Annotated in this window: 71 protein-coding genes, 2 tRNA genes, 2 rRNA genes and 1 other annotated feature (1 of these 76 running past the window's edge); of the genes, 74 read left to right on the forward strand and 1 reads right to left on the reverse strand. The window is 31.0% G+C overall.

The features are described from left to right. From AC07E4_RS04360 to disA, 13 genes are all read left to right on the forward strand, one after another. Positions 1–89 (forward strand): 23S ribosomal RNA (locus AC07E4_RS04360); the annotation flags it as partial. A 110-nt stretch (positions 90–199) separates the two neighbouring features. Next, positions 200–274: transfer RNA gene (locus tag AC07E4_RS04365), tRNA-Asn, on the forward strand. Positions 275–277: 3 nt separating this feature from the next. Beyond that, a 5S ribosomal RNA gene (gene rrf / locus AC07E4_RS04370) occupies positions 278–395 on the forward strand. Positions 396–662: 267 nt separating this feature from the next. Beyond that, positions 663–2,729 carry an elongation factor G gene (gene fusA, locus AC07E4_RS04375; RefSeq protein WP_430829121.1) on the forward strand — a complete coding sequence of 689 codons (2,067 nt, stop codon included), beginning with the start codon at positions 663–665 and terminating at the stop codon, positions 2,727–2,729. A gap of 91 nt (positions 2,730–2,820) precedes the next feature. After that, the gene (locus AC07E4_RS04380; protein ID WP_034438499.1) at positions 2,821–3,057 is read left to right on the forward strand and encodes a hypothetical protein; all 237 of its coding nucleotides are present in this window, start codon (positions 2,821–2,823) and stop codon (positions 3,055–3,057) included. A 155-nt stretch (positions 3,058–3,212) separates the two neighbouring features. Next, a complete protein-coding gene (locus AC07E4_RS04385; RefSeq protein ID WP_478215817.1) occupies positions 3,213–4,952 on the forward strand; it encodes an ABC transporter ATP-binding protein in 1,740 nt (579 codons plus the stop codon). Between the two features lie 187 nt (positions 4,953–5,139). Next, positions 5,140–5,361 (forward strand): hypothetical protein, encoded by a 222-nt coding sequence (locus AC07E4_RS04390; protein WP_034438505.1) that lies wholly within the window; start codon positions 5,140–5,142, stop codon positions 5,359–5,361. 872 nt (positions 5,362–6,233) lie between these two features. Next, the gene (locus AC07E4_RS04395) at positions 6,234–6,692 is read left to right on the forward strand and encodes a CtsR family transcriptional regulator (protein WP_034438510.1); all 459 of its coding nucleotides are present in this window, start codon (positions 6,234–6,236) and stop codon (positions 6,690–6,692) included. A 28-nt stretch (positions 6,693–6,720) separates the two neighbouring features. After that, positions 6,721–7,236, forward strand: a complete 516-nt coding sequence (locus AC07E4_RS04400; protein ID WP_034438514.1) for a UvrB/UvrC motif-containing protein — start codon at positions 6,721–6,723, stop codon at positions 7,234–7,236. Between the two features lie 12 nt (positions 7,237–7,248). Continuing rightward, positions 7,249–8,277: a protein arginine kinase gene (locus tag AC07E4_RS04405; RefSeq protein WP_034438517.1), complete on the forward strand. Its 1,029-nt coding sequence runs from the start codon at positions 7,249–7,251 to the stop codon at positions 8,275–8,277. Positions 8,278–8,290: 13 nt separating this feature from the next. Next, positions 8,291–10,729, forward strand: coding sequence for an ATP-dependent Clp protease ATP-binding subunit (locus tag AC07E4_RS04410; RefSeq protein ID WP_034438520.1), 2,439 nt, complete (start codon positions 8,291–8,293; stop codon positions 10,727–10,729). A gap of 178 nt (positions 10,730–10,907) precedes the next feature. After that, positions 10,908–12,281, forward strand: a complete 1,374-nt coding sequence (gene radA / locus AC07E4_RS04415) for a DNA repair protein RadA (protein ID WP_034438522.1) — start codon at positions 10,908–10,910, stop codon at positions 12,279–12,281. 57 nt (positions 12,282–12,338) lie between these two features. Beyond that, a complete protein-coding gene (gene disA / locus AC07E4_RS04420) occupies positions 12,339–13,403 on the forward strand; it encodes a DNA integrity scanning diadenylate cyclase DisA (protein ID WP_034438526.1) in 1,065 nt (354 codons plus the stop codon). A gap of 26 nt (positions 13,404–13,429) precedes the next feature. Here the strand turns inward: disA and AC07E4_RS04425 are convergent, their stop codons facing one another. Then, the gene (locus AC07E4_RS04425; protein WP_034438529.1) at positions 13,430–13,834 is read right to left on the reverse strand and encodes a nucleoside triphosphate pyrophosphohydrolase family protein; all 405 of its coding nucleotides are present in this window, start codon (positions 13,832–13,834) and stop codon (positions 13,430–13,432) included. A gap of 306 nt (positions 13,835–14,140) precedes the next feature. Here AC07E4_RS04425 and AC07E4_RS04430 point away from each other — a divergent pair, with 306 nt between their 5' ends. The 61 genes from AC07E4_RS04430 to citF all read left to right on the forward strand — a co-directional run. Then, positions 14,141–15,238: a PIN/TRAM domain-containing protein gene (locus tag AC07E4_RS04430; protein ID WP_034438531.1), complete on the forward strand. Its 1,098-nt coding sequence runs from the start codon at positions 14,141–14,143 to the stop codon at positions 15,236–15,238. 7 nt (positions 15,239–15,245) lie between these two features. Further along, entirely contained in the window at positions 15,246–15,932 is a 687-nt protein-coding gene (ispD, locus tag AC07E4_RS04435; protein WP_034438533.1) for a 2-C-methyl-D-erythritol 4-phosphate cytidylyltransferase, read from the forward strand. Positions 15,933–16,013: 81 nt separating this feature from the next. Further along, positions 16,014–16,192, forward strand: a binding site (T-box leader). A 107-nt stretch (positions 16,193–16,299) separates the two neighbouring features. Further along, the gene (locus tag AC07E4_RS04440; RefSeq protein ID WP_034438535.1) at positions 16,300–18,003 is read left to right on the forward strand and encodes a proline--tRNA ligase; all 1,704 of its coding nucleotides are present in this window, start codon (positions 16,300–16,302) and stop codon (positions 18,001–18,003) included. Between the two features lie 258 nt (positions 18,004–18,261). Beyond that, complete coding sequence (gene ilvA / locus AC07E4_RS04445) at positions 18,262–19,476, forward strand: threonine ammonia-lyase (RefSeq protein ID WP_034438539.1); 1,215 nt, start codon at positions 18,262–18,264, stop codon at positions 19,474–19,476. Positions 19,477–19,738: 262 nt separating this feature from the next. Beyond that, a complete protein-coding gene (locus tag AC07E4_RS04450; protein ID WP_034438537.1) occupies positions 19,739–20,170 on the forward strand; it encodes a Mini-ribonuclease 3 in 432 nt (143 codons plus the stop codon). After that, entirely contained in the window at positions 20,157–20,960 is an 804-nt protein-coding gene (gene thyX / locus AC07E4_RS04455; protein ID WP_101541659.1) for an FAD-dependent thymidylate synthase, read from the forward strand. The genes AC07E4_RS04450 and thyX overlap by 14 nt, the downstream gene beginning before the upstream one ends. An 18-nt stretch (positions 20,961–20,978) precedes the next feature. Then, on the forward strand, positions 20,979–21,779 hold the full coding sequence (gene rlmB / locus AC07E4_RS04460; protein ID WP_478215818.1) for a 23S rRNA (guanosine(2251)-2'-O)-methyltransferase RlmB: 801 nt from the start codon (positions 20,979–20,981) through the stop codon (positions 21,777–21,779). A gap of 15 nt (positions 21,780–21,794) precedes the next feature. Further along, positions 21,795–22,304 (forward strand): NYN domain-containing protein, encoded by a 510-nt coding sequence (locus AC07E4_RS04465; protein ID WP_034438543.1) that lies wholly within the window; start codon positions 21,795–21,797, stop codon positions 22,302–22,304. Between the two features lie 65 nt (positions 22,305–22,369). After that, positions 22,370–23,020 (forward strand): RNA polymerase sporulation sigma factor SigH, encoded by a 651-nt coding sequence (gene sigH / locus AC07E4_RS04470; protein WP_430829116.1) that lies wholly within the window; start codon positions 22,370–22,372, stop codon positions 23,018–23,020. Between the two features lie 90 nt (positions 23,021–23,110). Then, positions 23,111–23,186 (forward strand) — tRNA-Thr (locus AC07E4_RS04475). Between the two features lie 81 nt (positions 23,187–23,267). Further along, on the forward strand, positions 23,268–24,461 hold the full coding sequence (gene tuf / locus AC07E4_RS04480) for an elongation factor Tu (RefSeq protein ID WP_478215819.1): 1,194 nt from the start codon (positions 23,268–23,270) through the stop codon (positions 24,459–24,461). A gap of 414 nt (positions 24,462–24,875) precedes the next feature. Further along, positions 24,876–25,184 (forward strand): 30S ribosomal protein S10, encoded by a 309-nt coding sequence (gene rpsJ, locus AC07E4_RS04485; protein WP_040327509.1) that lies wholly within the window; start codon positions 24,876–24,878, stop codon positions 25,182–25,184. 106 nt (positions 25,185–25,290) lie between these two features. Then, positions 25,291–25,917 carry a 50S ribosomal protein L3 gene (gene rplC, locus AC07E4_RS04490; RefSeq protein ID WP_040327510.1) on the forward strand — a complete coding sequence of 209 codons (627 nt, stop codon included), beginning with the start codon at positions 25,291–25,293 and terminating at the stop codon, positions 25,915–25,917. Between the two features lie 17 nt (positions 25,918–25,934). After that, positions 25,935–26,555 (forward strand): 50S ribosomal protein L4, encoded by a 621-nt coding sequence (gene rplD / locus AC07E4_RS04495; RefSeq protein WP_040327511.1) that lies wholly within the window; start codon positions 25,935–25,937, stop codon positions 26,553–26,555. After that, positions 26,555–26,851: a 50S ribosomal protein L23 gene (rplW, locus tag AC07E4_RS04500; protein WP_040327512.1), complete on the forward strand. Its 297-nt coding sequence runs from the start codon at positions 26,555–26,557 to the stop codon at positions 26,849–26,851. The genes rplD and rplW overlap by 1 nt, the downstream gene beginning before the upstream one ends. 56 nt (positions 26,852–26,907) lie before the next feature. Further along, the gene (gene rplB / locus AC07E4_RS04505; RefSeq protein WP_040327513.1) at positions 26,908–27,741 is read left to right on the forward strand and encodes a 50S ribosomal protein L2; all 834 of its coding nucleotides are present in this window, start codon (positions 26,908–26,910) and stop codon (positions 27,739–27,741) included. 65 nt (positions 27,742–27,806) lie between these two features. Next, positions 27,807–28,088, forward strand: coding sequence for a 30S ribosomal protein S19 (gene rpsS / locus AC07E4_RS04510; protein WP_040327514.1), 282 nt, complete (start codon positions 27,807–27,809; stop codon positions 28,086–28,088). Between the two features lie 22 nt (positions 28,089–28,110). Further along, positions 28,111–28,446, forward strand: a complete 336-nt coding sequence (gene rplV / locus AC07E4_RS04515; RefSeq protein ID WP_040327515.1) for a 50S ribosomal protein L22 — start codon at positions 28,111–28,113, stop codon at positions 28,444–28,446. 16 nt (positions 28,447–28,462) lie between these two features. Next, a complete protein-coding gene (gene rpsC / locus AC07E4_RS04520; RefSeq protein WP_040327516.1) occupies positions 28,463–29,128 on the forward strand; it encodes a 30S ribosomal protein S3 in 666 nt (221 codons plus the stop codon). A 26-nt stretch (positions 29,129–29,154) separates the two neighbouring features. Next, positions 29,155–29,598, forward strand: a complete 444-nt coding sequence (gene rplP, locus AC07E4_RS04525) for a 50S ribosomal protein L16 (protein WP_040327517.1) — start codon at positions 29,155–29,157, stop codon at positions 29,596–29,598. Next, positions 29,588–29,800, forward strand: a complete 213-nt coding sequence (rpmC, locus tag AC07E4_RS04530) for a 50S ribosomal protein L29 (RefSeq protein WP_040327518.1) — start codon at positions 29,588–29,590, stop codon at positions 29,798–29,800. Before rplP ends, rpmC begins: the two co-directional genes overlap by 11 nt. A gap of 29 nt (positions 29,801–29,829) precedes the next feature. After that, positions 29,830–30,084 carry a 30S ribosomal protein S17 gene (rpsQ, locus tag AC07E4_RS04535; RefSeq protein WP_040327519.1) on the forward strand — a complete coding sequence of 85 codons (255 nt, stop codon included), beginning with the start codon at positions 29,830–29,832 and terminating at the stop codon, positions 30,082–30,084. A 23-nt stretch (positions 30,085–30,107) separates the two neighbouring features. Next, positions 30,108–30,476, forward strand: coding sequence for a 50S ribosomal protein L14 (gene rplN, locus AC07E4_RS04540; RefSeq protein WP_040327520.1), 369 nt, complete (start codon positions 30,108–30,110; stop codon positions 30,474–30,476). A gap of 17 nt (positions 30,477–30,493) precedes the next feature. Next, a complete protein-coding gene (rplX, locus tag AC07E4_RS04545) occupies positions 30,494–30,808 on the forward strand; it encodes a 50S ribosomal protein L24 (protein ID WP_040327521.1) in 315 nt (104 codons plus the stop codon). A 23-nt stretch (positions 30,809–30,831) separates the two neighbouring features. After that, positions 30,832–31,374 (forward strand): 50S ribosomal protein L5, encoded by a 543-nt coding sequence (rplE, locus tag AC07E4_RS04550; protein ID WP_040327522.1) that lies wholly within the window; start codon positions 30,832–30,834, stop codon positions 31,372–31,374. A gap of 15 nt (positions 31,375–31,389) precedes the next feature. Beyond that, positions 31,390–31,575, forward strand: coding sequence for a type Z 30S ribosomal protein S14 (locus AC07E4_RS04555; RefSeq protein WP_040327523.1), 186 nt, complete (start codon positions 31,390–31,392; stop codon positions 31,573–31,575). A 32-nt stretch (positions 31,576–31,607) separates the two neighbouring features. After that, complete coding sequence (gene rpsH / locus AC07E4_RS04560; protein ID WP_040327524.1) at positions 31,608–32,006, forward strand: 30S ribosomal protein S8; 399 nt, start codon at positions 31,608–31,610, stop codon at positions 32,004–32,006. 22 nt (positions 32,007–32,028) lie between these two features. Next, positions 32,029–32,568, forward strand: coding sequence for a 50S ribosomal protein L6 (gene rplF / locus AC07E4_RS04565; protein WP_478215820.1), 540 nt, complete (start codon positions 32,029–32,031; stop codon positions 32,566–32,568). A 25-nt stretch (positions 32,569–32,593) separates the two neighbouring features. Then, positions 32,594–32,956, forward strand: coding sequence for a 50S ribosomal protein L18 (gene rplR / locus AC07E4_RS04570; RefSeq protein ID WP_478215821.1), 363 nt, complete (start codon positions 32,594–32,596; stop codon positions 32,954–32,956). A 24-nt stretch (positions 32,957–32,980) separates the two neighbouring features. Next, positions 32,981–33,478, forward strand: coding sequence for a 30S ribosomal protein S5 (gene rpsE, locus AC07E4_RS04575; protein ID WP_478215822.1), 498 nt, complete (start codon positions 32,981–32,983; stop codon positions 33,476–33,478). A gap of 11 nt (positions 33,479–33,489) precedes the next feature. Next, positions 33,490–33,669, forward strand: a complete 180-nt coding sequence (gene rpmD / locus AC07E4_RS04580; RefSeq protein ID WP_040327528.1) for a 50S ribosomal protein L30 — start codon at positions 33,490–33,492, stop codon at positions 33,667–33,669. Between the two features lie 19 nt (positions 33,670–33,688). Next, positions 33,689–34,132 carry a 50S ribosomal protein L15 gene (gene rplO / locus AC07E4_RS04585; protein WP_040327529.1) on the forward strand — a complete coding sequence of 148 codons (444 nt, stop codon included), beginning with the start codon at positions 33,689–33,691 and terminating at the stop codon, positions 34,130–34,132. Further along, positions 34,133–35,404, forward strand: a complete 1,272-nt coding sequence (gene secY / locus AC07E4_RS04590; protein ID WP_040327530.1) for a preprotein translocase subunit SecY — start codon at positions 34,133–34,135, stop codon at positions 35,402–35,404. A gap of 30 nt (positions 35,405–35,434) precedes the next feature. Continuing rightward, the gene (locus tag AC07E4_RS04595; RefSeq protein ID WP_040327531.1) at positions 35,435–36,097 is read left to right on the forward strand and encodes an adenylate kinase; all 663 of its coding nucleotides are present in this window, start codon (positions 35,435–35,437) and stop codon (positions 36,095–36,097) included. Continuing rightward, positions 36,084–36,830 (forward strand): type I methionyl aminopeptidase, encoded by a 747-nt coding sequence (map, locus tag AC07E4_RS04600; RefSeq protein ID WP_040327532.1) that lies wholly within the window; start codon positions 36,084–36,086, stop codon positions 36,828–36,830. The genes AC07E4_RS04595 and map overlap by 14 nt, the downstream gene beginning before the upstream one ends. A 13-nt stretch (positions 36,831–36,843) precedes the next feature. After that, positions 36,844–37,113, forward strand: coding sequence for a KOW domain-containing protein (locus tag AC07E4_RS04605; RefSeq protein ID WP_040327534.1), 270 nt, complete (start codon positions 36,844–36,846; stop codon positions 37,111–37,113). A gap of 7 nt (positions 37,114–37,120) precedes the next feature. Continuing rightward, positions 37,121–37,339 carry a translation initiation factor IF-1 gene (infA, locus tag AC07E4_RS04610; protein ID WP_040327535.1) on the forward strand — a complete coding sequence of 73 codons (219 nt, stop codon included), beginning with the start codon at positions 37,121–37,123 and terminating at the stop codon, positions 37,337–37,339. 15 nt (positions 37,340–37,354) lie between these two features. Continuing rightward, on the forward strand, positions 37,355–37,468 hold the full coding sequence (rpmJ, locus tag AC07E4_RS04615) for a 50S ribosomal protein L36 (protein ID WP_003373491.1): 114 nt from the start codon (positions 37,355–37,357) through the stop codon (positions 37,466–37,468). A gap of 41 nt (positions 37,469–37,509) precedes the next feature. Further along, a complete protein-coding gene (gene rpsM / locus AC07E4_RS04620; RefSeq protein WP_040327541.1) occupies positions 37,510–37,875 on the forward strand; it encodes a 30S ribosomal protein S13 in 366 nt (121 codons plus the stop codon). A 15-nt stretch (positions 37,876–37,890) separates the two neighbouring features. After that, positions 37,891–38,286, forward strand: a complete 396-nt coding sequence (rpsK, locus tag AC07E4_RS04625) for a 30S ribosomal protein S11 (RefSeq protein WP_040327543.1) — start codon at positions 37,891–37,893, stop codon at positions 38,284–38,286. Positions 38,287–38,305: 19 nt separating this feature from the next. Then, positions 38,306–38,926, forward strand: a complete 621-nt coding sequence (gene rpsD, locus AC07E4_RS04630) for a 30S ribosomal protein S4 (protein WP_040327545.1) — start codon at positions 38,306–38,308, stop codon at positions 38,924–38,926. A 71-nt stretch (positions 38,927–38,997) separates the two neighbouring features. Continuing rightward, positions 38,998–39,945: a DNA-directed RNA polymerase subunit alpha gene (locus tag AC07E4_RS04635; protein ID WP_040327546.1), complete on the forward strand. Its 948-nt coding sequence runs from the start codon at positions 38,998–39,000 to the stop codon at positions 39,943–39,945. A gap of 12 nt (positions 39,946–39,957) precedes the next feature. Then, positions 39,958–40,299, forward strand: coding sequence for a 50S ribosomal protein L17 (gene rplQ / locus AC07E4_RS04640; protein WP_040327548.1), 342 nt, complete (start codon positions 39,958–39,960; stop codon positions 40,297–40,299). Between the two features lie 265 nt (positions 40,300–40,564). Then, positions 40,565–41,458, forward strand: a complete 894-nt coding sequence (locus AC07E4_RS04645; protein WP_478215823.1) for an energy-coupling factor transporter ATPase — start codon at positions 40,565–40,567, stop codon at positions 41,456–41,458. Continuing rightward, entirely contained in the window at positions 41,443–42,294 is an 852-nt protein-coding gene (locus tag AC07E4_RS04650) for an energy-coupling factor transporter ATPase (protein ID WP_478215824.1), read from the forward strand. Before AC07E4_RS04645 ends, AC07E4_RS04650 begins: the two co-directional genes overlap by 16 nt. A 36-nt stretch (positions 42,295–42,330) precedes the next feature. Then, the gene (locus AC07E4_RS04655; protein ID WP_040327552.1) at positions 42,331–43,134 is read left to right on the forward strand and encodes an energy-coupling factor transporter transmembrane component T family protein; all 804 of its coding nucleotides are present in this window, start codon (positions 42,331–42,333) and stop codon (positions 43,132–43,134) included. 13 nt (positions 43,135–43,147) lie between these two features. Next, the gene (gene truA, locus AC07E4_RS04660) at positions 43,148–43,882 is read left to right on the forward strand and encodes a tRNA pseudouridine(38-40) synthase TruA (RefSeq protein ID WP_040327554.1); all 735 of its coding nucleotides are present in this window, start codon (positions 43,148–43,150) and stop codon (positions 43,880–43,882) included. 188 nt (positions 43,883–44,070) lie between these two features. Next, a complete protein-coding gene (gene rplM / locus AC07E4_RS04665; protein WP_040327555.1) occupies positions 44,071–44,508 on the forward strand; it encodes a 50S ribosomal protein L13 in 438 nt (145 codons plus the stop codon). 26 nt (positions 44,509–44,534) lie between these two features. After that, a complete protein-coding gene (gene rpsI, locus AC07E4_RS04670; protein WP_040327556.1) occupies positions 44,535–44,927 on the forward strand; it encodes a 30S ribosomal protein S9 in 393 nt (130 codons plus the stop codon). Between the two features lie 525 nt (positions 44,928–45,452). Beyond that, positions 45,453–47,081, forward strand: coding sequence for a Na/Pi cotransporter family protein (locus tag AC07E4_RS04675; protein ID WP_478215825.1), 1,629 nt, complete (start codon positions 45,453–45,455; stop codon positions 47,079–47,081). Positions 47,082–47,219: 138 nt separating this feature from the next. Further along, positions 47,220–47,939, forward strand: coding sequence for an N-acetylmuramoyl-L-alanine amidase CwlD (gene cwlD / locus AC07E4_RS04680; protein ID WP_040327559.1), 720 nt, complete (start codon positions 47,220–47,222; stop codon positions 47,937–47,939). A gap of 269 nt (positions 47,940–48,208) precedes the next feature. Further along, on the forward strand, positions 48,209–49,189 hold the full coding sequence (locus AC07E4_RS04685; RefSeq protein ID WP_040327560.1) for a GntR family transcriptional regulator: 981 nt from the start codon (positions 48,209–48,211) through the stop codon (positions 49,187–49,189). Between the two features lie 25 nt (positions 49,190–49,214). After that, complete coding sequence (gene glmS / locus AC07E4_RS04690) at positions 49,215–49,628, forward strand: methylaspartate mutase subunit S (protein WP_040327561.1); 414 nt, start codon at positions 49,215–49,217, stop codon at positions 49,626–49,628. A gap of 18 nt (positions 49,629–49,646) precedes the next feature. Next, positions 49,647–51,041 carry a methylaspartate mutase accessory protein GlmL gene (gene glmL, locus AC07E4_RS04695; protein ID WP_478215826.1) on the forward strand — a complete coding sequence of 465 codons (1,395 nt, stop codon included), beginning with the start codon at positions 49,647–49,649 and terminating at the stop codon, positions 51,039–51,041. A gap of 20 nt (positions 51,042–51,061) precedes the next feature. Beyond that, positions 51,062–52,513, forward strand: coding sequence for a methylaspartate mutase subunit E (locus AC07E4_RS04700; protein ID WP_040327565.1), 1,452 nt, complete (start codon positions 51,062–51,064; stop codon positions 52,511–52,513). Between the two features lie 140 nt (positions 52,514–52,653). Further along, complete coding sequence (locus AC07E4_RS04705; protein WP_040327566.1) at positions 52,654–53,898, forward strand: methylaspartate ammonia-lyase; 1,245 nt, start codon at positions 52,654–52,656, stop codon at positions 53,896–53,898. Positions 53,899–54,011: 113 nt separating this feature from the next. After that, positions 54,012–54,854, forward strand: coding sequence for a fumarate hydratase (locus AC07E4_RS04710; protein WP_040327568.1), 843 nt, complete (start codon positions 54,012–54,014; stop codon positions 54,852–54,854). A gap of 15 nt (positions 54,855–54,869) precedes the next feature. Further along, the gene (locus tag AC07E4_RS04715) at positions 54,870–55,427 is read left to right on the forward strand and encodes a Fe-S-containing hydro-lyase (protein ID WP_040327569.1); all 558 of its coding nucleotides are present in this window, start codon (positions 54,870–54,872) and stop codon (positions 55,425–55,427) included. A gap of 15 nt (positions 55,428–55,442) precedes the next feature. Next, the gene (gene citD / locus AC07E4_RS04720) at positions 55,443–55,706 is read left to right on the forward strand and encodes a citrate lyase acyl carrier protein (protein WP_040327571.1); all 264 of its coding nucleotides are present in this window, start codon (positions 55,443–55,445) and stop codon (positions 55,704–55,706) included. 14 nt (positions 55,707–55,720) lie between these two features. After that, positions 55,721–56,593 (forward strand): HpcH/HpaI aldolase/citrate lyase family protein, encoded by an 873-nt coding sequence (locus AC07E4_RS04725; RefSeq protein WP_040327573.1) that lies wholly within the window; start codon positions 55,721–55,723, stop codon positions 56,591–56,593. 47 nt (positions 56,594–56,640) lie between these two features. Next, positions 56,641–56,969, forward strand: the 5' portion of a protein-coding gene (citF, locus tag AC07E4_RS04730) for a citrate lyase subunit alpha (protein ID WP_478215827.1). It continues 1,210 nt past the right edge of the window; the window shows 329 of its 1,539 coding nt (coding positions 1–329); it begins with the start codon at positions 56,641–56,643; its stop codon lies off the right edge, out of view.

The following is a 56,969-nucleotide window of genomic DNA, read 5'->3' on the forward strand; positions in this document are numbered from 1 at the left end:
CCTGGAAGACTACCAGGTTGATAGGTGAGGGGTGTAAGCATGGTAACATGTTCAGCTGACTCATACTAATAAGTCGAGGGCTTGACCTAAAAATAATCACTGTGCAATTTTCAGAGAACAAACTCTGAAAAAACTTTAAAAAAAGTATTGACAAGATACTTGATAAAAGTTATAATAAAAAAGTAATTTTGATAAATGATCCGCGATAGCTCAACGGTGGAGCACTCGGCTGTTAACCGATAGGTTGAAGGTTCGAATCCTTTTCGCGGAGCCAAAATCTGGTGATGATGGTTTTGAGGGTAACACTCCTTACCATACCGAACAGGCAAGTTAAGCCTCATAACGCCGATAGTACTGCACGGGAAGCTGTGTGGGAGGGTAGGTTGTCGCCAGGTAATAAACTAGGTATTAAACCTAGTTTTTTTTATACAAAAAAACAATATATGGTAGAATATTTACATTGGCTATATATAAATTACTTTAATTCATACTATATCTAAGAATAAATTAGCAATATATCTAATATAATTAATATGGACAAAAATGAAATGTAAATATATTTTTAATATTTAGAAAATTATAAATATTAAAAGGATAAATCATTAAAAATAGAGAATAGTAAATATAAAGTATAGTCTCAAAATAGTGGGAGGTATAGCGATATGAAAGTTTATAAAGTCAATAACCTTAGAAACATTGGTATAATAGGACATAGTGATGCAGGAAAGACTAGTTTAATGGAAGCTTTATTATATTATACTGGAGCAACTGATAGATTAGGAAAAATAGAAGATGGCACAACTATAAGTGATTATGATCAAGAAGAAAAAAGGAGAAAAGTATCTATATCAACATCTGTAGGCTTATGCGAGTGGGGAGATGTTAAAATAAATTTAGTTGATACACCAGGATATTTTGACTTTGTAGGGGAAATGATTGAAGGATTAAGTGCTGTTGATTTAGCAATGATTGTGGTTTGTGGAGTTTCTGGCATACAAGTTGGAACTGAAAAAGCATTTGATTATGCTAGTGAACATAGACTTCCGAAGGCATTTTTCATAAATAAACTAGATAGAGAAAATAGCAACTTTGAGAAAGTGTTGAATCAGATTAAAGAGCGATTTGGAATTTCTGCTGTGCCTATACAATATCCAATAGGGTCAGAAGATAATTTTAGAGGAGTAATAAATGTAATATCTAGAAGAGCAAGAATATTTAATCCTAAAACTAAGAAAATGGAGGATGCAGATATTCCAGAAGAACTACTAGATAAAGTAGAAGAATGCAAACAAATGGTAATGGAATCTGTTGCAGAGATAGATGAAACTTTATTAGATAAGTATTTCAATGAAGGTGAACTAAGTGAAGAAGAAATATATAATGGTTTAATAAAAGGAGCATCTCAAGGGGAGATTACACCTATAATGTGTGGATCTTCAACAACAAGCATAGGTTTGCATACTTTACTTGAGGATATAGTAGAATGCTTCCCATCACCAATAGATACAACACTATATATGGCAAAGGATGTTAAAAATAACAGCTATACTAATATAAAAATAGAGGAAAAAGCACCATTTTCAGCATTGGTATTTAAAACAATAGCAGACCCCTTTGTAGGTAAATTATCAATGTTTAGAGTTATTACAGGAAGTGCAAAATCAGATACAGTTGTATTAAATCCAAATAAGGAAAAAGAAGAGAAGATAGGAACATTATATTTCTTAAAAGGAAAACAACAATATGCAACACCGGAAGTAAAAGCAGGAGATATAGGAGCGGTTGCTAAATTGAATTATACAAATACAGGAGACACATTATGTAGTAGTGAAAGACCATTAATTTTTGACAGAATGGAATTTCCAAGTCCAGTTTATTCAAGGGCAATAGTAACTAAAGCAAAAGGTGATGAAGATAAAATCTCAATAGGTTTAAATAAATTGTTAGATGAAGACCCTACATTTATGACAGAGAGAGATGTTGAAAATGCAGAAAATATCATATCAGGCATGGGAACCACCCATTTAGATGTTATAGTTAGCAAACTAAAATCTAAATTTGGTATAGATGTATCATTAGAGCTACCAAAGACCCCATATAGAGAGACAATTAAAAAAGTATCAGATGTTCAAGGTAAGCACAAAAAACAATCAGGTGGACATGGACAATATGGAGATGTAAAAATAAAATTTGAACCTAGATCAGATGGTGAAGATGAGTTAGAATTTGTTGACAAAGTTGTCGGAGGGGTAGTGCCAAGACAGTATATACCAGCAGTGGAAAAAGGTTTAAGAGATTGTATACAACATGGAGTTTTAGGTGGATATCCAGTAATAAGATTAAGGGCAACTTTACATGATGGTTCTTATCATCCTGTTGACTCATCAGAAATGTCATTTAAAATGGCAGCGTCATTAGCATATAAAAAGGGAATTAAAGATGCAGAACCTATTTTACTAGAACCTATAATGAAAGTAGAAATAATTGTGCCTGATGAATTCATGGGTGATGTTATAGCAGATATAAATAAGAAAAGAGGAAGAATCTTAGGTATGGAGCCAATACAAAAGAAGGGACAAAAAATATTAGGTGAAGTTCCACAGGCTGAATTATATGATTATGCTACAGATTTGAGATCAATTACCGGAGCAAGAGGAACATTTAGAACTAAATTTGAAAGATATGAAGAAGTTCCTCGTGAGATGGTAGAAAAGATAGTTAGTGCTTAATAGAAAAATTTAAAAATAGATTATGATATGAATATAAATGTTCCCCTTAATCCATAATATATATAAAATATAATTGGTTAAGGGGAATTTTATGTCATACTATAAAATGAATATAAACGGAAATATTAATTTAGGAGATTACACAAATATACATGATTATATGGAAATAGTAAAACCAGAAGATGATTTTATTATTACACTTCAATCATCAAATGATGAAAATGCAGCAATACTATGTAATATATTAGAGAGTGATAAATTTAATATTTTATCTAGGGAATCTTGTAATGATGGATGCTATCAAATAGAAGCAGTAAAGAAAAGATAATTACAAAATAAGGCATATTGAGAATATGCTTTATTTTTTTCATTTTTAGATATTTTAATAAACATAATAATAGAAGAATAAAATAAATATAAAAACATAACAAAATTGTGGTAAAATATAACAATGACTTTAATTTTTTATAGGGGGATGATAATTTGGTAAGAAGATTTATTTCATATTATAAAAAGCACAAGGTTTTATTTACTATTGATATGATATGTGCATTTTTAGTTGCAACATTGGATTTGGTATTTCCAATGTTAACAAAGCAAGTATTGGATGAAGGAATACCAAATAAAGATATTAAAATGATAGTGACTTTTGCAATAGTATTAATTGTTTTATATTCTATAAAATTAGTAGCCAATTATGTGATTGCATATTGGGGACATGTTATGGGTGTAAGAATGCAATATGATATGAGAAAAGATATATTTTCTCATTTACAAACATTATCATTTAGTTATTTTGACAATAATAAGACTGGACAATTAATGTCTAGAATAGTTAATGATTTAATGGAAATTTCGGAGCTAGCACACCATGGGCCAGAAGACTTATTTATTTCTATAATTATGTTATTAGGTTCATTTATTTTATTATGTAAAATTAATGTAAAGCTTACATTAATAATATTTGCTTTTATACCACTTATAGTATGGTTTGCAATGGCTAAAAGAGTGAAAATGTCAAAATCTTTTGATAACGTTAGGGTTAAAATAGCAGAAGTAAATGGACGACTTGAAAATAGTATTTCAGGGATAAGAGTTGCAAAGGCATTTACTAATGAAGAGTATGAAATGGAAAAATTTGATGAGGACAATGTGAAGTATAAAAAAGCTAGAAGTTATGCATATAAATATATGGCAGAATTTATATCTGGAATGACTTTTATGGTGGATATACTTAATGTTGTAGTTATTGGATTTGGGGGATATTTTGCGTATAAGGAATATATAACTCCATCAGAATTAGTGGTTTATCTTATGTATATATCATATTTTATGCAACCAATAAAAAGGTTAGCATCATTTATTGAACAATATCAAAGTGGAATGTCTGGATTTAAAAGATTTGTAGAGATTATGGATACAAAGCCAGATATAAAAGAATGTGAGAATGCAATAGATTTAGATACTTTAAGAGGTGATATAGAATTTAAAAATGTTAACTTTAAATATAGTACAGGAAAGGATATTCTTAAAGATTTAAACTTAACTATAAATGATGGGGAAACTGTAGCATTAGTTGGACCCTCGGGTGGTGGTAAAACTACTATATGTCATTTAATACCTAGATTTTATGAGTTAAACGAAGGAAGTATAAAAATAGATGGTAAAAATATAAAAGATTTAAAATTGAAATCATTAAGACAAAACATAGGAATAGTTCAGCAAGAAGTATTTTTATTTACGGGAACAGTAAAAGAAAATATTTTATATGGAAATCCAATGGCATCAGATGAAGATATAGTAAAAGCAGCAAAAGAAGCTAATATACATGAATATATAGAATCATTACCTGATGGATATGATACTTTTATTGGCGAAAGAGGAATTAAGTTGTCAGGAGGACAAAAGCAGAGAATATCAATAGCAAGAATTTTTCTTAAAAATCCACCTATTCTTATACTTGATGAAGCTACATCAGCTTTAGATAATACTACTGAAATTATGATACAAAATTCTTTAGAAAAATTATCTGAAGGAAGAACAAGTATAGTAGTTGCACACAGGTTATCTACAATAAAAAATGCAGATAGAATAATCGTTATAACAAACAATGGAATATTGGAAGAGGGAAGTCATGAAGAGTTATTAGAAAACAAAGGTGCATATTATAAATTGTATAATGCACAATTTAATGGAATAATTCCTGAAAATATAGAAGTTTAACATAAATATATAATTTAAAATCTAAATTTAAATATACAAAAAATCCCCACCAAATGTAGATTAATGTATTGAAATGAAATAAATTAGGGAAAAAATATTAAAATATATTATATGTAAAAAAAAGGAAATATAAAAGTGTTGTAGAAAATATAAATATAGAAAAAAATGGTAAAAAGGTGGGGGTAGTATGATAAAAAGCAAAGATAATGTATGTGAATTAATAAATGAGATGGGAAATTTCTCATATGAAAAGGATAATTCTATTGTAGATGTAGTATTAATGCCTCATCAATGTGTTCACATAAGATGTTATGAAGAAAGTTGTATAAAGATAAATTACTATGATTATAATAAAGGCGTATCTAAATTATATAGAGATAGAAAATATATTAATAAAGAGTTTTCCTAATTTAGGAAAACTCCTTTTCAGTTGATAAAAAAGTCTAGTTATACATTTGTTTAATAAGGATAGATATTAAGTTTTTAAGTTGATGAATGATTCTGAATATAAGAGCATTTGAATATATGGAAATAAATTCAAAAATACAATTATTTTTATTTTATTTGGGAATTCTAATTAATTTAATTGAAAATTGAAAGTTGAAAGTGAATGTAAAAATTGAATTTCCAATTTTAAAGAATGATTTTTTATTAAATTTGCAAAGCAAATTAATTGAAAACAATATAAAAACTGAATTTTATAAAATAGCCAAAGTAATAGTGATAGTTACCATTGAAACTGTGATTAGTAAGAACATTATGATGGGGAATTTATTCTCCAAAATGAACTTTTTATGGATAAATATTATACTGATTTTATTTGAAGTACAAATAAAACATTGTAGAGGGGATTTAAATCCCCGGGATATTTACCATCACTTTTTACTCTTACTTTTTACTTGGTTCCAAATATGAAAGTAGGAATAACAAGTAATTTAAGTATTATCATTTGATAAAGATATTATTTAAAATTTGAACTTGAAACCCTATAATATTAAATAATTTGATTATAAAGAATAAATTAGGGATATACTTTTTATAGGATTGTAAGTTTATCTTTAAGATCATTAATATTTATAGTGTAGTTTATAACAAGCTAACACATTTTCAAATGGCATAGAATTTGTAAGAAAAGTAGTTAGTTTTATAGATGGATTGAGATAAATTTAAAAATTCATTAAAGAAAGTTTAAAACTTTGTTTGAATTATATATAAAAGAGATATAATATTTATATAAGGTCAAAGAAAGTCAAAGTAAATAAATTGGAATAGGTGATAACCATGGCAAAGCTATCAGATTTAATAGAAGAGTTTATAAAAGAAATATTAGATGATTCACAAAATAATGTTGTTGAAATTCAAAGAAATGAATTAGCAAATTATTTTAGTTGTGCACCATCTCAGATAAATTATGTTTTAACAACAAGATTTACAAAGGAAAAAGGATATTATATCGAAAGTAGACGTGGTGGTGGTGGGTGTATAAAAATAAATAAAATAGAATACCGCTATCATAGGGGATTTTTAGATATACTAAATGAAAAAATTGGAGATTCTATAACTTATGATTCAGCAATAAGTGTGGTTGAGTCTTTAAGAGAAGCTGGAATTATAACAGTTAGTGAAGAAAATATAATAAATATAGTTTTAAATGATAGGACTTTAAATGCGGCAGGAATAAATAAGAATAACTTAAGAGCAGATATATTAAAATCAGTAATTTTCAACATACTAAATTAGGTTTATAAAAAATAAGGGAGTGAGGGTTATGCTTTGTAACAGATGTAATAAAAAAGAGGCCACTTTTCATATAAGCAGAGTTATTAATGGGGTAAAGCATGAGGAACATTTATGTGATGAGTGTGCAAGAGAAGATGATGCTTTAAATTTAATTCAAGATATGAAGTTGCCATCAGGCTTTTCATTTCAAAATATACTAAGTGGATTTATGGATTATATGAATAGCACAACAGAAACTAATTTGCCAAGTGAAGTGATTTGCAACAAATGTGGGAAAACTTATACAGAGTTTAAAAATACAGGACTTTTAGGATGTGAGAATTGTTATAGGGTATTTAAAACTACAATAGTTCCTATTATAAAAAGAGTTCAACTAAGTAATAATCACACAGGTAAAGTACCTAAAAGATCAGGAGCAGAAATAGTAAAAGTGAAACAAATAACTGAACTTAAGGAAGAACTTCAAAAAGCAATAGCCATAGAAGAATATGAAAGAGCAGCTGAAATAAGAGATAAAATCAGAATGCTTGAAAAGGAAAGTTAGGGGGTGGATAGTATGGAGAACTGGATAATATGTGAAAATGAAGATAGTAATATTATTTTAAGTACTAGAGTTAGACTTGCAAGAAATTTGAAAGGATATCCATTTCCTAATAAAATTTCTAAAGAGAAGGCAGAAGAAGTAATTGCTAAAGTTAAAGAAGTTTTATTAACAAATGATTATTTAAAAGGCAAAATTAATATATCAAATTTAAGTGATATTAATGATATTGAAAAGGATATATATTTTGAAAACCACTTAATAAGCAAAAAGCTTATAGAAAACAAAGAAATTTCAGCATTGGCTATTGATGATAAAGAAATTATGAGCATTATGATAAATGAGGAAGATCATGTAAGATTACAACTTATATGTGGTGGACTTCATTTAAAAGAATTATATGAAGAAGTAAATAAGCTAGATGACATTTTAGAAGAAAAGTTAGATTTTGCATATGATGCTAATTTAGGATATTTAACAGCATGTCCAACTAACACAGGAACAGGATTAAGAGCATCAGTAATGCTTCATTTACCAGCTTTATGCATGACAAAAGAAATAGACAATATATTTGCGGCAATAGGAAAAGTTGGAATAACTATTAGGGGAATGTATGGGGAAGGTTCCAAGGGATATGGAAGTATTTTTCAAATATCAAATCAAATAACTCTTGGACAAAGTGAAGATGAAATTATAAATGGGTTAACTGCTATGATTTATCAAATAATTGAAAAAGAAAATCTAGCAAGGAAGCAATTAAAGGAACAATATAATTATGAAATACAAAATAAAGTTATGAGAGCACTTGGAATATTAAAATCTGCAATAATTTTAGATTATAGGGAATGTATGGAGCTATTATCATTAGTTAGACTAGGAAATGATTTAGGATTTATAGAAAATGTTAATAAAGAGCTTTTAAATAGACTGATGATACAAGCTAGTGTACCTGTTATAAAATCAAAATTTAATGAAGATGTTAGAAGTAGAGAGATAAATATATATAGAGCAAAGATATTTAGAGAACAATTAAAGGATATGTAAAGGAGGAGAATGTATGTTTAATAGATTTACTGAAAGAGCTAGAAATATACTTATGTATGCTAATGATGAATCAAAGAAGTTTAAACATGGATATGTAGGAACGGAGCATATTTTATTAGGAATTTTACTAGAGGAAGATAGTATTGCTAAAAACTTATTAAATGATTTTGGTGTAAGATATGATAATTCAAAGGAATTATTAGAAACGTATATAGGATATGGAACTACTGAAATACAAATAGCACCAAATGAAATAGCATTGACACCTAGAACGAAAAGATTGTTTGAAATTAGTTTAGTGGAAGCTAGGGCATTAAATCAAAATTATATAACTCCAGAGCATATGTTATTAGCTATTATTAGAGAAGCAGAAGGTGTAGCATATACAATTTTAGCTAATTTAGGTGTAGATTTTTCTAAACTTTATAAGGAAGTTATTAATAGTATTAAAGGCGAAGAAGTTAATAATAATACAGTAAATAAGAGTAAAACTAAAACTAAAAACCTAGATAAGTATGGAAAAGATTTAACACAGTTAGCTTATGAAGGAAAGATAGATCCAATTATAGGTAGAGATAAAGAGACTGAAAGAGTTCTTGAGATATTATGTAGAAGAATGAAAAATAATCCTTGCTTAATAGGAGATCCCGGAGTAGGTAAAACAGCTATTGCGGAAGGACTAGCACAAAAGATTGTAGAGGGTAATATACCAGAAATATTAAAAGATAAAAGAGTAGTTTCCCTTGATTTATCATCAATGCTTGCAGGATCTAAATACAGAGGTGAATTTGAGGAAAGATTAAAAAATGTTATAGATGAAATATCTAAAGCTAAAGATGTAATATTATTTATAGATGAAATTCATAATATTGTTGGAGCTGGTGGAGCGGAAGGTGCAATTGATGCAGCTAACATATTAAAACCAGTATTAGCTAGAGGAGAACTTCAATGTATAGGAGCAACAACAATAGATGAATATAGAAAATATATAGAAAGAGATTCAGCATTAGAAAGAAGATTCCAATCTGTTATGGTAGAGGAACCAAGCAAGGAAGAAGCTATAGAAATTTTAAAGGGATTAAGAGATAAGTATGAAGCTCATCATAGGGTAAAAATATCAGATGAGGCAATTGAATCGTCAGTAATTTGGTCAGATAGATATATAACAGATAGGTTTTTACCAGATAAAGCAATAGACTTAATTGATGAGGCTGGAGCAAAAATGAGGATTCAAAGTTTGACTACACCAAGTAGTATTAAAGAGCTTGAAAATGATTTAGAAAAAATATCAAAGGAAAAATCAGATGCGATAACAATGCAGGATTTTGAGAAGGCTGCTAATTTAAGAGATAAGGAAAAACAATTAAAGACTCAAATAGAGACAGAAAAGAAGAATTGGACAACTAATGCAAAGGGTAGTAATTCTGTAGTAGATAAAAAAATTATAGCTAATGTAATATCTAAGTGGACTAATATTCCAGTAGAGAAACTAACAGAGACAGAAGCAGAAAGACTTTTAAAACTTGAGGATATACTTCATAAAAGAGTTATTGGACAAGAAGAAGCTGTAAGTGCAATAGCAAGGTCAGTAAGAAGAGCAAGGGTTGGACTTAAGGATTCAAAAAGACCAATAGGATCATTTATATTTTTAGGACCTACAGGAGTTGGAAAAACAGAACTTACTAAAGCATTAGCAGAAGCTATGTTTGGCGATGAAAACAATATGATAAGAATAGATATGTCTGAATATATGGAGAAGCATACTGTAGCAAAACTTATAGGAGCGCCCCCAGGATATGTGGGATTTGATGAGGGTGGACAATTAACAGAAAAGGTTAGAAGACATCCATATTCAGTAGTTTTATTTGATGAAATAGAAAAGGCGCATGTTGATGTATTTAATATATTACTTCAAATTTTAGAAGATGGAAGACTAACTGATGGTAAAGGAAAAACTGTAGATTTTAAAAATACAATAATAATAATGACATCTAACTTAGGTGCATCAACAATAAAGAAACAAAAGAGAATAGGTTTTACTAAGAGTGATTTAGAGAGAAATAGTGAACATGAGAATATGAAAGAAAATATTCTAAGTGAACTTAAAAATAATTTTAGACCAGAGTTTTTAAATAGAATAGATGATATAATAGTGTTCCATCAATTAGATGAGGAAGATTTATTAAAAATAGTAGATTTAATGTTATATACTCTTTCACAAAAATTAAAGGAACAAAATATAAATATAGAATTCGCAGATGAAGCAAAAAAATACTTAGCAAAAGAAGGATTTGATCCAACGTATGGAGCAAGACCACTAAGAAGAGCTATAACTAAAACAGTAGAAGATAATTTATCAGAAGAGATATTACTAGGTAATGTTAAATCAGGTGATAGTGTTATAGTTACAGTAGAAAATGACAAACTAAAATTTAATAAAGGAAATCTATAAAAGTTTTTAAATAAAAATATAATTTGAATGTAAAATAATCTGCATTCAAATTATATTTTTTTATATATTAACAATGTAAAATAAATCTTAACTTATTGTATAATATATTTAAAACAGGATTAAACTTAAACTATATAAAGCATTTAAATATAGAAGTAAGATTTAGAAGGAGAAATTTATGGCGAAGAGTAAAACAGTATATGTTTGTAGTCAATGTGGGCATGAATCACCTAAATGGTCAGGGAAATGCTTAAATTGCAATAGTTGGAATACAATGAGTGAAGAAATTAAAGCACCAGAAAAAAGTGTTAGTTTTAATAGAGCAGTAACAACAAGTGGAAGTAGTAAACCACAAAATGTTAAGGATATAAAATCTAGTAAACAAGAAAGATTAGATACTGGAATAAATGAACTTAATAGAGTTTTAGGGGGAGGCCTAGTTAAAGGATCATTAACATTAATTTCAGGTGATCCGGGAATAGGAAAATCTACTATACTGTTGCAAGCCGCAAAAAAAATAGCAGATAAGTACGGAAAAGTATTGTATGTTTCTGGTGAGGAATCAGAAGAACAAATAAAAATGAGAGCTGAGAGATTAGACTGTGTAGCTGAAAAATTATATATAGTATCTGAAACTAATATCTCATCTATCGAAGAACATATAAAAGATATTGAACCAGCATTTGTTATAATAGACTCAATTCAGACCTTATATAAAATGGAAATATCATCAGCGCCAGGAAGTGTTTCACAAGTAAGGGAATGTAGTAATGATCTTATGAGAATAGGAAAAACTAAGAATATTCCACTTTTCATAGTAGCACATGTAACTAAACAAGGAGAATTAGCAGGACCTAGAGTTTTAGAACATATGGTTGATACTGTTTTATATTTTGAAGGTGAGAGAACACAAGAGTTTAGGATATTAAGAACTATAAAAAATCGTTTTGGAGCAACTAGTGAAATTGGGGTTTTTGAGATGCGAGAAAGTGGACTAGAGGAGATTGTTGATGCTTCAAGTGTATTTCTACAAGAAACATCTTTTGGACAAGAAGGAGCAACTATAATTGCAACTATGGAGGGTACAAGACCACTTTTAGTTGAGATTCAAGCATTAGTTAGTGAAACAAAAGCAGTTATGCCAAGAAGGACAACAGTAGGTGTTGATGTTCAAAGAATGAACTTAATATTAGCTGTTTTAGAAAAAAAATTAAAAATACCATTTTACAGTAGCGATGTATATGTTAATGTAGTAGGAGGGTTAACATTAGATGGAACTTTTGGGGACTTAGGAATAGCAGTGGCATTAATGTCTAGTGCAAAGGGAAAAGTAATAAAAATAGAAAGACCATTATTTGTTGGAGAAATTGGACTAACAGGGGAAGTTAGGCCAGTATCAAGTATAGAAAAAATAACAAATGAGGCTATAAAAATGGGATTTAAAAATATAATTTTACCTCACAGAAATAAAGAAAAATTAAATATAAAAAATAGTGATGTAAATATTATAGGAATAAGCACTTTAAAAGATGTAGTTCAAAAAGTATTTTAATATATAACAAATTAAAAATGATAAAAATAAAATTGCGTATTAGGAGTAGTATATTTTATGAAAGAGGAAAGAAAAAATAAATTAATAGAAGTACTTAAAATGATGGCTCCCGGAACCTTGCTTAGAGAAGGTCTTGATAATATACTAAGGGCGAAAACAGGGGGACTTGTGGTTCTAGATGATAGTAAAGAAATTCTAAGTATAACAGATGGTGGATTTAAAATAAATGCAGAATATACACCTTCTTATTTATATGAACTAGCTAAAATGGATGGTGCTATTATAGTAAGCAAAAATTTGAAAACAATATTATTAGCAAATACACAATTACTACCTAGCTCTTCAATAAATACTTATGAAACAGGCACAAGACATAGAACAGCACAAAGGGTAGCAAGACAAACAGGAACTACAGTTATAGCTATATCTCAAAGAAGAAACATAATAAGTGTATATAAAGGCGATTTTAAATACATATTAAGAGAGAGTGCCGAAGTATTAGCAAAAGCTAATCAAGCATTACATACACTAGAAAAATATACATCAGTGTTTGATAGATCATTAACAAATTTAAATATTATAGAGATTAGTGGAACAGTAACGTTATTTGATATTACAGTTATAGTTCAAAAAATTGAACTTATGAAAAGAATCATAAAAGAGATTGAAATATATATATATGAGCTAGGAAATGAAGGTAGACTTTTAGAAATGCAGCTAAATGAGCTTGTAAAAGATACTGAGGAAGAAGCTGATTATATTTTAAAAGATTACTGTGAAACAGAAGATAATTATAAGAATGTTTATAAAAACTTATCAAAGCTCACAGAAAAAGAACTTGTGGAGCTTAATAATATAGCAAAAATATTAGGATATAGTAATCAGTCATTAACTGAAAAAATAGTATATCCAAAAGGTTATAGAGTTTTAAACAAGATATATAGAATTCCAGCATCAGTGATTGACAATATAATAAAGGATTTTAAGGAATTAAGATTTGTATTAGATGCAACAGTAGAAGATTTAGATTCTGTAGAAGGAATTGGAGAAGTAAGAGCTAAATTTATAAGAGAATGGCTTAATAAATTTAAAGAACAATATCATATTGAAAAGGAAATATAGCACAATAAAATTGTGCTATATAATTATTATTTCAATGTGTACTTTCCAAGAGTAGATATATTTTTATATTCTTTTAATAAAATATCATATAAATTCAAATCTAAAGAATTACAAATGGAAGCCAAGTAAAATAAGTGATTGCCGAGTTCTTTCTCCAACACATCTTTACAATTAGAACATGGCTCACCAACTATATGATTACTATATGACTCTGATAAGCAGTCATATAAAGCATCATCTAAATTTTCCGGTAGTGATTGTTTGCTAGCTTCAACCTGTAAACAACCACATGATGTAACACATTTAACGACAGATCTATTAATTCTAGATTGAGACTCATCTAATTTAGTAAGAATATCTAGAATGCTTTTATGTCTCAATAAACATTCATCAACACAATTTTGAAATTCGTCAACAATTAAATCTTTCATTATCTTTCAACTCCTTATGAAAACAAAAATATATTTCAGTTAAAAAATAAAACAATAGATGGAATGTCTATATAATATATCAGGAAAAAAGAAAATGATAGGGGGTCATAAAAGTAACATTTTAACAATGTTAAAAACATGTAATATATAAAATTTTATATCAAAATTTATAGGAATTTAGTGGTATAATATAATAATTAATAAATAACAAGATAATTTATTGAAATAATAGATTTAATAATATATATTATTATAAATGGATATTATTATTAAATTTTGTCAATAATTAAATAGGAGGTGAATAGCTTGTTAAAAAGAATATTACGTTTGCTTATAACTTTAGGGGGAGGTAGCCTAGGCTATATAATTGGCAAAATAACAGTAGATTCTAATCTACTATCAAAGGTAGGTATAAATACAGGGTCATCTGTAAAATCAATTTTAGTTATTATATTTTCTATATTATTGTTTATGGTATTATTTTATTTTATATCTTCTTATGTCACTAAATTAATCATTAAATCAATTGATTATTTAGAGAAAAGAATACAAAAGCTACCTACTGCAGATATGGTTTTAGGAATAATTGGAGGAGTTTTAGGTCTCATAGTAGCATCATTGCTTTCAAGTTTAGTAAAAACAGCATCAGCTTTATCGACAATAGTAACATTTATTATGACTTTAGTATTTGTTGTAGTATGTGCAGATGTTGCTGTAAGAAAGAAAGATGATATACTTGCAATGTTTTCAAATTTTAAAAGACCATCAACTACTAAAGAAGGAAAAACAAAAAATATACCAAAAGGAACAGCTAAAGTTTTAGATACTTCTGTAATAATTGACGGTAGAATATTTGATCTTTGTCAAACTGGATTTATAGAAGGTACTTTGGTTATACCAAATTTTGTATTAGACGAATTAAGACATATAGCTGATTCAGGTGATGGTTTAAAAAGAAATAGAGGACGAAGAGGTTTAGACATATTAAATAAAATTCAAAAAGAATTAAGTATAAAAGTTCAAATTTGGGAAGGGGATTTCAAAGAAATACCTGAAGTTGATACCAAGCTATTGAAATTGGCACAAGTATTAAATGGAAAAGTAATTACAAATGATTATAACCTTAATAAAGTTGCAGAATTTCAAGGTGTACCTGTTTTAAATATAAATGAACTTGCAAATGCTATTAAACCGGTTGTATTACCGGGAGAAGATATGAAAATACAAATAGTTAAGGATGGAAAAGAGGCAGGACAAGGCCTTGCATATTTAGATGATGGAACTATGATTGTTGTTGAAGATGGAAGAGGTCACATTGGTGAAAATATATCTGTAACTGTTACATCTGTACTTCAAACATCAGCAGGAAGAATGATTTTTGCAAAAACTAAATTAGGAGCTTAAATTTCATATGAAAATTAGTGTTATAATATTAGCTGCTGGAAAAGGTAAAAGAATGGGAGCTAATAAAAATAAACAATTTATCGAAATAATGAATAAACCAATCTTATATTACACAATAAAGGCTTTTGAAAACAATGATTCTATTGATGAAATAGTACTAGTTGCATCTAAAGAAGAAATTAGTTACTGTAAAGCGCAAATAGTAGAAAAATACAGTTTTAAAAAAGTTCTTAAAATAATAGAGGGTGGAAAAGAAAGACAAAACTCAGTTCTAAATGGATTAAAATCTATGGATGATACTGATATAGTACTTATACATGACGGAGCAAGACCTTTTGTATCAGATGATATAATAAATAATTGTATTAAATATGCAAATATTTATGGGGCAACTGCATGTGGTGTATTGCCTAAGGATACTATAAAAATTAGAGATGATAGTAGTTTTAGTTTAAGCACACCTAAGAGAGAAAATTTATTTGCAGTGCAAACTCCGCAAGGATTTAAATATGATTTAATATTACAGTGTCATAAAAAGGTTGAAAATGATAATAAGATTGTAACGGATGACACTATGGTTGTTGAAAGTTACGGCAATAAAGTATATCTATATGATGGTAGTTACAATAACATAAAGATAACAACACCAGAAGATTTGATTATGGCAGAAAAGTTTATTAATACTTTAAAATGATTATTTAAAGACATAGTAGTTCTCTTGACAGAAAAAATGTAAATGTGGTATATTCATTTTAATTCGAAAAATATTATAGTAAAGAGTGCGATGATGAAGACTAGTAGAAATTACTATACAGAGAGAAAATTCTAGGCTGAAAGATTTTCAACAATTTTGAACCTACTTCTGAGCTGTAGATAAAAACTACCGGTATATATACCGTTATAAATTATTAGAGTACAAATTTAGGTGGTACCGCGATATAACTCGCCCTAAAACAGGGCGAGTTTTTTTATTGTTTAAATTTAATTGTAAAATAGCAATATGTGTATGTAAATTTTAATTTTGCACATATATTGGAAAAAATATGAAGGAGAGTGGCAATATGAAATTATCAAATATGTTTTTAGGAACTTTAAGAGAAGTTCCAGCAGAAGCAGAAATATTAAGTCATCAGTTAATGCTTAGAGCAGGAATGATGAGAAAGTTAGCATCAGGAGTATATAACTATCTTCCAATAGGCTTAAGAGTATTAAAAAATGTTGAAAATATAGTTAGAGAAGAAATGGATAATGCTGGTGCGCAAGAATTTTTATGTTCTGCATTATTACCATCTGAACTTTGGAAAGAGTCAGGAAGATGGGATGTAATGGGTGAAGAAATGTTTAGGTTACAGGATAGAAATGAGAGAGAATTTTGTCTTGGACCAACACATGAGGAAATATTCACTGATTTTGCAAGAAATGAAATTAAATCATATAAACAATTACCAATAAATCTATATCAAATTCAAACTAAATATAGAGATGAAAGAAGACCAAGATTTGGAGTTATGAGATCAAGAGAGTTTGTTATGAAAGATGCATATTCTTTTGATAGAAATGAAGAAGGTTTAGATATTTCATATAACAAAATGTATGATGCATATCACAATATATTCAATAGATGTAAATTAGATTTTAGTCCTGTAGAAGCAGATTCAGGAGCAATGGGCGGATCTGGTTCAGCTGAATTTATGGTTAAATCAGAAGTTGGAGAAGATGAATTAGTATTCTGTACTTGTTGTAATTATGCAGCTAATGTAGAGAAAGCTCCAGCAATTCCAGAAGAAATGGCAAAAGAAGAAATGAAGGAATTAAACAAAATACACACTCCAAATATAAAAACTATAGATGAATTAGTATCTTCATTGAAAATAGATAAGAAAAAGCTAGCAAAAACACTTCTTGTTAAGGCTGATGATAAAATAGTAGCCATAATGATAAGAGGCGACAGAGAAATGAATGAAATAAAAGTTGCAAACGCATTAGGTGGTGTGGTAGAATTCAGAATGTGTGATAGCGAAGAAGTTATGAAAGCGACTAATGCACAAGTTGGTTTTGCAGGACCAATAGGAATAAAAGTGGATAAACTTTTCATAGATGAAGAAGTTACAAAAATGTATAACTTCGTAGTTGGTGCTAACGAAACTGATTATCATTTTGAAAACGTTAATTTTAACAAAGACTTCAATGGTATAGTTGGAGATTTTAGAAAAATAACTATCGAAGATAAATGCCCAAAATGCGGTAAAGAAATAACTATCGCTAGAGGAGTTGAAGTTGGACACATCTTTAAATTAGGAACTAAATATTCAGAATCAATGAATGCTAATTTTATAGATGAAGACGGAAAAAATAAACCACTTATTATGGGATGTTATGGTATAGGTATAAATAGAACTATGGCAGCTATAATAGAACAACATCACGATGAAAATGGAATAGTATGGCCAATGGAAATTGCTCCATATCATGTAGTTGTAGTTCCAGCAGTTATGAAAAATGAAGCACAAGTTAAAGCTGCAGAAGAATTATATGATAAATTAAGAGGGTTAGGAATACAAGCTCTTCTAGATGACAGAAATGAAAGAGTTGGAGTTAAGTTTAAGGATTCAGAACTTATAGGAATACCAATGAGAATTACTGTAGGTAAAAAAATAGAAGATGGAATTGTAGAATTTAAGCTTAGAAATAATGGAGAATTAGAAGAAATTAAGTTATCAGAGGTCATAGAAAGAGTTTCCAAAGAAATTAATAAAAAAAATTAAAATAAAATAAAAAAATAATTTGAACAACTGTTCAAATTATTTTATAATAGACATGTAAAGATTTACGAAAGCAAAAAAGTGAATCTTTACATGTTAAATAAATAGGTACATATAAAATTTACTTAACTTTATGAACATAAAAAATATTAGGGTTTAATTGTCAGGAATGTGTTAGTGGTATGATAATAAGTTTTTTAAGCAACAATATATAATAAGTTTCAAAGAATTACAAATAATGTGATAAAGAAGGAGAGAATTATCATGATAACATTAGCTGACGTAAAAAAAGCGCAAGAAAATTTAAAGGGAGTAGCAAGAAGAACTCCATTATTCGTTTCTTCAACATTTTCTAAACAAACAGGATACGAAGTATATTTAAAATGTGAAAATAAACAAAAAACTGGTTCTTTCAAGTTAAGAGGAGCATACAATAAGGTTGCATCTTTAACTGATGAAGAAAGAGCAAGAGGAGTTGTTGCTTCATCAGCAGGAAATCATGCTCAAGGAGTTGCTTATGCTGCTACAGCATTCGGAATAAAATCAACAATCTGTATGCCAGTAACTGCACCACTTGCAAAAGTTCAAGCAACTAAGAACTATGGTGCTACAGTTATACAACACGGGGAAGTTTATGATGATTGTTATGCAAAAGCTGTAGAAGTACAAAAAGAAACAGGTGCTACATTCTTACACCCATTCGATGATGAATATGTAATGGCAGGACAAGGAACAATTGCACTTGAAATATTAGAAGATTTACCAGAAGTTGATACTATAATAGTACCAATCGGTGGAGGTGGAATTATTTCTGGAATAGCTGTTGCTGCTAAAGCAATAAAACCAGAAGTAAAAATAATCGGTGTTCAAGCAGAAGTAATAGCATCAAGTAAAGCATCACTTGAAAAAGGTGAAATAGTTACAGTTAATGGATCAAAATCATTAGCAGATGGTATATCAGTTAAAACACCAGGAACTAAAACATTTGAAGTTATTAAAAAATATGTAGATGAAATAGTTACAGTTACTGAAGATGAAATAGCAAATGCAATATTTTCACTAGTTGAAAGAAATAAAGTTGTTGCAGAAGGTGCTGGAGCTACTCCATTAGCAGCGTTATTATCTGGAAAGATAAAAAATGCTGGAGAAAAAGTTGTTGCAGTTGTTAGTGGTGGAAACATCGATATAGCTACAGTTGCAAAAATCATCGACAGACAATTAGTATTAAATGAAAGAAGAATAAGCATTCAATTTGAAATAAAGGATAAAATAGGACAATTAGGAACATTAATTTCTGATATAGCTGATTTAGGTGGAAACGTTTCTAAAGTTAAACATGATAGAAACTGGAATCCAAAAGGATTAGACTATTCTAACATAGAAATAGAAATAGAAACTGAATCAAAAGAACATGCTAATATGATAAGAAAATCATTAGGAGCAAAAGGATATTCATTCGAAGATTCAAGAAAATAGAATTTTGATATAAGTTAAAAGCGATTACATTTTTAATGTAATCGCTTTTGTCTTATAATAAAATAATTATGTTCTCATAATTATTTTATATTGAAAAAAGATTTTTTTTTGTTAAGCTTATAATATAGAAATTAATTGTGTAAAGTTAGAAGTATATACATAAAATTAAGAATTAAAAATTCAAATAATAACAAAAATCTTATTATAAAAGATATAATTTAAATAATTATGGAAAATAGTAATTTAGAATGAGGAGTGTAATATGGAATTTGACTTAATAAAGAATAAATTCTCAAAAGAAGAGATTACTCAATTAAATCCTTTAGTTTTGGCATTGATAGGAGATGCTGTTTATGAAGTTGTTGTAAGAACATACTTAACATCCAAACATAGGGGGATGAACGTAAATAAGTTACATAATAAAACTGTGGGTTATGTAAAGGCTACATCTCAGTGTAAATATATGAAGCTAATTATCGATGATTTAGAAGATGATGAAATGGCTATATTTAAAAGAGGTAGAAATACAAAATCACATACACCCAAAAATAGTGATGTAGTTGAATATAAATGGGCAACAGGCTTTGAAGCATTAGTAGGATATCTTTACTTAAATAATAAAGAAGAAAGATTAAACTTTCTATTAGGTAAAGTACTTAACGAGGAAGGTGAAGATAAAAATGTTGAAAGTTAAATTAATAGAACATACACCTAATCCAGAGAAGGTTGTAGCAGCATCAGCAAAATTATGTTATAGCCAAGTTGGAGTAGATGAAATATTAGAAGGATTAGATGGTGAAAAAACTGAGAAATTTGTAAATATGCTTATGAGTTATGGACATTTTTCGACAATTGAGCATATAAGCTTTACATTTGCAATAGAGGGAGTTTCAAGAACGTTAACTCATCAATTAGTTAGACATAGATTAGCTTCTTATTCTCAGCAAAGTCAAAGATATGTAAAATTAAATGCATTTGAGTACATAACACCTCCTAGTATAGAAAATAATGAAGAAGCAAAGAAAATATTTACTGAGGCAATGAAAAAAGATCAAGAAGACTATGATAAAATTGTAGAAATATTATTTAATGAAAGTTTTAACAACAAGATTGAAAATTATATGAATGACAATAATATTAACAATGTAAATGAAATAGATGAAAAAGTAAAAAAAGCATTTAAAAGAGATTGTGAAAAAAGAGCTATAGAAGATGCAAGGTATGTATTCCCTAATGCTTGTGAAACTAAAATAATGGTTACTATGAATGCAAGGACTCTAATGAACTTTTTTGCACATAGATGTTGTGAGAGAGCGCAATGGGAAATAAGACAAATGGCTGATTTAATGCTTAAAGAAGTTAAAAAAGTAGCACCAACTATATTTAAATATGCTGGGCCATCTTGTTTAAAGGGAGCATGTCCAGAAGGAACAATGACATGTGGAAATATAAAAATAATAAAGGAAAAATACAGTAAATTTTAAAACGAAAGAGGTTATCTTATGGGTAAAGAAAAAAGAAAAAATATAGAAAAAAACATTTCAAAAAAGCAAATTGTAAAAGATGTAATGAGAGAAGATATAATAGAGGGAAGAAATGCTGTAATTGAAGCATTAAAATCAGATAGAACTGTAGAGCAAATATTAGTTGCTAAGGGAGAAATGAAAGGTTCTATAAATGTAGTATTAGGACTTGCAAAAGAAAAGGGAATAGTTGTAAAAAATGTAGAAAAAGCAAAACTTGATGATATGTCATTAACTGGTTCTCATCAAGGTGTAATTGCAAAGGTAACGCCTTATAATTACTTTGAAGTGAAAGATATTATTGATTATGCAAAATCAAAAGATGAAAAGCCTTTTATTATAATTTTAGATGAAATAGAAGATCCTCATAATTTTGGTTCAATAATAAGAACGGCAGAAGTTTGTGGAGCACATGGTATAATAATACCTAAGAGGAAAAATGTAGGGGTAACACCAACGGTTTACAAAACTTCAGCTGGAGCAACTGAACACATGAGGATTGCAAAAGTAACTAATATAAATAGTACAATAGATGAATTAAAAGAATTAGGCCTTTGGGTTTATGGTGCAGATATGTCAGGTGAAGTTTGTTACAATGTTGATTTTAGTGGAGCTGTAGCATTAGTAATAGGTAGTGAAGGAAGAGGAATATCAAAATTAACAAAGGAAAAATGTGATGTATTAATTAAAATTCCTATGGTTGGTAAAATAACTTCTTTAAATGCCTCTGTTGCTGGCGGAATGTTAATGTACGAGGTGTTAAAGCAAAAACTAAAATAGTTTTTGTTGTTAAACGTGAAAAGAATATTTGTTGATGGATATAATGTAATAAATAGTTGGCCAGAACTTAGAAATATTAAAGACTATAGCTATGAATCGGCTAGGGCGAAACTACTTGATATAATGCTTAATTATGCAGCGTTTTGTGGGTGCAAAATAGAAATTGTTTATGACGCGCATTTAGTTAAAGGAGCATGTGAGAAAAAAGAAAAAAGAGATAAGGTTACAGTAATATTCACTAAAGAGGGCGAAACAGCCGATATGTATATAGAAAAGAAAGTGAATATGATAGGAAAAAAATTTGAAGTATATGTAGTTACGTCTGATTCGATAGAACAACAAATTACATTTCAAAGAGGTGCTAATAGAGTGTCTTCTTTGGAATTCTATCATCAGGTAACTGACATAGATAAAAAAATTAATAAAAAGTATGAAAAAAATTATTCTGAAAATAGAAATTTATTTTCTGATATGTTAGATAATGACATTCTAGAGATTTTTGAGAAGATGAGACGTGGAAAATAATCAAACTTGACACAACTGGATAATAATGTATAATTCAATTTGAGGTCATATTTGTTTTGGAGGGGATGCTGTTGGAGAAAAGGGGTTGTGAAGAAGGAATTAAATCTCAATTTTCAGGAAAAACTGATGAAGAAGTAGTGGAATTAGCTAGAAATGGGGATAAACAAGCATTGGAGTATTTGTTATCAAAATATGAAAATTTTGTAAGAGGCAAAGCTAAGTCATACTTTTTAATAGGAGCAGATAGGGAAGATATATATCAAGAAGGGATGATTGGTCTATTTAAATCTATAAGAGATTTTAGAGAGGATAAACTATCATCTTTTAAAGCATTTGCTGAATTGTGTGTGACAAGGCAGATTATAACGGCGGTTAAAACTGCAACAAGACAAAAACATATACCTTTAAACACATATATCTCTCTAAATAAACCTATATATGATGAAGAATCAGAAAGAACACTTATGGATATAATTTCAGGTGTTAAAATATCTGATCCAGAAGAATTGGTTATAAGTAAGGAAGAAATAGAAAATATAGAAAATGAAATAGGCGAAGTGTTGTCAGAGTTGGAAATGGAAGTTCTAATGTCATACTTGGATGGCAAGTCTTATCAAGAAATTGCATGCGATTTAGATAGGCAAGCTAAGTCTATAGATAATGCTCTTCAAAGAGTAAAAAGAAAGTTAGAAAAATGTTTGAATAAAAGAAGATGACTGATTGACAACAGCATATGAATATTGTATAATCAATAACTGATATACAGCAAATTTAAAAAGAAATTATTGAAAATATTAAGAATAAATGCCCATATAGCTCAGTAGGTAGAGCGTCACCTTGGTAAGGTGGAGGTCACCGGTTCAATCCCGATTATGGGCTCCAAACTCGTTAAGGATAGCAACACACCAGGATGAGTTTATAGAAGAAATATTATCAATAAAAGATTAAAAGGAGGAATTAGAAATGGCAAAGGAAAAATTTGAAAGAACTAAACCCCACGTTAATATTGGAACAATAGGACACGTAGACCACGGTAAAACAACATTAACAGCTGCAATCACAACAGTACTAGCAAACAAAGGTTATGCAGAAGCGTTTGATTATTCAGCAATAGATAAAGCACCAGAAGAAAAAGAAAGAGGAATCACAATCAATACATCACACGTTGAGTATGAAACAGATACAAGACACTATGCACACGTTGATTGTCCAGGACACGCAGACTATGTTAAGAACATGATAACAGGAGCTGCACAAATGGATGGAGCTATCTTAGTTGTATCAGCAGCAGATGGTCCAATGCCTCAAACAAGAGAGCACATACTACTAGCATCAAGAGTTGGAGTACAATACATAGTAGTATTCTTAAACAAAGCAGATATGGTAGACGATCCAGAATTACTAGAATTAGTAGAAATGGAAGTAAGAGAGTTATTAAGCGAATATGACTTCCCAGGAGATGATATTCCAATAGTAACAGGATCAGCATTAAAAGCATTAGAAAACCCAACAGATGAAGCAGCAACAGAATGTATCATGAACTTAATGGCGGAAATAGATAGCTATATTCCAACACCAGAAAGAGCAACAGATAGACCATTCTTAATGCCTGTAGAGGACGTATTCACAATAACAGGAAGAGGAACAGTTGCAACAGGAAGAGTTGAAACTGGAATTCTAAAAGTTGGAGAAGAAATCGAAATCGTTGGATTAAGCGAAGAGAAAAGAAAAACTGTATGTACAGGAGTAGAGATGTTCAGAAAACTTCTTGATCAAGCAGAAGCTGGAGATAACATCGGAGCATTATTAAGAGGAATACAAAGAACAGACATCGAAAGAGGTCAAGTACTAGCTAAACCAGGTTCAGTACACCCACACAAAAAATTCGTAGGTCAAGTATACGTACTTAAAAAAGAAGAGGGTGGAAGACACACTCCATTCTTCGATGGATACAGACCACAATTCTACTTCAGAACAACTGACGTAACAGGATCAATCAAATTACCAGAAGGAATGGAAATGGTAATGCCAGGAGATCACATCGACATGAACGTTGAATTAATAACTCAAGTAGCAATGGATGAGGGATTAAGATTCGCGATCAGAGAAGGTGGAAGAACAGTAGGTTCAGGAGTTGTTACTTCTATAATAGAGTAATATAACACCAATAATTTCAAGTCAAAAAAAATTGACTTAAGAGTGTATACATGATAATATAATACCTAGGTTTTAAGGAGAAGGGGACGCCCTTCTCCTTAATTAATAAAAAAAATAATTATTAGTATACTAAAAATTAGTAATAAAAACTATTAAATAAAATTTAAAAAAATACTTGTAAATGCAACTTAAATACGATATAATGTAGAAGTTGCAAAGTGGTAACAGCGATGAGGTAAGAGGTTGCCGGACTTCCGGGGAATTCTTCACCGAGCATGCCTGATCATGAATTGGGCGACGGAGTTTTACTGTTCGAGGCATTGTCTAAAAGACGGTGCAACACCCGGTACAGTTTACAGAACATCCGCTGTTGCGCGTAAGAAGTATAGCGTGCGATGAAAAGGAGGGAAAACAATGTCAAAACAAAAAATAAGAATCAGATTAAAAGCATTTGATCACACAATATTAGATCAATCAGCTGAGAGAATAGTTGAAACTGCTAAATCTACAGGAGCTAAAGTAGCTGGTCCAGTACCACTACCAACTGAAAAAGATGTAATAACAGTATTAAGAGCAGTTCACAAATACAAAGATTCTAGAGAACAGTTCGAAATAAGAACACACAAAAGATTAATCGATATATTAAGCCCATCACCAAAAACTGTTGATGCCTTAATGAGATTAGATTTACCAGCAGGTGTAGACATAGAAATAAAACTATAGTAAAAACGTACATATTGTGAAACACTTTATTTGTACGGGTAATAGATAACTATTACTAACTATTATGATCACTATGTGGTCCGCTAATAAGTAGGAGGTGTATTAAATGAAAAAAGCTATAATGGGTAGAAAATTAGGAATGACTCAAATATTTGATGAAAATAGAAAAGTAGTTCCAGTAACAGTTGTAGAAGCTGGTCCATGCGTAGTAATTCAAAAGAAAACAGTAGAAACTGACGGATATGAAGCAGTTAAGGTTGCTTTTGGAGATATAAGAGAAAAATTAGTTAACAAGCCAACAAAAGGTCAATTTGACAAAGCTGGAGTTGCTGTTAAAAGACATATAAAAGAATTTAAATTAGAAGATTCTAACTTAGAAGTTGGAGCTGAAATAAAAGCTGACGTTTTTGCAGCAGGAGACAAAATAGATGTTTCTGGAGTATCTAAAGGAAAAGGATTCCAAGGCGTAATCAAAAGATGGAACTTCCACAGAGGACCAATGAGCCACGGTTCTAAATTCCACAGAGCAGTAGGTTCAATGGGAGCATCATCAGATCCTTCAAGAACATTCAAAAACAAAAAAATGCCTGGACATATGGGTAGTGTTAACACAACAGTATTAAACTTAGAAGTAGTAAGAGTAATACCTGAGAAAAACATAATCTTAATAAAAGGCGGAATACCAGGACCAAACAAAGGTCTTGTAGTAATAAGAGACGCTGTTAAAGCTTAAGGAAAGGAGGATGCAGAATGCCTACAATAAAAGTTTTTAATAAAGAAGGAAAAGAAGTTGGAGATATCCAATTAAATGAAAGTGTATTTGCTGCTGAAATAAGCGCAGAATCAATGCACCAAGTAGTATTAGCTCAATTAGCTAATAAAAGACAAGGAACTCAAAGCGCTAAAACTAGAGCAGAAGTTAGAGGCGGAGGAATCAAACCTTGGAGACAAAAAGGAACTGGTAGAGCAAGACAAGGTTCAATAAGAGCTCCACAATGGATACATGGTGGTATCGTATTTGCACCAAAACCAAGATCTTACAGAGTATCAATTCCAAAAAGCATGAGAAGAACAGCTATGAAATCAGCTTTATCTTCAAAAGTTGCTGAAAATGAAATGATAGTATTAGAAAGTTTAGCATTTGATGCACCAAAAACTAAAGAGATGATCAAAGTTTTAAATGCATTTGAAGCTAAAAAGACTTTAATAGTAGTAGCTGATACTGAAAACAATGTTTACAAATCAGCTAGAAATATACCAGGGGTAGCTGTGTTACCAGTAAACAACATAAATGTTTATGACATATTAAAATATGAAACATTCATGGTAACTAAAGATGCTGTATCTAAGATTGAGGAGGTGTATGCATAATGAAAATGACTAGCCATGATATAATCAGAAAACCTGTTATAACTGAAAAAAGTATGGCAGCAATGGCTGACAGAAAATACACTTTCATCGTTGACATACACGCTAACAAATTCCAAATCAAAAAAGCTATAGAAGAAGTTTTTGCAGGAGTAAAAGTTGACAATGTAGCTACAATAAGAAACTTAGGAAAAACTAAGAGAGTTGGAGTACATGTTGGTAAGAGAGCTGACTTCAAAAAAGCAATAGTTACACTAGCAGAAGATAGTAAGACTATAGAATTCTTTGAAGGAATGTAATTAAAAGCATTTATTGGTATGATACCAGATAAGCGATAAAAAAGGAGGGAAACCTAATGGCAGTTAAGAAATTTAACCCTACCACTCCTTCAAGAAGAAATATGACAATGTCAACATTTGAAGAAATAACTACAAATGTGCCAGAAAAGTCACTTCTTGTAAGCAAAAAGAAAAACGGTGGTAGAAATGCACAAGGTAAAATAACTGTTCGTCACCACGGTGGTGGAGCAAAACAAAAATACAGATTAATCGACTTTAAAAGAAATAAAGATAATATCCCAGCTAAGGTTTTATCAATTGAGTACGATCCAAACAGAACAGCTTATATAGCATTAGTTGTATATGCAGATGGAGAGAAGAGATACATAATCGCTCCAGTTGGATTAAAAGTTGGAGATACAATAGTATCTGGACCAGAAGCGGATATCAAAGTTGGTAACACTTTACCTATAGCTAACATACCAGTTGGTACAGTAATTCACAACATAGAATTACAAATAGGAAAAGGAGCACAATTAGTAAGATCAGCAGGTTCTTCAGCTCAATTAATGGCTAAAGAAGGCGAATATGCTCAAGTAAGACTTCCAAGTGGAGAAGTTAGATACGTAAGAGTTAACTGCAGAGCTACAATTGGAACAGTTTCTAACTTAACTAACGAAATAGTTAAGATAGGTAAAGCTGGTAGAAAAAGACACATGGGAATCAGACCAACAGTAAGAGGATCTGTAATGAACCCTAACGATCACCCACACGGTGGTGGAGAAGGTAAATGTCCAGTAGGACACGCAAATCCAATGACACCATGGGGTAAACCAGCTCTTGGATATAAAACAAGAAAAACTAAAAAATACTCTGATAAGTTTATTGTTAAGAGAAGAAACGGTAAGTAATAGGGAGAGAATATTTTATTCTCTTCTAAGTTACGAGTATGTTATATGAAGGGAGGACTTTATAAATGGGCAGATCTATTAAAAAAGGACCTTATATAAAAGAGTCATTATTAAAGAAAATTGAAGAAATGAACCAAAACGGAGAAAAGAAAGTTGTTAAAACTTGGTCAAGAAGTTCAACAATCTTCCCTCAAATGATAGGCCACACTATCGCGGTTCATGACGGAAGAAAACATGTTCCAGTATATGTTCAAGAAGATATGGTGGGACACAAATTAGGAGAATTCGCTTTAACTAGAACTTTCAAAGGTCATATTGATAAAACAAAATCAAGTAAAGTAAGATAGTTCGAGAAAGGAGGACACAGAAATGGAAGCTAAAGCTATAGCTAAATATGTAAGAATGTCTCCAATGAAAATTGGAATAGTTCTTGATTTAATAAGAGGAAAAAATGTAAATGAAGCTTTTGCTATATTACAATATACTCCAAAAGATGCTGCTGAAGTTGTATACAAAGTTTTAAAATCAGCAGTAGCAAACGCAGAAAACAATTTAAGTTTAGATAGAAATAGACTATATGTTGCTAATGCTCACACTGGTCAAGGTCCAACTTTAAAAAGATTCAGACCACATGCACAAGGAAGAGCATTTAGAATAAACAAGAAAACTAGCCATATAACTCTAGTAGTTAAAGAAAGAGAATAAGAAGGAGGGATATATAGTGGGACAAAAAGTACATCCACACGGCTTAAGAGTTGGTGTAATCAAAGATTGGAACGCTAAATGGTTCGCTGAAGGAACTAAGTTTGCTGACAATTTAGTTGAAGATAATCAAATAAGAGAATATCTTAAGAAAAAACTTTTTACTGCTGGAATTTCTAAAATAGAAATTGAAAGAGCTGCAAAAAGAGTTAAAATAAATATACATACTGCTAAACCAGGTATGGTTATAGGAAAAGGCGGTCAAGGTATAGAAGAATTAAAAAAAGGACTTAAAAACCTTGTTGTAACAAACAATGTGTTAATCAACATCGTTGAAGTTAAGTCACCAGAATGTAACGCTCAATTAATGGCTGAAAACGTAGCTGCTCAACTAGAAAAGAGAATATCTTTCAGAAGAGCTATGAAACAAACAATTCAAAGAGCTATGAAATTAAATGTTAAGGGAGTTAAAACAGCTTGTTCTGGAAGACTAGGTGGAGCTGATATCGCTAGAACAGAGCAATATCATGAAGGAACAATTCCACTACAAACTTTAAGAGCTGATATCGATTATGGATTTGCTGAAGCAGATACAACATACGGAAAAATCGGAGTTAAAGTTTGGGTTTATAAAGGAGAAGTTCTTCCAACAAAAAAAGTAGAGAAGGAAGAAGTTAACGCTTAATAACGTTCAGGAAGGAGGAATATGACATGTTAATGCCTAAAAGAGTTAAACATCGTAAGGTTCAACGTGGTAGAATGAAGGGAAAAGCTACAAGAGGTAACTTCATTGCTTACGGAGATTATGCTTTACAAGCAACTGAATGTGGTTGGATAACAAGCAATCAAATTGAGTCTGCCAGAATAGCTATCAATAGATACGTAAGAAGAGGAGGAAAGGTTTGGATAAAAATCTTCCCTGACAAACCTGTAACTGAGAAACCTGCTGAAACACGTATGGGTTCTGGTAAAGGATCACCAGAGTACTGGGTAGCAGTAGTAAAACCAGGCAGAGTGTTATTTGAAATAGCTGGAGTTTCTGAAGAGGCTGCAAGAGAAGCAATGAGACTTGCATCACACAAATTACCAGTAAAAACTAAATTTGTAACAAGAAAAGATTTTGAGGAAATGGGTGGTGAAATCAATGAAGGCTAATGAATTAAAAGAGTTGAGACAAAGTACTCCTCAAGATTTACAAGTAAAATTAAATGATTTAAAATCTGAATTATTTAACCTTAGATTTCAGTTAGCTACAGGTCAGTTAGAAAACCCAATGAGAATAAAACAGGTTAAAAAATCTATAGCCCAAATTAAAACCATCCTTAGAGAAGAAGAATTAAGGGCGATCGAACAGTAAAACTGAAAGACTGAAAGGAGGTTTATCTTGTGGAAAGAGGATTAAGAAAAACTAGAATAGGAAAAGTTGTTTCTGATAAAATGGATAAGACTATAGTTGTTGCAGTTGAAACAAAAGTAAGACATCCATTATACGGAAAAACAGTTAATAGAACTACTAAATTTAAAGTTCATGATGAAAATAATGACGCAAGAATTAACGATACAGTACAAATAATGGAAACAAGACCATTATCTAAAGATAAAAGATGGAGACTTGTTCAAATTACTGAGAGAGCTAAATAGTTGACTGAAAGGAGGTATTTTTCATGATACAACAACAAACATTATTAAAAGTAGCAGATAACTCTGGTGCTAAAGAGATAATGTGTATAAGAGTACTAGGTGGATCCAAGAGAAAATGGGGAAACATCGGAGATATAATTGTTGCTAGCGTTAAAAGTGCAACACCAGGTGGAGTTGTTAAAAAAGGTGACGTAGTAAAGGCAGTTATTGTTAGATCAGTTAAAGGTTTAAGAAGAGCAGACGGTTCATATATCAGATTTGATGAAAATGCAGCTGTTATAATAAAAGAAGATAAAAATCCAAGAGGAACTCGTATCTTCGGACCTGTTGCTAGGGAGCTAAGAGATAAAGAATTTAACAAAATTTTATCACTAGCACCTGAAGTTCTATAAGATAGGAGGTAGCTGTAATGAAGGTTCACGTTAGAAAGAAAGACACTGTAATGGTTATTTCTGGTAAAGATAAAGGAAAAACTGGAGAGGTTTTAGCGGTTTATCCTAAAACTGGAAAAGTTGTAGTTAAAGACGTTAACGTTGTAACTAAGCACCAAAAACCAAATAGACAAAACATGCAAGGTGGAATAGTTCACGTTGAAGGAGCTATAAATAGTTCAAAAGTTATGCTATACTGCAACAAATGTAAATCTGTTACTAGAATAAGCAATAAAATATTAGAAGATGGCACTAAAGTAAGAGAGTGCAAAAAGTGCGGAGAAACATTTTAGTTTTTGAAAGGAGGGTTTAACTAATGGTTGCAAGACTACAAGAGAAATATAATAATGAAGTAGTTCAAGCTATGATGGAGAAGTTCGGATACAAAAACATCATGGAAGTACCAAAGCTTGAAAAAATAGTAGTAAACATGGGAGTTGGCGAAGCTAAAGACAATTCTAAAGTTTTAGAATCTGCAGTTTCAGATATGGAATTAGTAACTGGACAAAAAGCAGTTTTAACTAGAGCTAAGAACTCAGTTGCTAACTTTAAAATAAGAGAGAACATGCCTATAGGATGCAAAGTTACATTAAGAAGAGAAAAAATGTATGAGTTTGCTGATAAATTAATCAATATTGCTTTACCTAGAGTTAGAGACTTCAGAGGAGTTCCTTCAAAATCTTTTGATGGAAGAGGTAACTATGCTTTAGGAGTAAAAGAGCAATTAATATTCCCTGAAGTAGAATATGATAAAATTGATAAAGTAAGAGGTATGGATATAATATTCGTTACTAGTGCAAAGACAGACGAGGAAGCAAGAGAATTATTAAGATTCCTTGGAATGCCATTTGCTCAATAATAAGGAGGGAATAAGATGGCACGTAAAGCTTTAATAGAAAAATGGAAACAAGAGCCTAAATATTCAACTAGAGCTTATACTAGATGCAGACTATGTGGAAGACCACACTCTGTATTAAAGAAATTTGGTATATGCCGTATCTGTTTCAGAGAACTTGCATATAAAGGAGAAATTCCTGGATGTAAGAAGGCAAGTTGGTAATATAACACAGTATATGAAAGGAGGCAAATTACATGGTTATGACTGACCCTATCGCAGATTTGCTAACACGTATTAGAAATGCAAATGTTGTTAGACATGAAATATTAGAAGTTCCTTCTTCAAACATAAAGAAGGCAATCGCAAACATAATGCTTCAAGAAGGATATCTTAAAAATATAGAAGAATATCAAGATGGTTCTGTAAAAATGTTAAGACTTACAATGAAATATGGTCAAAACAAAGAAAGAGTAATAACAGGACTTAAGAGAATATCTAAACCTGGTTTAAGAGTTTATTCTAAACAAGAGGATATTCCAAAGGTATTAAATGGATTAGGTGTAGCAATAATATCTACATCAAAAGGAATATTAACAGACAAAGAAGCAAGAAAACAAGGATTAGGTGGAGAAGTAATCTGCTATATCTGGTAGTTTAAGAACAGGAGGTGCAAGTATGTCAAGAGTAGGAAGACTTCCAATAGCTATACCTGCTGGTGTAACAGTTACTGTATCACCAGAGAACGTTGTTGTTGTTAAAGGACCTAAGGGAGAATTAACAAAAGCAGTGTGTAAAGATATGAACATAGCTATCGAAGAAAATTCAATCGTTGTTACAAGACCAAGCGATGTAAAAGAACATAGAGCTCTTCATGGATTAACAAGAGCATTAATAAATAATATGGTAGTAGGAGTAACAGAAGGTTACACTAAAACTCTACAATTAGTTGGTGTTGGATACAGAGCAACATTAAAAGGAAACAAATTAAATCTTAACCTTGGATTCTCACATCCAGTTGAAGTTGAAGCATTAGAAGGAGTAACTTTTGAAACTCCAGATGCTAACACAATCAACGTTAAAGGTATTGATAAAGAAAAAGTTGGAGCAGTTGCCGCTGATATAAGATCATGGAGAAAACCTGAACCTTACAAAGGAAAAGGTATTAAATATGTTGGTGAAGTTATCAGACGTAAGGAAGGTAAAACTGGTAAATAACATAAACTAGGAAGGAGTGAATACAATGTTCAAAAAAGTTGACAGAAAGCTATCAAGAGAAGCTCGTCACTTAAGAGTTCGTAAGAAAATATCTGGAACAACTGAAAGACCAAGATTAGCGGTTTACAGAAGTTCTAAGAACATATACGCTCAAATAATAGACGACGTAACTGGCAGAACTTTAGTTTCAGCTTCAAGCTTAGATAAAGATTTTGCTTTAAAAGTTGGAAGTAATAAAGAATCTGCTAAAGCAGTTGGAGAAATTGTAGCTAAAAGAGCTTTAGAAAAAGGAATAAAAGAAGTTGTATTTGATAGAGGCGGATACGTATATCACGGAAGAATACAAGTTCTTGCAGAAGGCGCTAGAGAAGCAGGTCTTCAATTCTAATTTAATAAAGAAGGAGGGAAATTCATGAAAATAGATCCTAGCACACTAGATCTTAAAGAAAAAGTTGTTAATATAAACAGAGTTGCTAAGGTTGTTAAAGGTGGAAGAAATTTCAGATTCAGTGCTCTTGTAGTAGTTGGAGATGAGAACGGACACATCGGAGTTGGTACTGGAAAATCAATAGAGATACCAGAAGCAATAAGAAAAGGCATTGAAGATGCTAAAAAACACCTTGTTAAAGTTGAATTAGATGGAACTACAGTTCCTCACACTATAGATGGAAAATTTGGCACTGGATTAGTGCACATAATGCCAGCAGCTGAAGGTACAGGAGTTATCGCTGGAGGTCCAGCAAGAGCCGTGCTTGAGCTTGCAGGATTAAAAGATGTTAGAGCCAAATCTTTAGGATCAAACAACCCAAGAAATATGATAAATGCTACTATCAACGGATTAGCTAACTTAAGAACAGCAGAACAAGTTGCGAAGTTAAGAGGCAAAACTGTTGAGGAAATTTTAGGATAGGAGGGATAACCTTGGCTAAAATTAAGATAACATTAACAAAAAGCTTAATAGGAAGAAAAAAAGAGCACATAGCTACTGTTAATGCATTAGGATTAAAGAAAATCGGAAAAACTGTTGAGCACGAGGAAACTCCTCAAATAAAAGGTATGGTAAACAAAGTAAGTTACCTACTAAAAGTTGAAGAAGCTTAATAACAAGGAGGTGTAAACTATGAAACTTCATGAGTTAAGACCTGCAGCAGGAGCTAAAAAATCTTCTAAAAAAAGAGTAGGAAGAGGAACAGGTTCAGGCTGGGGTAAAACAGCTGCAAGAGGACAAAACGGACAAAACTCAAGATCAGGTGGTGGAGTAAGACCAGGATTTGAGGGAGGACAAATGCCTCTATACAGAAGATTACCAAAAAGAGGATTTACAAACATATTTGCTAAGGAGTATGCTTGCATAAATGTTGATAGATTAAATATCTTCGAAAATGGTACAGAAGTAACACCAGAAGTATTAGTTGAAAAAGGAATAGTTAAAAAACTATACGATGGTGTAAAAATATTAGGAAATGGTAGCTTAGAAAAGAGCTTAACAATAAAAGCACACAAAGTTTCTAAAGCTGCAGCAGAAAAAATAGAAGCCGCTGGAGGAAAAGTTGAGGTGATATAGATGTTATCAACCCTACGAAATGCTTGGAAAGTTCCAGAACTTAGAAAGAGAATGCTGTTTACTATATTCATAGTAATAGTATTTAGAATGGGTATATATATACCAGTTCCAGGAGTAGATGCTTCTAAAATAGCAAGCCTTACTGATACTGGAAATCTACTTACTTTCTATGATATGTTGTCAGGTGGTGCATTAAGTCAATTTAGTATATTTGCTTCTGGTGTAACACCTTACATAAATGCATCTATAATAATTCAGCTTCTTACTATAGCAATTCCGCAATTAGAACAACTTTCTAAGGAAGGCCAAGAAGGAAGACAAAAGATACAGAATTACACAAGATTATTGGCTGTTGCATTTGCAGTGCTACAAGGATTTGCCATGTATGCTTTAATAAGTGGAAATTTAACTAGTACTGGATCTAAGGAATTATTTATAATAATTCTAACCACAACAGCAGGAACAACTTTATTAGTTTGGCTTGGAGAACAAATACAAGTTCACGGAATTGGAAATGGTGTATCAATTATAATATTTGTAAATATTATTTCAACATTTCCGACGACTGCATATAAGATTGCTGGATTAAAGAAGGCAGGAGAAGTTAGTTTAGTAGAGGTTATAATATTTGTAGTAATAGCTTTAGCTTTATTATTAGCAGTTATAGTAATAACTTTAGCGGAACGTAGAATACCTGTTCAATATGCAGGAAAAGCTGTTGGAAATAAGGTGTTTAAAGGACAATCAACACATATTCCATTCAGTTTAAATACAGCAGGAGTTATGGCAATAATTTTTGCTATGTCAGTGATGCAATTCCCTGCAACAATAGCAAAAATTTGGCCACAGTCTGCATTCGCAGATTTTGTAACAAAGAGTCCTTGGAGTATATTCAAAAGCGGGACTGTTAGATACATGATTGCGTACGCTATTTTGATACTATTCTTCTCATGGTTCTATACCATAGTTACATTTAAACCTGATGAAATGGCAGAGAATATGCACAAATCAGCAGGATTTATTCCAGGTATAAGACCAGGAAAACCAACTGAGGTTTTCTTAGAGAAAGTTTTGACTAGAATATCTATGCTTGGTGGAGGATTTGTAACTATCATAGCTCTATTCCCAATAGTATTAGAGGGATATACTAAATTTAAAGGAATGTCTGTACAAGGCACGACTTTATTAATTATAGTTGGTGTAGCATTAGACACTATGAAACAATTAGAGTCTCAACTAACTATAAGACATTACCAAGGATTTCTTAAATAGATAAGAAATTTAAATTTGGAGTTGATGCTAGTGAAAATCATCTTATTAGGTCCTCCGGGAGCCGGAAAAGGAACACAAGCGAAATCAATGAGTAACCAATACTCCATACCACATATATCAACAGGAGATATATTTAGAAAGAATATTTCTGAAAAAACTCCTTTAGGAATCGAAGCTAAGAGTTATATTGACAAGGGATTATTAGTTCCTGACAAATTAACCATAGATATAGTACAAGATAGATTACAACAAGAGGACTGTAAAAATGGTTTCTTACTTGATGGTTATCCTAGAACTGTAAGTCAAGCAGAAGCACTAAAAGAATTTTTGAATTCAAAAGGTGAAAAACTTGACACAGCACTATTAATAGATGTTCCAAAAGACTTTATAATTGATAGAATGACAGGAAGAAGAGTTTGTCCAAATTGCGGAGCAAGTTATCATATAAAATTCAATCCAACAAAGGTTGAAGGAAAATGTGACACTTGTGGCTCAGAGGTTATACAAAGAGCTGACGACAATGAATCAACTGTTAAAGATCGTTTAGCAGTATATGAGGCTCAAACTCAACCTCTTATAGATTACTATAAAGAGCAAAGTCTTTTATCAGTAGTTGATGGAACGCAAGCTATTGATGATGTTTTTAAGAATATCAATGGTATCTTAGGAGCGATAAATAGTGATAATAATTAAAAGTGATATGGAAATTGAATTTATGAAAAGTGCGGGCAAGGTAGTTGCTGATACACTTGCAATGATTGAAGCGGTAATAAAGCCAGGAATAACAACTGCAGAAATAGATAAATTAGCTGAAGAGTTTATATTAAAACAGGGTGCAACACCTTCCTTTAAAGGTTACGGTGGATTTCCGGCTTCAATATGCGCATCAATAAATGATGAAGTTATTCATGGAATACCTAGAAATAGAGTATTAAATGAAGGTGACATCATCAGCATAGATTGTGGAGCAATTCTAAATGGATTTCACGGCGATGCTGCTAGAACATTTCCAGTAGGAAATGTATCTAAAGAAGCAGAGCAATTAATTGCAGTTACTAAAGAAAGTTTTTTTCAAGGTGTTGAAAAAGCTTTGGTAGGAAATAGATTAACAGATATTTCTGCTGCGATACAAAAGTATGCAGAAGAATCTGGATATTCTGTGGTTAGGGATTTTGTAGGTCATGGTATTGGTAGATCAATGCATGAAGATCCGCAGGTTCCTAATTACGGTACTGCTGGAAGAGGTCCTAAATTAAATCATGGAATGGTTATAGCAATCGAACCTATGATAAATATTGGTACACATAATGTTAAAGTAAAATCGGACGGTTGGACAGTAGTTACTCGTGATGGAAAATTATCTGCTCACTATGAAAATACTGTTGCAATTTTAGATAATGGTCCTGAAATACTAACTTTAAGCTAATGAGGTGAAATGTGTGGATGATAATAACCTTTTAGGTAAGGTAGTACATTCGAAATCAGGTAGAGACCGTGATAGAGACTTCATAATAATAGGTATAATAAATGCTGATTATGTCTATATTTCAGATGGGGACTTAAGAAAAATTGAGAATCCAAAGAAAAAGAAAATTAAACATTTAATTTTAAAGGATGTAATAGCAGAGGATATCAAAGAATTAATTATGAACGGAAAATGTGTAAGTAATTCTAAGATTAGAAAGTTTTTGCAAGTTGAGGAGGTTTGATTACCTTATGTCAAAAGATGATATAATTGAAATGCAAGGTGTTGTTTTAGAAGCACTGCCAAATGCAATGTTTGAAGTAGAACTTGAGAGTGGACATAAAATATTAGCTCATATCTCAGGTAAGTTAAGAATGAATTTTATTAGAATATTACCAGGCGATAAGGTTACAGTAGAGCTTTCTCCATATGATTTGACGCGTGGGAGAATAACTTGGAGAGATAAGTAATAAGGAGGGTTAGCTATGAAAGTAAGACCATCAGTTAAACCTATATGCGAAAAATGTAAAGTTATAAAAAGAAAAGGAAGAGTAATGGTTATCTGTGAAAATCCTAAACATAAACAAAAACAAGGTTAATGATAGATCAATAAAATATAATCAGGAGGTGTAGATCGTAGATGGCAAGAATAGCAGGTGTTGACCTACCAAGAGAAAAAAGAGTTGAGATAGGTCTAACTTATATATACGGTATAGGACTACCAAAGTCACATGAAATACTAGAAGCTACAGGCGTAAATCCAGATACAAGAATTAAAGATTTAACTGAAGAAGAAGTTAACGCTTTAAGAGAATATATAAAAAACATGTTAGTTGAAGGTGACTTAAGAAGAAAAGTTGCTCTTGACATAAAGAGACTAATGGAAGTTGGATGCTATAGAGGTATCAGACATAGAAGAGGTCTTCCAGTAAGAGGACAAAAAACTAAAACTAATGCTAGAACTAGAAAAGGTCCTAAAAAGACAATAGCTGGTAAGAAGAAATAGTAAGGAGGGAATATAATGGCTCAAAAGAAACTTAAAAGAAGTAGAAGAAGAAAAGAAAGAAAAAATGTTGAGCACGGTGCTGCACATATAAAATCTACTTTCAACAATTCCATCGTTACACTTACTGATGCAGCTGGTAACGCATTATCATGGGCAAGTGCTGGTGGATTAGGATTTAGAGGATCAAGAAAAAGCACACCATTTGCAGCTCAAATGGCAGCAGAAACTGCAGCTAAAGCAGCAATGGAACACGGTTTAAAAAGTGTTGAAGTTTACGTTAAAGGACCAGGAGCAGGTAGAGAAGCTGCTATAAGATCTTTACAAGCTGCTGGATTAGAAGTTACTTTAATTAAAGATGTAACTCCAATTCCACATAACGGATGTAGACCACCAAAAAGAAGAAGAGTTTAGTAAACAGGAGGTGTAATTAATGGCTAGATATACTGGAGCTACTTGCAAACTTTGCAGAAGAGAAGGTTTAAAGCTTAACCTAAAAGGTGACAGATGCTTCACTGAAAAATGTGCATTCGCTAGAAGAAGCTATGCACCAGGACAACACGGTCAAGCTAGAAAGAAAGTTTCAAACTACGGATTACAATTAAGAGAAAAACAAAAAGCTAGAAGAATATACGGAGTTCTTGAGAACCAATTTAGAAGATACTACGATAAAGCTGAAAAACAAAGAGGAATAACAGGTGAAAACTTATTAAGACTTCTTGAATTAAGACTTGATAACGTAGTATATAGATTAGGATATGGTGCTTCTAGAGCAGAAGCTAGACAATTAGTTAACCACGGACATTTCTTAGTTAACGGAAAGAAAGTTGACATTGCATCATACAATGTTTCATTAAATGACGTAATATCAGTTTCTGAAAAAAGCAGAGCTACTGAGAAATTTAAAGTGTTTAACGAAAATCCAAAAACTTTACCAGCTTGGTTAGAAGCTAACTTAGACGCATTTGAAGGAAAAGTTGTTTCTTTACCAACAAGAGAAGATATAGACGTTCCTGTTAACGAAACATTAATCGTTGAGTTATACAGCAAATAGTCAATAATTAAAAGAATCAGTTGCCCTCAAAATAGAACGCCCATTTTTAATAAGAAGGAGGGTTATATAATATGTTAGAAATAGAAAAGCCAAAAATAGAATGTGTAGAAACTGCTGAGAATGGTACATATGGTAAATTTGTCATTGAACCATTAGAAAGAGGTTATGGAATAACTTTAGGTAATGCCTTAAGAAGAATTCTTCTTTCCTCATTACCTGGGGTTGCTGCAAATTCAATTAAAATAGATGGTGTACTTCATGAATTCTCAACTATAAAGGGAGTTAAAGAAGACGTATCTGAGTTAATCTTAAACATAAAAGGATTAGCACTAAAGATGACAGGTGAAGGATCTAAAACAGTTTATATAGATGCTGTTGGACCAGGAGAGGTTACAGGAGCAGATATAAAAACTGATGGAGACGTAGAAGTTATTAACAAAGACATTCATATAGCTACTTTAGATGATGATGGTAAGCTATTTATGGAGCTTAATGTTAGCAAAGGTAGAGGTTATGTTTCTCAAAACAAGAACAAAACTGAAGATAAACCAATAGCTACTATACCTGTAGATTCGATCTATACTCCTGTTAAAAGAGTAAACTTTACAGTTGAAAATACAAGAGTAGGCCAAATAACAGATTATGATAAACTAACAATTGAAATTTGGACTAATGGAACAATTAGACCAGATGAAGCAATAGGTTTATCTGCAAAAATTCTTATAGAACACTTTAAACTATTTATGACATTAACAGATCATGCTGATAATGTTGAAATAATGGTTGAAAAGGAAGAAGATAAGAAAGAAAAAGTTTTAGAAATGACTATAGAAGAACTAGATCTATCTGTTAGAAGCTTTAACTGTTTAAAGAGAGCAGGTATAAATACTGTTCAAGAATTAACAGAAAGATCAATGGATGATATGATGAAGGTTAGAAATTTAGGTAAAAAATCTCTTGAAGAGGTTGAACAAAAATTAGAAGCCTTAGATTTATCATTTAAACCAAGTGAAGAGTAAGGAGGTATAGACATGGCACAACAACGTAAGTTAGGACGTCCAACAGATCAAAGAATGGCAATGCTTAGAAATCTTGTTACTAGTTTCTTAAAGCACGGAAAAATAGAAACTACAGAAACAAGAGCAAAAGAAACTAAGAGACTAGCTGAAAAAATGATAACTCTTGCTAAAAGAGGAGATTTACATGCTAGAAGACAAGTGCTTGCATTTGTAACTGAAGAGGATGTTGTTAAAGATTTATTTGATAATATAGCTCCAAAGTATGCTGAGAGAAACGGTGGATATACTAGAATCATGAAAGTAGGTCCAAGAAGAGGCGACGGAGCAGAAGTAGTTATATTAGAATTAGTATAATATATTCCAGGGGATTAAGTATGCCTAGCTTAGTCCCCATTTTATTATAAATATGTGTTTAAATATTGAAAAAATATTTTAAATTATGTTGTAATAAAATTTTATTTAAACTATTTGAAGTAATTGAATAAGTGAATAATCAAATAAACCATTTGATTAAACAGGGAACCCTTAATGCTATGTTAAATATTTAAGTTTATTTATATTTAATTATATTGTTAAGGGATTATTAAGATTTATTCAGTACAAATGGAGGGATATAAAAATGGAAGATAAAATTAATCCTATAAAAAGTAACCCTCAAACATTAGAGAATGATAGAATTGAAATAAAGAGTGAGAACTTGTTTTTTAAATATGATGCAAATGAAGAACATGAAGGTAAAGTTGCCATAGATGGAGTTGATATAACTATAAATAAAGGAGAATTTGTAGTTATACTAGGACATAATGGTTCTGGAAAATCAACATTTGCAAAACATATAAATGCATTATTAATTCCAACATCAGGAAAAATAACAGTAGGTGGATTAGATTCTTCTATAGAAGATAATTTATGGGAGATAAGAAAAAAGGCTGGAATGGTGTTTCAAAATCCAGATAACCAAATTGTTGCTACAATAGTTGAAGAAGATGTTGCTTTTGGTCCTGAAAATTTAGGAGTAGAACCATCAGAAATTAGACGAAGAGTAGATGATGCACTTAAAAAAGTAAATATGTATGATTATAAAAAACATGGTCCACATTTATTATCTGGAGGGCAAAAACAAAGAGTAGCTATAGCAGGTATATATGCTATGAGACCAGAGTGTATAGTTTTAGATGAACCTACAGCCATGTTAGACCCATTAGGAAGAAAAGAAGTAATTAATACTATAAAAGAATTAAATAAAGAATATGGAATAACAATAGTTCTTATAACGCACTACATGGAAGAAGCAATTGATGCTGATAAAATATATGTTATGGATTCAGGAAAAGTTATTATAAGTGGAGAACCTAGAAAAGTATTTAAGGAAGTTGAAACTATGAAAAAAATAGGATTAGATGTTCCTCAAATGACAGAGCTTGCTTATGAATTAAATAGAAAAGGGGTTAATATAGCAAAAGACATATTAACTATAGATGAGATGGTGAATGAATTATGTCAATTAAAATAGAAAATTTAACTCATATATATATGGCTAAATCACCTTTTGAAAAAATAGCTTTAGATAATGTTTCTTTAGAAATACAAGATGGTGAATTTTTAGCATTAATAGGTCATACAGGATCCGGAAAATCAACCTTGATTCAGCATATAAATGGTTTATTAAAACCAGCATCGGGGAAAATAATTATAGATGGTGCAGATATAACAGCTAGTAATGTAAAACTTACAGATATAAGAAAAAAAGTAGGTTTAGTATTTCAATATTCAGAGTATCAATTATTTGAAGAAACTATTGAAAAAGACATTGTATTTGGACCTAGAAATCTAGGGCTAAGTGAAGAAGAAATTACTAATAGAGTAAAAAGAGCTATGAATATAGTTGGATTAGATTATGAAGTATATAAGGATAAATCACCATTTGAATTAAGTGGTGGTCAAAAAAGAAGAGTGGCCATAGCAGGTGTTGTTGCTATGGAACCAAAGGTTTTAATTCTAGATGAACCGACTGCTGGATTAGATCCAAAAGGCAGAGACGATATATTAGGAAAAATAGAGTTACTACATAATGAATATAATATGACAATAATTTTAGTATCACACAGTATGGAAGACGTAGCAAAAGTAGCTAATAGAATAATAGTTATGGAGTCTGGAAAATGTATTTTAGATGGAGCTCCAAGTGTTGTTTTTAAAGAAGTAGAAACTTTAGAGAGAGTTGGTCTAGCAGTACCACAGGTTACTTATTTAATAAGGAAACTTAAAGATAAAGGATTTAATATATCAGAAGATGTATTTACATTAGAACAAGCTACAGAGCAGATACTGAAGGCGTTAAAGTCATAATAGTGTAATAGCTATTTATTTTTGGAGGATTTTTGTATGATCAAGGATATTACAATAGGTCAATATATAGTTGGGGACTCTTTTATACACAAACTTGATCCAAGAACAAAAATTTTAATATCTTTATTGTTCATAATTACCTTATTTTTAGTTAAAAATGTAACAGGTTATGTAGTAGTATTTATATTTTTAATGTCATGCATATATATATCAAAAGTTCCATTTAGATATATATACAAAGGCTTAAAACCAATTTTTATATTAATGTTAATAACAGCTGTATTTAATATATTCTTCACTAGAGGAGATGTATTATTATATCAAATAGGCTTTTTAAAGATATATAAAGAAGGTTTAGTACTTGCAGCATTTATGGTTGTAAGATTGACATTTTTAATTGCAGGAACTTCACTATTAACACTTACAACTTCACCAATAGAACTTACAGATGGAATTGAAAAATTGTTAAACCCTTTCAAAAAAATAGGGGTACCGGCTCATGAGCTTGCTATGATGATGACTATAGCATTAAGATTTATTCCAACACTTATGGATGAGACAGACAAGATTATGAAAGCACAAATGGCAAGAGGTGCTGATTTTGAAAGTGGAAATTTAATAAGTAGAGCTAAAAATTTAATTCCATTACTAGTGCCATTATTTATAAGCTCATTTAGAAGAGCAGAAGAACTTGCTATGGCAATGGAAGCAAGAGGTTATAGAGGTGGAGAAGGTAGAACACGTATGAAGGTATTACAAATGACTAATAAAGACACTATAGCATTTATTAGTTTTGTTGTTTTTGTAATATTAATATTTATAACTCGAATTTATTTTTAAAGGTGTTAAAGTTATGAAAAATATAAGACTAAGTTTAGAGTATGATGGCACCAACTACTTTGGATGGCAGAAACAAAAAAATAAAATCACAATCCAAGGTGTATTAGAAAATACTTTATTAGAAATAACAAAGGAAGAAATAGAGGTTATTGGTTGTAGTAGAACAGATAGTAGAGTTCACTCAAGAGGATATATCTGTAATTTTATAACTAATAGTTCAATACCAAGTGAAAAATTTAAAGAAGTATTAAATGTAAAGTTACCTAATGATATAGCGGTATTAAAATCAGAAGAAGTTCCAATGGAATTTCACTCAAGATATAATTGTGTAGGCAAGACATATAGTTATACCATACTTCAAAGAAGTATAAGAGCTGCTATAGATAGAAATATAGTGTATCATTGCAAATATTCTTTAGATGTAGAGAAAATGCAAGAGGCTTGCAAGTATTTCATAGGTAAGCATGATTTTTCAGCACTTAAAAACACTGGAAGTTCTGTAAAAACATCAGTTAGAACAATTAAGGATTTAAGAATTGAAAAAAATAATGATTACATAAAAATATTTGTAAGTGCTGATGGTTTTTTATATAATATGGTTAGAATAATAGTAGGAACTTTAATTGATGTAGGAACTAAAAAAATAGATCCTAAGGATATAGAGACTATTATTAACTCATTAGAGAGAAAAAATGCTGGTAAAACAGTACCACCACAGGGCTTGTGTCTTGAAAAAGTTTATTATTAAATAGCTATAATTTAGCATAAATGCTTGATTTAGGATAGACGTAATAATTTCTAAAATAATTGACACGCGTGGCAAATTGTATTATAATAATTTTGTTTGTTATATTAATATAAATTGTGTATAAGATCCACTAGCCCCGGGTCTTTAGCATATAATTGAAATTGTTAAAAATTCAGGGAGGGAAAGAAATGAAATCATACTTAGCAAAACCAAATGAAGTTCAAAAAAAATGGTATGTAGTAGACGTAGAAGGAATGCCATTAGGAAGAGCAGCTAGCCAAATAGCTTCAATATTAAGAGGAAAAAATAAACCAGAATTTACACCACATGTTGATACAGGAGATTACGTTGTAGTAATAAACGCAGAGAAAATTGTTTTAACAGGAAAGAAATTAGATCAAAAAATGTTAAGACATCACTCTTTATATCCAGGTGGATTAAAAGAAACTCCATATAGAGAAGCATTAGCTAAGAAACCAGAATTCGTATTTGAAGAAGCAGTAAGAAGAATGCTTCCAAGTGGAGTTCTAGGAAGAAAAATGCTTAAAAAATTAACTGTATACAGAGGAGCTGAGCACAAAAACCACGCTCAAAATCCAGAAGTATTAGAGTTAGTAAGAAAATAGTAGAGTGATCGGAAGGAGGAGTTAAAATGGCAAAGGTTCAATATTTTGGAACAGGAAGAAGAAAAAAATCAGTTGCAAGAGTAAGACTTGTACCAGGAGAAGGTAAAGTTATAATAAACAACAGAGATAGCGAAGTTTACTTTGGATTAGAAACTTTAAGAGTTATAGTTAATCAACCATTAGTATTAACTGGAACTAAAGAAAAATTCGACGTTTTAGTTAACGTTCACGGTGGTGGATACACTGGTCAAGCAGGAGCTATCAGACACGGAATATCAAGAGCTTTATTAAAAGCTGATGAAAACTTAAGACCAGAACTTAAAAAAGCTGGATTCTTAACAAGAGACCCAAGAATGAAAGAAAGAAAGAAATACGGTCTTAAAAAAGCAAGAAGAGCTTCTCAGTTCTCAAAAAGATAGTATTTCAACCAAAGTATTTACAAATACCGATATTGGAATACATACAGATGCATATGTCATTTACGACATATGCATCTTTTTTTATAAAAAAGTATAATTAAAGAACTTAAAGGCACTAGTAAAAAATGTTCAAATGGAAAAACATAAGGTGCTATGAAATGTTATTAAATTATTGTAGATAGATACTTTAGAATGTAGTTACAATTTAATCCACAGAGTGGCTAAAGTAGAAGCTTGATAAATTATATATGAAATGCACAAGTAAAAAGCTTTATAATATAAAGTTAAACTAAAATCATATATTCCAAATCTAGAGTAATATGCAGTCCCCCTAAAATTTAAGAACTAATATTAATTTGATGTATAAAAAAAATAATATAAAGCAACATAAATATATCGTAATATTAAAAGATGGGTTATGTTATTTTTATGTTAAGTTTAGTTAATATATATTAACATAATAAGTATTATATTGTATTATTTATAGGGAATTTATACAAACACATAATACATTGGAGGTATTTTATGGATGCATTCACCACTATAATTAGTTTGTTTGGAGGCTTAGGTTTATTTCTATATGGAATGACCATGATGGGAGATGGACTTGAAAACGTAGCTGGAGATAAACTAAAGAGTATATTTGACAAAATAACATCTAACCCACTTAAGGGCGTTATAACTGGAGCGTTAGTAACAGCAATAATACAAAGTAGTAGTGCAACAACAGTTATGGTAGTTGGTTTTGTTAATGCAGGACTTATGAATTTATATCAAGCCGCAGCAGTTATAATGGGTGCCAATATAGGTACAACAATAACAGCACAACTTATAGCTTTTAAAATGGACTTTTTATCACCACTATGCTTAGCAATTGGAGCAATGATAGTATTATTTTCTAAAAACAAAAAAACTAAGCAAGCAGGAAGCATAGTATTAGGTTTTGGTATATTATTTTTAGGATTGGACTTAATGAAAGATGCAATGTCTCCATTAGCTGATTCGCCAATATTTACAGAGTTAATTTTAAAATTACAAGGTAAATTATTATTAGGTATTTTACTTGGTGCAGTAATGACAGCCGTAATACAAAGTTCATCGGCATCAACAGGAATATTAGTTGCATTAGCAGCAACAGGTGCATTACCTTTAAATGTTGCTATACCAATATTATTAGGTAGCAATATAGGTACATGTGTAACAGCGCTTATATCAAGCATAGGAACATCTAAAACTGCTAAAAAGGCAGCATTAATACATTTACTATTTAATGTGATAGGTACAATTATTTTTATAGGATTTACAGGTCCATTAGCATCAATTGTACAAGATATAACACCAGGTAATGATGCAGAATCTATTAAGAGACAAATAGCCAACGCACATACTATATTTAATGTATTAAATACATTTATTTTAATTTGGTTCATAAAACCATTAGTATCATTAGTTAATAAATTAATACCTGGAGAAGATGAAAAAGAAGCAATGGGTGTTAAATACATAGATGAAAGATTATTAGAAACGCCAGTAATAGCGTTAGGTCAAACAACAAATGAACTTGTTAGAATGGCTAATAAAGCAAAAGAAAATGTAGAAATTGCTATGGATGCATTTATAAAAAATGATGAAGCAAAACTTAAAAAAGTATATGAAAATGAAAAACTTATAAATATATTAGAACATGATATAACTAAATACTTAGTAAAAATATCAAATACGGAAATTGGGGAAGAGCAAAAGAGTGTAGTTGCAGCAATGTTCCATGTTGTAAATGATATTGAACGTATTGGAGACCATGCTGAAAACATTGCAGATTTAGCTAGTGAAAAAATGGCTAAAAATGTTGACTTCTCAGATGATGGAGTAAAAGAGCTAAGAGGAATGTTTGATTACACAATGCATTCATTAGAAATTAGTATAGAATGTTTTAGAGAATATGATAAAGAAAAAGCAGCAGAAGTTCGTAGAATTGAAGATAGAATAGATAGTTTAGAAAAAGAACTTAGATCTTCACATATAAAGAGACTTAACACAGGAGTATGTAATGCAACTGTAGGTACTATATTCTTAGATGTAGTAAATAACTTTGAAAGAATAGGAGACCATGCTGTAAATATAGCAGAGATAATAACAGAAGCTCAATATAATTAGTATAGAAGGTGATACATTTTGTATCACCTTATTTTTTTAGTAATTTTTATAATAAATAATTAATATCTATGGTTAAGGGATAGAAAATTAAAATTAAATTTTAAATCCTATATATAAAATATATTGGGGGGATTAAACTTGAAAAAACAAAACAATCTTTTAACCATAGCATTAGCGACAATACTTATATGTTTTGCAGCAATACTCACTATTAACTTAAATTCATCAAAATTGACTATGGCATCAAATGATGAGGGTGGAGAGTCTAATACTAAAATAATATTAATAGATCCAGGACATGGAGGAATTGATGGAGGGGCCAGTGCAGCGGATGGAACAGTAGAAAAGAATATCAATTTAAATATTGCACTTGAATTAGCAAAATTATTAAAAGAAAATGGATTTAAAGTATTTTTAACAAGAGATGAAGATAGAGGACTTTATTCTGATAGTGGATCTGTAAAAGAAAAGAAAATACAAGATTTAAATGAACGTTGCAAATTAAAAAAAGATACAAATTGTGATTTATTTATAAGTATACACTTAAATAAATTTAGTGATGCTAGTTGTAAAGGCGCACAAGTTTGGTATTCCAAAAATAGTGAAAGTGAAGAAATAGCTAATATAATACAAAGTAATTTGGTAGCAGACTTGGATAGCAGCAATCATAGAAAACCTAAATTTGCAAAAGATATGTATAAAGTTCTAAGAACTAACGATGATATGCCAGGGGTAATAGTTGAATGTGGATTTTTGTCTAATAATCAAGATTTATCCAATTTGAAAAATGAAAGTTATCAAAAAAAAGTTGCAGACTCATTAAACAAATCTATAAAAAATTACTTTGAAGGGCACTAAAAATGTAAAAAAAAGTCATAAAAAAGGGTAAATATTAAGAAAAGTCAAAATAATTTAAATAAAACTCAAAATTCGACTACAAAATCTATGAAAGCTTAAGAGAATATTCAGTAAAAAGAATTAAAACTTGCTAAAGTTAAAAAATGGGTCAATTTTTTTTACAATTTTAAATAAATTTGTTATTGAATTGGACCTATCCATGTGTTATTATAACACTGTAAATGGATTGGTCCATTAATCCATTAAGCCTAGAGGAGGTATGTAAAAATATGAATATAACGATAGATAGAAAATGTGGTATACCTCTATATATTCAGGTGAAAAAGCAGATAATGGACTTGATTAAAGAAGGTAATCTCAAGGTAGGAACTAAAATGCCAACAGAAAGAGAACTTTCTCAAGAGCTAAATATAAGTAGAAATACTATAAGTACTGCTTATAATCAACTTGAAAATGTAGGAGTATTAAAGTCCATTCAAGGAAAAGGGACTTTTGTAGCAGAAGAAGTTACTTCATGGAAAGATCAAGAAGTAAAAAATAAACTTAAGAAATTTGTTGACTTAGCACTTGAAGAAGCTTTAGAAATTGGTGTTGAGGCTGAAGACTTTTTAGAGATAGTAATAGAAAGAGTTCAAGAAAAAAAAGAATTCATGTCAAAGATTACTGGAGCTTTTGTTGAATGTAATATAGAACAAGCCAAAATGTTTAGTAAGGAACTAACAAACAATAGTAATATGAATATAGTTCCATTAACAGTTTCTGATGTAGAAGAAATGAATGAAGAAACACTTAAAGTTATAGACAAAAGCGAAGTTATAATATCAGCCTTCAATCATGTAAATGAAGTTAAGAATGCAATGAAAGTTAGAGAAATAGAAAAAGAAGTATTTGGTGTTGCAACTAATCCTAAACTAGAATCAATAGTTAAAATAGCAAGACATCCATACGAGACAAGCTTTGCATTTATATGTATATCAGAGGAAATGATATTTAAAATGAAATCAGCACTAAGTGATGCTGGGCTAGGTGATTTAAAAGTAGATTATTTTAATGAACCAGATAGTGAGAAACTTAGCCAAATAGTATCAAAATATAATGTTCTAATTGTTACACCTGGAAGAAAAAAAGATGTTGAAAAGGTAAATAGTCAGAACAAAGAAATAATTGAGTTTTCTTATAAATTAGATGAAAGTTCCGTAAAGGCGCTTAAGTCAAAATTTATTGAAATAAAATATAAGCAAAATAAGTAATTAATATTTTAGGGAGGCTTTTAAAATGGAGAAAAAGACTTTAGTTCTTGGAGTTATAGGAGCAGATTGCCACGCTGTTGGTAATAAAATCTTAGACTATGCTTTAACAGAAGCGGGATTTAATGTTATAAACATAGGAGTTTTATCACCACAAGAAGATTTTATAAATGCTGCTGTAGAAACTAATGCAGACGTTATCATAGTATCTTCACTATATGGTCATGGTGAAATTGACTGTAGAGGATTAAGAGAAAAATGTGATGAAGCAGGATTAAAAGACGTACTACTTTATGTAGGTGGAAATATAGTTGTTGGAAAGCAAAACTGGGAAGATGTTTATAGTAGATTCCAAGCAATGGGATTTGATAGAATTTATCCACCAGGAACAAGCCTTGAAACAACAATTCATGATTTAAAAGAAGATTTAAAACTAGATTAGTAAAGTGGAGTGATTAAAGTGGATGCATACTTACTTTTGGACTTTGGTAGCACTTATACAAAACTAACAGCTGTAGATATTGAAAATGAAGAAATACTAGCAGCAGCAAAAGACATAACAACAATAGAAGATGACATAATGACAGGCTTCAATAATGCTTATGTAGAGCTAGAAAAACAGCTTGAGGGCAAGGATGTAAACTTTGTCAAAAAGATTGCTTGTTCTTCAGCAGCAGGTGGTTTAAAGATGGTTGCTTTGGGACTAGTTCCAGAGTTAACAGCAGAAGCAGCAAAGAGAGCAGCATTAGGAGCAGGCGCAAGAGTGTTAAAGGTTTACAGTTATGATATAAATAATGAAGAAGCAGAGGAAATAAAAAATTCTGATGCAGACATAATACTTTTAGCAGGTGGAACTAATGGTGGAAATAAAGAATGCATACTAAGCAATGCAAGAATGATTGTAGAACATAAGATTAATATTCCAATAGTAGTTGCAGGTAATAAAAGTGCAAATGATGAAATCAGAAAGTTATTTGAAGAGGCAGATTTATACTTTAGCGTAACAGAAAATGTTATGCCAGCATTAAATACTCTAAATGTTGAACCAGCTCGTGAAGAAATAAGAAAAGTATTCATGGAAAAGATAACTGATGCTAAAGGACTTTCAAATGCTGAAAACTTTGTAAATGGAATATTGATGCCAACTCCAGCAGCAGTACTTAAAGCAGCAAGAGTGTTAAGCGAAGGCAGTGATGAGGAAGAAGGAATTGGAGATTTAATAGTTGTTGATATTGGCGGAGCTACAACAGATGTTCACTCAATAGCAGATGGAGAACCAACTAAGGCTGGTGTAAACATGAGAGGTCTTGAAGAACCTTTTGCTAAGAGAACAGTTGAAGGAGACTTAGGAATGAGATATTCCGCGGTTTCACTTTGGGAAGCTTGTGGCACAAGAAAATTAAGACACTATTTAAATGATGAAGATAGAAAAATAAACATAGAAGAATGTTGTCAATATAGATACTCACATATAAAAATGGTACCGGAAACTGAGGAAGAAATAAAATTTGATGAAGCTATGGCAAAAGTAGCAACAGAACTATCATTGGAAAGACATGCAGGACATATAGAAAATGTCTACACACCTATGGGAGTTGTATTCAACCAAATAGGAAAAGATTTAATGAAAGTTAAGTATATGATAGGAACTGGTGGAGTTTTAGTTCATAGTAAAAACCCAGGTGCAATATTGAATGCAGGAACGTTCAGTAAAGATGATCCTACATCATTAAGACCTGAAAATCCAAATTGCTTATTGGATAAAAGCTATATATTATCAGCAATGGGGTTATTAGCACAAGATCATCCAGATAAAGCAGTAAGAATTATGAAAAAATACTTAGTAAATGTGTAATTATCAGGAGGTAATTTAAAGTGGAACTGAAAAATAAAAGATTGACTGAAGAAGAATTTTTCAAAATTAGAGAAGAAGTTTTAGGACAATGGCCTACAGGAAAAGAAGTAGATTTACAAGATGGTATAGATTATAACAAAAAAATTCCAGATCACAAAAACTTTGCAAAAAAACTTGTAAAAGCTAAAGAATCAGGAATAACATTAGCACAACCAAGAGCAGGTGTTGCTTTAATAGATAAACACATAGAATTATTACAATTTCTTCAAGATGTAGGTGGAGCAGATTTACTACCATCAACAATTGATAGTTATACTAGACAAAACAGATATGATGAGTGTGAAGTTGGTATAAAAGAAAGTATAAAAGCTGGAAGATCACTACTAAACGGATTCCCAGGGGTTAACCACGGAATAAAAGGATGTAGAGAAGTATTTGAATCTGTTAATTTACCAATAGAATCAAGACACGGAACTCCAGATGGAAGATTACTTGCTGAAATTACACATGCATCAGGATGGACATCAAACGAAGGTGGTGGTATATCTTACAATATACCATACGCAAAAAGTGTTACATTAGAAAAAACAATAACAGATTGGCAATACTGTGATAGATTAGTTGGATTCTATGAAGAAAACGGAATATCTATAAACAGAGAACCATATGGTCCATTAACTGGAACATTAGTACCACCAAGTATGTCAAACGTAGTAGCTATAATAGAAGCATTACTTGCAGCTGAGCAAGGAGTTAAAAATATAACTGTAGGATACGGACAATGCGGAAACATGGTTCAAGACGTTGCAGCTATAAGATCATTAGAAGAACAATGTAATGAATACTTAAGAGCTAACGGATACAATGATGTTTATGTAACAACTGTATTCCACCAATGGATGGGAGGATTCCCAGCTGACGAAGCTAAAGCTTATGGAGTTATATCTACAGGATCAGCAGCAGCAGCATTAGCAGGAGCTACAAAAGTTATAGTAAAAACTACACACGAAGCAATAGGTATACCAACAAAAGAAGCAAATGCTCAAGGTATAAAAACAACTAAAATGACTTTAAACCTATTAGAAGGTCAAAGAATGCCAATGTCTAAAGAATTAGCTGAAGAAATACAAATAATAAAAGCTGAAACTAAATGTATGTTAGACAAAGTATATGAAGTTGGTAACGGAGATTTAGCAGTAGGAACTGTTAAAGCATTCGAAATGGGAATACTTGATATACCATTCGCACCAAGTAAATACAATGCTGGTAAAATGATGCCTGCAAGAGATAACAATGGTGCAGTTAGATACTTAAAATTAGGAAACATTCCATTCACTAATGATTTAGTAGAGTACAACTACAAAAAACTTCAAGAAAGAGCTAAATTTGAAGGAAGAGAAATCGGATTCCAAATGACAGTTGATGATATATTCGCAGTTGGAAAAGGTAAATTAGTAGGAAGACCAGAATAATATAAAATTTAAATATATATTAAGTAGTATAAAATAAAGCAAAATAAATAAAAAAGCAAAAAAATCAAGATTAATTAATTTGTTAGTAGTATTAAAATAAAAATATAAGCAAACTTAAAGAAAGCAAGGTGTTTTTAATTATGAAAATTATTGACGTAGTATGTTCAGCTGGAAGAACAGGTTTTTACTTTGATGACCAAAGAGCTATTAAAAAAGGTGCAGGACACGATGGATTTACTTATGTAGGAGATCCAGTAACAGATGGATTTACTTCTGTAAGACAAGCAGGAGAATCTATATCAGTAATGTTAGTTTTAGAGGATGGTCAAGTAGCTTGTGGAGATTGTGCTGCAGTTCAATATTCAGGAGCAGGTGGAAGAGATCCATTATTCTTAGCTAAAGACTTTATACCAGTTATAGAAAAAGAAATCGCTCCAAAATTAATAGGAAGAGAATTAACTAACTTCAAAGAGTTAGCTGAAGAATTCGATCATATGACAGTTAACGGAAAAAGATTACATACTGCTATAAGATACGGAGTAACTCAAGCAATACTTGATGGTGTAGCTAAAGCTAAAAAATTAACTATGGCAGAAGTTGTAAGAGATGAATACAACACTGGAGTAGAAATAAAAAGAATTCCTATATTCACTCAATCAGGTGATGATAGATATGACAACTCTGACAAAATGATAATCAAAGGTGCAGACGTAATGCCTCACGCTCTAATCAACCACGTTGAAGATAAATTAGGAGCAAAAGGTGAAAAATTACTTGCATATGTTAAATGGTTAAGCGACAGAGTATTAAAATTAAGAACATCTGAAGACTATAACCCAGTATTCCATATCGACGTTTATGGAACAATTGGAGTAGCTTTCAACTATGATACAAAAGCTATGGCTGACTACATTGCAACTTTAGAAGAAGCTGCAAAACCTTTCAAATTAAGAATTGAAGGACCAATGGATGTTGAACATAGAGAAAGACAAATGGAAGCTTTAAGAGATTTAACAGCTGAACTTGATAACAGAGGAATCAAAGTAGAACTAGTTGCAGATGAATGGTGTAATACTTTTGATGATGTTAAATTCTTTGCTGATAACAAATCAGGACATATGTTACAAATAAAAACTCCAGACCTTGGTGGAGTAAACAACATCATTGATTCTATACTATACTGCAAAAAAATGGGTGTAGGTGCATACTGTGGAGGAACTTGTAACGAAACAAACAGATCTGCAGAAATATGTACTAACATAGCAATCGCTTGTGGAGCAGACCAATGTCTTGCAAAACCAGGAATGGGTGTTGACGAAGGATACATGATCGTTAACAACGAAATGAACAGAGTAATTGCATTAGTTAATAGAAGAAATAAATAATATAAAATATATTCAAGGTAAAAGGCGGTTTATACAAACTGCCTTTTCGCCTATGAAAATTGAGAAAAATATATAATTTATATAACAAGCTGCCAATTTGGGAGGAATTTTTTATGAAAGAAATCAATGTATCAGAAATAGTAAAAAGTGTTAAAGAATCTTGTATAAATGCTAACTATTACTTAGGTGAAGATGTAAAAAATGCATTAATACAATCAAGAGATAATGAAGATTGGGATATTGCAAAAGGAATATTAGATAAAATAATAACTAATGTTGATATAGCAAAAAATGAAAAAATGCCAATGTGCCAAGATACAGGAATGGCATGTGTATTTGTAGAACTTGGACAAGAAGTTCACATTGTAGGCGGAAGCTTAGAAGATGCTATAAATGAAGGTGTTAGACAAGGATATACTGAAGGATATTTAAGAAAATCAGTTGTTAAAGATCCACTAGATAGAGTTAACACTAAAGATAATACACCAGCAGTAATATATTACAATATAGTACCTGGAGATAAATTAAAGATAACTGTAGCACCAAAAGGATTTGGATCAGAAAACATGAGCCAAATAAAAATGTTAAAACCATCTGATGGATTACAAGGTGTTAAGGATTTCATAATTAAAGTTGTTAAAGAAGCAGGTCCAAACCCATGTCCACCAATCGTTGTTGGAGTTGGAATCGGTGGAACTTTTGATAGATCTGCAAACTTAGCTAAAAAAGCATTAATAAGACCATTTGATGAAAGAAATTCAAATCCTTTCTATGCAGAGCTTGAAAATGAATTATTAGAAACAATAAACAGTTTAGGAATTGGACCACAAGGATTTGGTGGAAAAACTACTGCACTTGCTGTAAACATTGAAACATATGCAACACACATAGCAGGACTTCCAGTTGCTGTTAATATAAACTGTCATGCTACAAGACATGCTGAAGTAGAGCTTTAATAGGGGGTATTAGTAATGGAAAAAAGAATAACTATGCCATTAACTGAAGAAAAAGTTAAAGATTTAAAAGCAGGAGATAGTGTATTACTTTCAGGAGTAATCTACACAGGAAGAGATGCTGCACATAAAAGATTTGTTGAACTTTTAGAAAAAGGCGAAAAATTACCTATAGATGTTAAAGATAGTTTAATTTATTATGTTGGACCTACACCAGCAAAACCAGGAATGGCTATAGGATCAGCTGGTCCAACAACAAGTTATAGAATGGATGCTTACACACCAGCACTTTTAGATCAAGGATTAAAAGGAATGGTAGGAAAAGGATTACGTTCAAAAGAAGTTATAGAATCAATGAAAAAAAATAAAGCTGTATATTTTGCAGCAATAGGTGGAGCTGCAGCTCTTATGGCTAAATGTGTAAAAAAAGCTGAAATAGTAACTTACGAAGATTTAGGTGCAGAAGCAGTTAGAAGACTAGAAGTTGAAGATTTACCACTAGTAGTTGTTATAGATAGTGAAGGAAATAATCTTTACGAAATGGGAAAAGAGGCATACTTAAATAGCCGTAAATAATTTGAGGTGAATATTATGGAAATAAAAAAAGTTGCAAAAGCAGGTACTTTAGAATCTAATGATATATATATAATGCTTATGCCAAAAGATGGCGAAGGTATAGAATTAGAACTTGAAAGTATAGTAATGAAACAATTTGGTGATCAAATAGAAAAAACTATTTTAGAAACTTTAAAAGAGCTAGGAGTAACTAGTGTATTAGTGAAAGCACAAGACAAAGGTGCATTAGATTATACTATAAAAGCTAGAGTAGAAACAGCTGTAAAAAGAGCTCAATAATAGAGGTGAATAAAATGAAAAAATTAAGAAGAACTATGCTTTTTATGCCTGGAAATAACCCAGGAATGCTTCAAACAGCAGGAATTTTAGGAGCAGACTCAATAATATTAGATTTAGAGGACGCTGTTTCACTAACTGAAAAAGATAGTGCTAGAATACTAGTAAGAGAAGCAATTAAAAATGTAAGTTATGACAATGTTGAAGTAGTTGTTAGAATTAACCCACTTACAACAGAGTTTTCAAATGAAGATATAGATGTTATAGCAAGAGTAAAACCAGATACAATAATGGTTCCAAAAGCTACAGAAGAAGAATTAGAAGAAGTAGATAGAAGACTTACTAAAATTGAAGAAGAAGAAGGATTTGAAGTAGGATCTATAAAATTATTCCCAATAGCAGAAAGTGCTTATGGTGTAGAAAACATATATTCAATAATAAAATCATCAAAAAGAGTTGTTGGAGTTCTTTTAGGTGGAGAAGATTACACTTCAGATATGGGAATAAAAAGAACAAAAGTTGGAGAAGAAATATTCTATGCTAGAAACAGAGTTGCAATAGCTTGTAAGGCAGCTGGTGTTGATGCAATAGATACTCCATTTACTGACACAAATGATTTAGAAGGATTAATAGTTGATACTAACAAAGCTAAATCATTAGGAATGACAGGTAAAGCATCTATAAACCCAAGACAAATAGATGGAATTCATTCAGTATATGCTCCAACTGCAGCTGAAATAAGACATGCAGAGAGAGTTTTAGAAGCTATGGAAGAAGCTTATAGCGAAGGAAAAGGAGTTTTCTCACTAGACGGAAAAATGGTAGATGCTCCAGTTATAAACAGAGCTAAAACAACAGTAGAATTAGCTAAAATGTTAGGATTGCTTTAAGGCATATTTGATAAGTAAAATTAAAGGTAATTTATTGAGGTGATATCATGAAAAACGTATTAGGACGTGAACTTCCAAGCTTCATAGAAGGATATGGAGAGGTTGTGCCTTTTGAAGGAGTATTTGCTAGAGCTGGAGAAAAGAAAAAAGCTGTAGTTAATGTAAAATCAGTAACTCCAATGGATAAAAAATTAGTAGATAATATAGAAGAAGCTTTAGATAAAGTAGATTTAAAAGATGGAATGACAATATCATTCCACCACCATTTAAGAAATGGTGACTATGTTTTAAACATGGTAGTAGAAGCTATAGCTAAAAGAGGAATAAAAGATATAAGAATAGCAGTAAGTTCTATATTCCCAGTACATGCACCACT

The organism is Clostridium amazonense, assembly GCF_056431285.1.

What these genes read in the sequence shown, in the direction of transcription:
- AC07E4_RS04405 (WP_034438517.1), top strand. Translation starts at nt 7,249, where the DNA reads ATGGAGAACTGGATAATATGTGAAAATGAAGATAGTAATATTATTTTA.
- rplD (WP_040327511.1), top strand. Translation starts at nt 25,935, where the DNA reads ATGCCTACAATAAAAGTTTTTAATAAAGAAGGAAAAGAAGTTGGAGAT.
- rpsJ (WP_040327509.1), top strand. Translation starts at nt 24,876, where the DNA reads ATGTCAAAACAAAAAATAAGAATCAGATTAAAAGCATTTGATCACACA.
- rplN (WP_040327520.1), top strand. Translation starts at nt 30,108, where the DNA reads ATGATACAACAACAAACATTATTAAAAGTAGCAGATAACTCTGGTGCT.
- rpsH (WP_040327524.1), top strand. Translation starts at nt 31,608, where the DNA reads ATGGTTATGACTGACCCTATCGCAGATTTGCTAACACGTATTAGAAAT.
- rplC (WP_040327510.1), top strand. Translation starts at nt 25,291, where the DNA reads ATGAAAAAAGCTATAATGGGTAGAAAATTAGGAATGACTCAAATATTT.
- rlmB (WP_478215818.1), top strand. Translation starts at nt 20,979, where the DNA reads ATGGGTAAAGAAAAAAGAAAAAATATAGAAAAAAACATTTCAAAAAAG.
- rplV (WP_040327515.1), top strand. Translation starts at nt 28,111, where the DNA reads ATGGAAGCTAAAGCTATAGCTAAATATGTAAGAATGTCTCCAATGAAA.
- AC07E4_RS04425 (WP_034438529.1), bottom strand. Translation starts at nt 13,834, where the DNA reads ATGAAAGATTTAATTGTTGACGAATTTCAAAATTGTGTTGATGAATGT.
- disA (WP_034438526.1), top strand. Translation starts at nt 12,339, where the DNA reads ATGAAAGAGGAAAGAAAAAATAAATTAATAGAAGTACTTAAAATGATG.
- AC07E4_RS04675 (WP_478215825.1), top strand. Translation starts at nt 45,453, where the DNA reads ATGGATGCATTCACCACTATAATTAGTTTGTTTGGAGGCTTAGGTTTA.
- rplM (WP_040327555.1), top strand. Translation starts at nt 44,071, where the DNA reads ATGAAATCATACTTAGCAAAACCAAATGAAGTTCAAAAAAAATGGTAT.
- rpsK (WP_040327543.1), top strand. Translation starts at nt 37,891, where the DNA reads ATGGCTCAAAAGAAACTTAAAAGAAGTAGAAGAAGAAAAGAAAGAAAA.
- rplX (WP_040327521.1), top strand. Translation starts at nt 30,494, where the DNA reads ATGAAGGTTCACGTTAGAAAGAAAGACACTGTAATGGTTATTTCTGGT.
- fusA (WP_430829121.1), top strand. Translation starts at nt 663, where the DNA reads ATGAAAGTTTATAAAGTCAATAACCTTAGAAACATTGGTATAATAGGA.
- infA (WP_040327535.1), top strand. Translation starts at nt 37,121, where the DNA reads ATGTCAAAAGATGATATAATTGAAATGCAAGGTGTTGTTTTAGAAGCA.
- rpmJ (WP_003373491.1), top strand. Translation starts at nt 37,355, where the DNA reads ATGAAAGTAAGACCATCAGTTAAACCTATATGCGAAAAATGTAAAGTT.
- rplF (WP_478215820.1), top strand. Translation starts at nt 32,029, where the DNA reads ATGTCAAGAGTAGGAAGACTTCCAATAGCTATACCTGCTGGTGTAACA.
- tuf (WP_478215819.1), top strand. Translation starts at nt 23,268, where the DNA reads ATGGCAAAGGAAAAATTTGAAAGAACTAAACCCCACGTTAATATTGGA.
- AC07E4_RS04395 (WP_034438510.1), top strand. Translation starts at nt 6,234, where the DNA reads ATGGCAAAGCTATCAGATTTAATAGAAGAGTTTATAAAAGAAATATTA.
- AC07E4_RS04655 (WP_040327552.1), top strand. Translation starts at nt 42,331, where the DNA reads ATGATCAAGGATATTACAATAGGTCAATATATAGTTGGGGACTCTTTT.
- rplP (WP_040327517.1), top strand. Translation starts at nt 29,155, where the DNA reads ATGTTAATGCCTAAAAGAGTTAAACATCGTAAGGTTCAACGTGGTAGA.
- radA (WP_034438522.1), top strand. Translation starts at nt 10,908, where the DNA reads ATGGCGAAGAGTAAAACAGTATATGTTTGTAGTCAATGTGGGCATGAA.
- rpsD (WP_040327545.1), top strand. Translation starts at nt 38,306, where the DNA reads ATGGCTAGATATACTGGAGCTACTTGCAAACTTTGCAGAAGAGAAGGT.
- AC07E4_RS04635 (WP_040327546.1), top strand. Translation starts at nt 38,998, where the DNA reads ATGTTAGAAATAGAAAAGCCAAAAATAGAATGTGTAGAAACTGCTGAG.
- citD (WP_040327571.1), top strand. Translation starts at nt 55,443, where the DNA reads ATGGAAATAAAAAAAGTTGCAAAAGCAGGTACTTTAGAATCTAATGAT.
- rpsE (WP_478215822.1), top strand. Translation starts at nt 32,981, where the DNA reads ATGAAAATAGATCCTAGCACACTAGATCTTAAAGAAAAAGTTGTTAAT.
- rplW (WP_040327512.1), top strand. Translation starts at nt 26,555, where the DNA reads ATGAAAATGACTAGCCATGATATAATCAGAAAACCTGTTATAACTGAA.
- secY (WP_040327530.1), top strand. Translation starts at nt 34,133, where the DNA reads ATGTTATCAACCCTACGAAATGCTTGGAAAGTTCCAGAACTTAGAAAG.
- AC07E4_RS04725 (WP_040327573.1), top strand. Translation starts at nt 55,721, where the DNA reads ATGAAAAAATTAAGAAGAACTATGCTTTTTATGCCTGGAAATAACCCA.
- sigH (WP_430829116.1), top strand. Translation starts at nt 22,370, where the DNA reads ATGCTGTTGGAGAAAAGGGGTTGTGAAGAAGGAATTAAATCTCAATTT.
- rplR (WP_478215821.1), top strand. Translation starts at nt 32,594, where the DNA reads ATGTTCAAAAAAGTTGACAGAAAGCTATCAAGAGAAGCTCGTCACTTA.
- AC07E4_RS04710 (WP_040327568.1), top strand. Translation starts at nt 54,012, where the DNA reads ATGAAAGAAATCAATGTATCAGAAATAGTAAAAAGTGTTAAAGAATCT.
- AC07E4_RS04555 (WP_040327523.1), top strand. Translation starts at nt 31,390, where the DNA reads ATGGCACGTAAAGCTTTAATAGAAAAATGGAAACAAGAGCCTAAATAT.
- rpsS (WP_040327514.1), top strand. Translation starts at nt 27,807, where the DNA reads ATGGGCAGATCTATTAAAAAAGGACCTTATATAAAAGAGTCATTATTA.
- rpmC (WP_040327518.1), top strand. Translation starts at nt 29,588, where the DNA reads ATGAAGGCTAATGAATTAAAAGAGTTGAGACAAAGTACTCCTCAAGAT.
- truA (WP_040327554.1), top strand. Translation starts at nt 43,148, where the DNA reads ATGAAAAATATAAGACTAAGTTTAGAGTATGATGGCACCAACTACTTT.
- rpsM (WP_040327541.1), top strand. Translation starts at nt 37,510, where the DNA reads ATGGCAAGAATAGCAGGTGTTGACCTACCAAGAGAAAAAAGAGTTGAG.
- ispD (WP_034438533.1), top strand. Translation starts at nt 15,246, where the DNA reads ATGAAAATTAGTGTTATAATATTAGCTGCTGGAAAAGGTAAAAGAATG.
- AC07E4_RS04450 (WP_034438537.1), top strand. Translation starts at nt 19,739, where the DNA reads ATGGAATTTGACTTAATAAAGAATAAATTCTCAAAAGAAGAGATTACT.
- rplO (WP_040327529.1), top strand. Translation starts at nt 33,689, where the DNA reads ATGAAACTTCATGAGTTAAGACCTGCAGCAGGAGCTAAAAAATCTTCT.
- AC07E4_RS04400 (WP_034438514.1), top strand. Translation starts at nt 6,721, where the DNA reads ATGCTTTGTAACAGATGTAATAAAAAAGAGGCCACTTTTCATATAAGC.
- AC07E4_RS04685 (WP_040327560.1), top strand. Translation starts at nt 48,209, where the DNA reads ATGAATATAACGATAGATAGAAAATGTGGTATACCTCTATATATTCAG.
- rpsI (WP_040327556.1), top strand. Translation starts at nt 44,535, where the DNA reads ATGGCAAAGGTTCAATATTTTGGAACAGGAAGAAGAAAAAAATCAGTT.
- AC07E4_RS04380 (WP_034438499.1), top strand. Translation starts at nt 2,821, where the DNA reads ATGTCATACTATAAAATGAATATAAACGGAAATATTAATTTAGGAGAT.
- AC07E4_RS04705 (WP_040327566.1), top strand. Translation starts at nt 52,654, where the DNA reads ATGAAAATTATTGACGTAGTATGTTCAGCTGGAAGAACAGGTTTTTAC.
- thyX (WP_101541659.1), top strand. Translation starts at nt 20,157, where the DNA reads ATGTTGAAAGTTAAATTAATAGAACATACACCTAATCCAGAGAAGGTT.
- rplB (WP_040327513.1), top strand. Translation starts at nt 26,908, where the DNA reads ATGGCAGTTAAGAAATTTAACCCTACCACTCCTTCAAGAAGAAATATG.
- rplQ (WP_040327548.1), top strand. Translation starts at nt 39,958, where the DNA reads ATGGCACAACAACGTAAGTTAGGACGTCCAACAGATCAAAGAATGGCA.
- AC07E4_RS04650 (WP_478215824.1), top strand. Translation starts at nt 41,443, where the DNA reads ATGTCAATTAAAATAGAAAATTTAACTCATATATATATGGCTAAATCA.
- AC07E4_RS04715 (WP_040327569.1), top strand. Translation starts at nt 54,870, where the DNA reads ATGGAAAAAAGAATAACTATGCCATTAACTGAAGAAAAAGTTAAAGAT.
- AC07E4_RS04645 (WP_478215823.1), top strand. Translation starts at nt 40,565, where the DNA reads ATGGAAGATAAAATTAATCCTATAAAAAGTAACCCTCAAACATTAGAG.
- AC07E4_RS04440 (WP_034438535.1), top strand. Translation starts at nt 16,300, where the DNA reads ATGAAATTATCAAATATGTTTTTAGGAACTTTAAGAGAAGTTCCAGCA.
- glmS (WP_040327561.1), top strand. Translation starts at nt 49,215, where the DNA reads ATGGAGAAAAAGACTTTAGTTCTTGGAGTTATAGGAGCAGATTGCCAC.
- rplE (WP_040327522.1), top strand. Translation starts at nt 30,832, where the DNA reads ATGGTTGCAAGACTACAAGAGAAATATAATAATGAAGTAGTTCAAGCT.
- AC07E4_RS04390 (WP_034438505.1), top strand. Translation starts at nt 5,140, where the DNA reads ATGATAAAAAGCAAAGATAATGTATGTGAATTAATAAATGAGATGGGA.
- AC07E4_RS04410 (WP_034438520.1), top strand. Translation starts at nt 8,291, where the DNA reads ATGTTTAATAGATTTACTGAAAGAGCTAGAAATATACTTATGTATGCT.